At 48.1% G+C, this 57,671-nt stretch carries 42 protein-coding genes and 1 tRNA gene (1 of these 43 running past the window's edge); 24 read left to right on the forward strand and 19 right to left on the reverse strand.

Translation table 11 applies throughout. The features are described 5' to 3' along the window. Positions 1-8 precede the first annotated feature (8 nt). Both ACJMM9_RS06075 and ACJMM9_RS06080 read left to right on the forward strand, forming a co-directional pair. Positions 9-81: transfer RNA gene (locus ACJMM9_RS06075), tRNA-Gly, on the forward strand. Positions 82-137: 56 nt separating this feature from the next. Then, positions 138-1,298 (forward strand): coproporphyrinogen-III oxidase family protein, encoded by a 1,161-nt coding sequence (locus ACJMM9_RS06080; protein ID WP_405324734.1) that lies wholly within the window; start codon positions 138-140, stop codon positions 1,296-1,298. 53 nt (positions 1,299-1,351) lie between these two features. Here ACJMM9_RS06080 and ACJMM9_RS06085 read toward each other — a convergent pair whose 3' ends face one another. Continuing rightward, entirely contained in the window at positions 1,352-2,164 is an 813-nt protein-coding gene (locus tag ACJMM9_RS06085) for an RNA polymerase sigma factor RpoD/SigA (RefSeq protein ID WP_014545470.1), read from the reverse strand. A 452-nt stretch (positions 2,165-2,616) separates the two neighbouring features. Between ACJMM9_RS06085 and ACJMM9_RS06090 the strand changes: the two genes are divergently transcribed. The 6 genes from ACJMM9_RS06090 to ACJMM9_RS06115 all read left to right on the forward strand — a co-directional run bounded on the left by ACJMM9_RS06090 (position 2,617) and on the right by ACJMM9_RS06115 (position 9,386). Next, on the forward strand, positions 2,617-3,393 hold the full coding sequence (locus ACJMM9_RS06090; RefSeq protein WP_405324736.1) for a class I SAM-dependent methyltransferase: 777 nt from the start codon (positions 2,617-2,619) through the stop codon (positions 3,391-3,393). Positions 3,394-3,434: 41 nt separating this feature from the next. Continuing rightward, positions 3,435-4,547 carry a glycosyltransferase family 4 protein gene (locus ACJMM9_RS06095; RefSeq protein WP_405324738.1) on the forward strand — a complete coding sequence of 371 codons (1,113 nt, stop codon included), beginning with the start codon at positions 3,435-3,437 and terminating at the stop codon, positions 4,545-4,547. Further along, the gene (locus tag ACJMM9_RS06100; protein ID WP_405324740.1) at positions 4,544-5,566 is read left to right on the forward strand and encodes a lysylphosphatidylglycerol synthase transmembrane domain-containing protein; all 1,023 of its coding nucleotides are present in this window, start codon (positions 4,544-4,546) and stop codon (positions 5,564-5,566) included. Before ACJMM9_RS06095 ends, ACJMM9_RS06100 begins: the two co-directional genes overlap by 4 nt. 87 nt (positions 5,567-5,653) lie before the next feature. Next, positions 5,654-7,852, forward strand: coding sequence for a UvrD-helicase domain-containing protein (locus ACJMM9_RS06105; RefSeq protein WP_405324742.1), 2,199 nt, complete (start codon positions 5,654-5,656; stop codon positions 7,850-7,852). Then, positions 7,836-8,645: a glutamate racemase gene (murI, locus tag ACJMM9_RS06110; RefSeq protein WP_173353448.1), complete on the forward strand. Its 810-nt coding sequence runs from the start codon at positions 7,836-7,838 to the stop codon at positions 8,643-8,645. Before ACJMM9_RS06105 ends, murI begins: the two co-directional genes overlap by 17 nt. 102 nt (positions 8,646-8,747) lie before the next feature. Beyond that, the gene (locus ACJMM9_RS06115; RefSeq protein ID WP_073423419.1) at positions 8,748-9,386 is read left to right on the forward strand and encodes a hypothetical protein; all 639 of its coding nucleotides are present in this window, start codon (positions 8,748-8,750) and stop codon (positions 9,384-9,386) included. 47 nt (positions 9,387-9,433) lie between these two features. Here the strand turns inward: ACJMM9_RS06115 and ACJMM9_RS06120 are convergent, their stop codons facing one another. Continuing rightward, on the reverse strand, positions 9,434-10,375 hold the full coding sequence (locus ACJMM9_RS06120) for a lysylphosphatidylglycerol synthase transmembrane domain-containing protein (RefSeq protein ID WP_405324745.1): 942 nt from the start codon (positions 10,373-10,375) through the stop codon (positions 9,434-9,436). A gap of 59 nt (positions 10,376-10,434) precedes the next feature. On the opposite strand from ACJMM9_RS06120, the gene ACJMM9_RS06125 reads away from it, so the two are divergent. After that, positions 10,435-11,058 (forward strand): class I SAM-dependent methyltransferase, encoded by a 624-nt coding sequence (locus tag ACJMM9_RS06125; protein ID WP_405324747.1) that lies wholly within the window; start codon positions 10,435-10,437, stop codon positions 11,056-11,058. A gap of 3 nt (positions 11,059-11,061) precedes the next feature. On the opposite strand, the gene ACJMM9_RS06130 is transcribed toward ACJMM9_RS06125, so the two are convergent. Next, the gene (locus tag ACJMM9_RS06130) at positions 11,062-12,171 is read right to left on the reverse strand and encodes a glycosyltransferase family 4 protein (protein ID WP_405324749.1); all 1,110 of its coding nucleotides are present in this window, start codon (positions 12,169-12,171) and stop codon (positions 11,062-11,064) included. Between the two features lie 214 nt (positions 12,172-12,385). Between ACJMM9_RS06130 and ACJMM9_RS06135 the strand changes: the two genes are divergently transcribed. The 3 genes from ACJMM9_RS06135 to ACJMM9_RS06145 all read left to right on the forward strand — a co-directional run bounded on the left by ACJMM9_RS06135 (position 12,386) and on the right by ACJMM9_RS06145 (position 19,112). Further along, complete coding sequence (locus ACJMM9_RS06135; RefSeq protein ID WP_405324751.1) at positions 12,386-14,005, forward strand: LamG-like jellyroll fold domain-containing protein; 1,620 nt, start codon at positions 12,386-12,388, stop codon at positions 14,003-14,005. A gap of 96 nt (positions 14,006-14,101) precedes the next feature. Further along, complete coding sequence (locus ACJMM9_RS06140) at positions 14,102-17,959, forward strand: DNA polymerase III subunit alpha (protein ID WP_405324753.1); 3,858 nt, start codon at positions 14,102-14,104, stop codon at positions 17,957-17,959. Next, entirely contained in the window at positions 17,946-19,112 is a 1,167-nt protein-coding gene (locus tag ACJMM9_RS06145) for a lipid-A-disaccharide synthase (RefSeq protein WP_405324755.1), read from the forward strand. The genes ACJMM9_RS06140 and ACJMM9_RS06145 overlap by 14 nt, the downstream gene beginning before the upstream one ends. Here ACJMM9_RS06145 and mutL read toward each other — a convergent pair. Next, positions 19,074-21,011, reverse strand: a complete 1,938-nt coding sequence (gene mutL / locus ACJMM9_RS06150) for a DNA mismatch repair endonuclease MutL (protein ID WP_405324757.1) — start codon at positions 21,009-21,011, stop codon at positions 19,074-19,076. The two genes, ACJMM9_RS06145 and mutL, sit on opposite strands and share 39 nt — an antisense overlap. A gap of 100 nt (positions 21,012-21,111) precedes the next feature. Between mutL and ACJMM9_RS06155 the strand changes: the two genes are divergently transcribed. Further along, the gene (locus tag ACJMM9_RS06155; protein WP_405324758.1) at positions 21,112-22,410 is read left to right on the forward strand and encodes a hypothetical protein; all 1,299 of its coding nucleotides are present in this window, start codon (positions 21,112-21,114) and stop codon (positions 22,408-22,410) included. Between the two features lie 417 nt (positions 22,411-22,827). Here ACJMM9_RS06155 and thrC read toward each other — a convergent pair whose 3' ends face one another. After that, positions 22,828-24,168 (reverse strand): threonine synthase, encoded by a 1,341-nt coding sequence (gene thrC / locus ACJMM9_RS06160; protein ID WP_073423410.1) that lies wholly within the window; start codon positions 24,166-24,168, stop codon positions 22,828-22,830. Positions 24,169-24,496: 328 nt separating this feature from the next. On the opposite strand from thrC, the gene ACJMM9_RS06165 reads away from it, so the two are divergent. The 4 genes from ACJMM9_RS06165 to ACJMM9_RS06180 are packed head-to-tail and all read left to right on the forward strand — an operon-like array spanning position 24,497 to position 30,054. Further along, positions 24,497-25,936 carry a hypothetical protein gene (locus ACJMM9_RS06165; RefSeq protein WP_405324760.1) on the forward strand — a complete coding sequence of 480 codons (1,440 nt, stop codon included), beginning with the start codon at positions 24,497-24,499 and terminating at the stop codon, positions 25,934-25,936. Further along, positions 25,936-27,180: a hypothetical protein gene (locus ACJMM9_RS06170; RefSeq protein ID WP_405324762.1), complete on the forward strand. Its 1,245-nt coding sequence runs from the start codon at positions 25,936-25,938 to the stop codon at positions 27,178-27,180. The genes ACJMM9_RS06165 and ACJMM9_RS06170 overlap by 1 nt, the downstream gene beginning before the upstream one ends. Positions 27,181-27,202: 22 nt before the next feature. Beyond that, positions 27,203-28,432, forward strand: a complete 1,230-nt coding sequence (locus tag ACJMM9_RS06175; protein WP_405324764.1) for a DUF4912 domain-containing protein — start codon at positions 27,203-27,205, stop codon at positions 28,430-28,432. Then, complete coding sequence (locus ACJMM9_RS06180; protein WP_405324766.1) at positions 28,432-30,054, forward strand: glycoside hydrolase family 57 protein; 1,623 nt, start codon at positions 28,432-28,434, stop codon at positions 30,052-30,054. Before ACJMM9_RS06175 ends, ACJMM9_RS06180 begins: the two co-directional genes overlap by 1 nt. A gap of 257 nt (positions 30,055-30,311) precedes the next feature. Here ACJMM9_RS06180 and ACJMM9_RS06185 read toward each other — a convergent pair whose 3' ends face one another. Genes ACJMM9_RS06185 through ACJMM9_RS06195 form a run of 3 tightly spaced genes read right to left on the reverse strand, consistent with a single transcriptional unit; the run spans position 30,312 to position 34,376 of the window. Then, positions 30,312-31,943: a hypothetical protein gene (locus ACJMM9_RS06185; protein WP_405324767.1), complete on the reverse strand. Its 1,632-nt coding sequence runs from the start codon at positions 31,941-31,943 to the stop codon at positions 30,312-30,314. Positions 31,944-31,945: 2 nt separating this feature from the next. Beyond that, positions 31,946-33,859 (reverse strand): UbiD family decarboxylase, encoded by a 1,914-nt coding sequence (locus tag ACJMM9_RS06190; RefSeq protein ID WP_405324769.1) that lies wholly within the window; start codon positions 33,857-33,859, stop codon positions 31,946-31,948. A gap of 4 nt (positions 33,860-33,863) precedes the next feature. Further along, a complete protein-coding gene (locus ACJMM9_RS06195) occupies positions 33,864-34,376 on the reverse strand; it encodes a hypothetical protein (RefSeq protein WP_173830879.1) in 513 nt (170 codons plus the stop codon). Positions 34,377-34,576: 200 nt separating this feature from the next. Between ACJMM9_RS06195 and ACJMM9_RS06200 the strand changes: the two genes are divergently transcribed. The 4 genes from ACJMM9_RS06200 to ACJMM9_RS06215 are packed head-to-tail and all read left to right on the forward strand — an operon-like array spanning position 34,577 to position 39,030. Further along, positions 34,577-36,022, forward strand: coding sequence for an oligosaccharide flippase family protein (locus ACJMM9_RS06200; protein WP_405324770.1), 1,446 nt, complete (start codon positions 34,577-34,579; stop codon positions 36,020-36,022). Beyond that, a complete protein-coding gene (locus ACJMM9_RS06205) occupies positions 36,019-36,828 on the forward strand; it encodes a phosphorylcholine transferase LicD (RefSeq protein ID WP_088640677.1) in 810 nt (269 codons plus the stop codon). Before ACJMM9_RS06200 ends, ACJMM9_RS06205 begins: the two co-directional genes overlap by 4 nt. Positions 36,829-36,840: 12 nt before the next feature. Then, positions 36,841-37,857, forward strand: a complete 1,017-nt coding sequence (locus ACJMM9_RS06210; RefSeq protein WP_405324772.1) for a hypothetical protein — start codon at positions 36,841-36,843, stop codon at positions 37,855-37,857. Between the two features lie 9 nt (positions 37,858-37,866). Beyond that, complete coding sequence (locus ACJMM9_RS06215) at positions 37,867-39,030, forward strand: glycosyltransferase (RefSeq protein ID WP_405324773.1); 1,164 nt, start codon at positions 37,867-37,869, stop codon at positions 39,028-39,030. Between the two features lie 85 nt (positions 39,031-39,115). Here ACJMM9_RS06215 and ACJMM9_RS06220 read toward each other — a convergent pair whose 3' ends face one another. After that, entirely contained in the window at positions 39,116-39,865 is a 750-nt protein-coding gene (locus ACJMM9_RS06220) for an MBL fold metallo-hydrolase (RefSeq protein ID WP_405324775.1), read from the reverse strand. Positions 39,866-40,088: 223 nt separating this feature from the next. On the opposite strand from ACJMM9_RS06220, the gene ACJMM9_RS06225 reads away from it, so the two are divergent. Next, positions 40,089-41,564 (forward strand): amidophosphoribosyltransferase, encoded by a 1,476-nt coding sequence (locus ACJMM9_RS06225; RefSeq protein WP_405324776.1) that lies wholly within the window; start codon positions 40,089-40,091, stop codon positions 41,562-41,564. Between the two features lie 125 nt (positions 41,565-41,689). Here ACJMM9_RS06225 and ACJMM9_RS06230 read toward each other — a convergent pair whose 3' ends face one another. The 6 genes from ACJMM9_RS06230 to ACJMM9_RS06255 all read right to left on the reverse strand — a co-directional run bounded on the left by ACJMM9_RS06230 (position 41,690) and on the right by ACJMM9_RS06255 (position 48,844). Continuing rightward, positions 41,690-43,273: a hypothetical protein gene (locus tag ACJMM9_RS06230; protein ID WP_405324778.1), complete on the reverse strand. Its 1,584-nt coding sequence runs from the start codon at positions 43,271-43,273 to the stop codon at positions 41,690-41,692. Positions 43,274-43,918: 645 nt separating this feature from the next. Continuing rightward, complete coding sequence (locus ACJMM9_RS06235; RefSeq protein WP_405324780.1) at positions 43,919-46,675, reverse strand: valine--tRNA ligase; 2,757 nt, start codon at positions 46,673-46,675, stop codon at positions 43,919-43,921. A 372-nt stretch (positions 46,676-47,047) separates the two neighbouring features. Further along, on the reverse strand, positions 47,048-47,239 hold the full coding sequence (locus tag ACJMM9_RS06240) for a DUF3791 domain-containing protein (RefSeq protein ID WP_405324781.1): 192 nt from the start codon (positions 47,237-47,239) through the stop codon (positions 47,048-47,050). Continuing rightward, positions 47,239-47,484, reverse strand: coding sequence for a hypothetical protein (locus tag ACJMM9_RS06245; RefSeq protein WP_405324783.1), 246 nt, complete (start codon positions 47,482-47,484; stop codon positions 47,239-47,241). The genes ACJMM9_RS06240 and ACJMM9_RS06245 overlap by 1 nt, the downstream gene beginning before the upstream one ends. Beyond that, positions 47,481-47,960 (reverse strand): DUF3990 domain-containing protein, encoded by a 480-nt coding sequence (locus ACJMM9_RS06250; RefSeq protein ID WP_405324785.1) that lies wholly within the window; start codon positions 47,958-47,960, stop codon positions 47,481-47,483. Before ACJMM9_RS06250 ends, ACJMM9_RS06245 begins: the two co-directional genes overlap by 4 nt. Positions 47,961-47,983: 23 nt before the next feature. Next, a complete protein-coding gene (locus ACJMM9_RS06255) occupies positions 47,984-48,844 on the reverse strand; it encodes a DUF4357 domain-containing protein (protein ID WP_405324787.1) in 861 nt (286 codons plus the stop codon). A gap of 128 nt (positions 48,845-48,972) precedes the next feature. Between ACJMM9_RS06255 and ACJMM9_RS06260 the strand changes: the two genes are divergently transcribed. Further along, entirely contained in the window at positions 48,973-49,398 is a 426-nt protein-coding gene (locus ACJMM9_RS06260; protein ID WP_405324788.1) for a hypothetical protein, read from the forward strand. Here the strand turns inward: ACJMM9_RS06260 and ACJMM9_RS06265 are convergent. The 3 genes from ACJMM9_RS06265 to ACJMM9_RS06275 form a co-directional block, all read right to left on the reverse strand. Continuing rightward, positions 49,382-51,118 (reverse strand): toxin-antitoxin system YwqK family antitoxin, encoded by a 1,737-nt coding sequence (locus ACJMM9_RS06265; protein WP_405324790.1) that lies wholly within the window; start codon positions 51,116-51,118, stop codon positions 49,382-49,384. The two genes, ACJMM9_RS06260 and ACJMM9_RS06265, sit on opposite strands and share 17 nt — an antisense overlap. A gap of 14 nt (positions 51,119-51,132) precedes the next feature. Then, positions 51,133-51,504: a hypothetical protein gene (locus ACJMM9_RS06270; protein ID WP_405324792.1), complete on the reverse strand. Its 372-nt coding sequence runs from the start codon at positions 51,502-51,504 to the stop codon at positions 51,133-51,135. A 99-nt stretch (positions 51,505-51,603) separates the two neighbouring features. Then, positions 51,604-54,678, reverse strand: coding sequence for a type ISP restriction/modification enzyme (locus ACJMM9_RS06275; RefSeq protein ID WP_405324794.1), 3,075 nt, complete (start codon positions 54,676-54,678; stop codon positions 51,604-51,606). A gap of 621 nt (positions 54,679-55,299) precedes the next feature. Between ACJMM9_RS06275 and ACJMM9_RS06280 the strand changes: the two genes are divergently transcribed. Beyond that, positions 55,300-56,661, forward strand: a complete 1,362-nt coding sequence (locus tag ACJMM9_RS06280) for an ATP-binding protein (protein WP_405324796.1) — start codon at positions 55,300-55,302, stop codon at positions 56,659-56,661. A gap of 82 nt (positions 56,662-56,743) precedes the next feature. Here ACJMM9_RS06280 and ACJMM9_RS06285 read toward each other — a convergent pair whose 3' ends face one another. Next, on the reverse strand, positions 56,744-57,671 hold the 3' portion of the coding sequence (locus tag ACJMM9_RS06285; protein WP_405324798.1) for a polysaccharide deacetylase family protein. The gene runs 281 nt beyond the window's last position; only the last 928 of its 1,209 coding nucleotides appear in the window; its start codon lies beyond the right edge, outside the window — the gene reads right to left on this strand; its stop codon occupies positions 56,744-56,746.

Below are 57,671 nucleotides of genomic sequence, written 5' to 3' on the forward strand. Positions count from 1 at the left end.
TCACCCTCGCGGGAATAGCTCAGTTGGTAGAGCACGACCTTGCCAAGGTCGGGGTCGAGGGTCCGAGTCCCTTTTCCCGCTCTAAAAGAACCTCTTAAAGAGAGGTTCTTTTTTTTTATATTTGTCAAGTTAAAGCTATGTTCGGTATTTATATTCACGTCCCGTTTTGCGCGAAGATTTGCGATTATTGCGACTTTCGCGTGATGCCTGCGAATGCTCGGCTGTTCGAGGAATATGCGGGCTTGCTGGAACGTGAAATTCGCGCGTTTGCGGCGGCGCATCCTGTATCGCATTCGGCGTCTTTCCAAAGTGTTCTTTCGCAAGCGCGGACGCTTTATCTCGGCGGCGGAACTCCCTCGATTTTGCCGGGAGCATGCTTGGAACGGATTTTTGCGGTACTTGTGGAGTGTGGCGTTCACGTAGATGCCCTCGATGAAGTCTCGATGGAATTTAACCCGGAATCGTGTACCGAAGAATCTGTGCAGGCGGCGCTCTCGTGCGGTGTACGGCGCTTTAGCCTTGGACTCCAGACGTTTTCGCAGTCGCTGCTGGACCGTATTGGCCGCAGACATACGGTGGAACGTGGCTTTGAAGCGTTGCGCTTGTTGACTTCGCTTCCGCAGGCGAAAGTCTCGGCGGACTTGATGTTTGATTTACCGGGGCAGTCGGTAGAATCTTTCTTGAGCGATGTGGATCGTTTGTCGGATTTTCCGCTGGGGCATTTGAGCTTTTACGGATTGAATGTGGGCGAACGGACACGCCTTGGGTATCGCGTGGCTCGCGGCGAAGAAAAAATAGACGAAAGCTTGTATGAACCGATGTATCTCGGTGGCGTCGAGATTCTTGAGAAAAAGGGCTTCGCGCGTTACGAGGTCTCGAATTTTGCAAAGCCTGGCGATGAAAGCTTGCACAACATGAACTACTGGAATCGTGGAGCGTACATTGGCTTTGGGCCGGGCGCGCATAGCTATTTTGACGGTCGCCGTTTTTGCGCTCCGGAAATGTATCCGCGCTGGCGCGATTACGTGAATGCGGGCTGTCCAGATGCTTCGTTGACGTACGACGATCTGGATGAAGATGACGTCTTGACGGAACGTGTATGGCTTTCACTACGTCAGCGTTCGGGCCTCGACTTGAATGTGCTTGCTGCTGACGGAATTTCCGTTTCGCCGGAAGGCTATGAGTCCTGGGTCAAGAAAGGCTTTGCAACACTTGATAGCGGAATCTTGAAACTCGTCGGCCGCGGCTGGATTTTCATGGACGGCGTCGTTACTGACGTGCTGAACGCCTGCCGTTAAAAAAGAGAAGCCCGCTTGCGGGCGGGCTTGAAAAAGTTGAATTTTGCTTTTAACTACTTGTTAATCGCGGCCAAGAACGCGTCCTTCTTTTCTTGCAAGAAGTCCTTGCTGTTGTACTTGCGGATACGGCGGAGAGCCTGGTCGCGCAACTGACGCACACGTTCGTGGGAAATGTTCATGGATTCGCCCACTTCGCGGAGTGTCTGCGGAGCTTCCTGGTTGATACCGAAAATGCCGGTGATGACTCGGGCTTCGCGTTCCGGGAGCTGTTCCATAAGGTCGCGGGCCAATGCTTCGACGCTCTGGATTTCGGAATCGGCTTCTGGATTCGATGCGCCGCTGTCCGGGAGGACTTCGGCGTAAGTAGCCTTGGAGTCTGCCTTGAGCGGGCTGTCGAACGAAACACCGCGCTGACCGATCTGGATCAATTCACGGATTTCTTCGTTGATTTCCTTACCGCGAGACTGTTCGTGCAAAGCCTTACGCACACGGAGGTGCTGGTTTGCCGGCAAGCGGATGAGGTTGCCCTGTTCGTTAATGGCACGAGTAATATATGCCTTGATCCACCAAACGCCGTAACTGATGAACTTAAGGCCACGGGTGTGTTCGAAGGATTCGATGGCGCGGACAAGTCCCATAGCGCCTTCGCTGACCAAGTCCGGAAGCGGAATCGGGCAGCCGCGGTACTGGATGGCGACTTTGAGCACAAAACGCATGTTTGCAGAAATCAATTTTTTACGGGCGATTTTGTCGCCTTCTTTAGCTTTCTGGAAAAGAATCTGTTCTTCTTCGCGGGATAGGGGTGCGGTACGACGGATGTCTTCTAAGTATCTTTTGAGAGTGGTATCGGTAGAATCAATATGCATTTTAAAAACCTTGCCCTTATAATATCGCTTTTTTAAAGCAAGTTGCGTGCCAATTGTGTAAAATTTTCCAATTTTTTTACAAAAAGTCCTTTAAAGGGTGCTTTTGCGGTTTTCTAGACCGCAAATGTCCAATATTTTTGTCGTAGTTTTATAAAATTGTCGTAAAAATATAAAAAATTTTTCAAAACGTGACAATTTGAACGTCGGAAAATGAAAAATTGCGGTAGGGAGACGGTCGGTTATAGGAAGGAAATGTAAAGGATGCGGTGTCTATGTGTTCATTATGAACATGGGGGAATCTTCTTTCCTGTATGACGACTGGCAAGCTAGAGGATGATGTTTCATTTTGCAAAGTCTTTTCATAGTAAGAAATGGAGATTCCCGATTAAATCGGGAATGACAATTCCTAATTCCTAATTCCTAACTCCTAATTTTCATATATTATCCCCGTTATGTCTATTAAAGAGCCCGATCAATCCGTATGGAACCGTTTTTGGCAGCGCAAGAACGACATGGACAAGGTCTATCCGTCTTCGCCGTCTATTATAGAAGCTATCAAGAAGAATTTTAAGCTCGAGGGCCTGAAGGTGCTGGAGGTCGGTGCTGGTACCGGTCGCGACAGTGCCGAACTCGCTCGTTTGGGCGCTGATGTCTACGTTCTCGATTTTGCCGACAATAGTTTGAAAATCGTTAATTCGCTTCGCGAGAGTGAAGGTCTCAAAAATTTGCACCTGGTTCGCGGTGACGCTTTCAAGTCTCCGTTCCCGGACAACACTTTTGATTTGGTGTTCCATCAGGGATTGGCCGAACATTTTAAAGATTCGCTCCCGCTTTTGCAGGAAAACTTCCGCATCGTCAAACATGGCGGTTGCTGCCTTTGCGACGTGCCGCAGACCGTTCACCCGTATACGATTATCAAGCATATCTTGATTGCGCTTGACAAGTGGTTTGCCGGCTGGGAAAAGCAGTTCACGATGGGACAGCTCAAAACGCTCATGCGCGACGCGGGCTTTGAATGCATTTACGCTTATGGCGACTGGATGCGCCCGAATCTTTACTACCGCATTCTGCGCGAACTTTGCTTCAAGTTTGGTATTGAACTCCCGAAGTATCCGCTCGACGGAACGGCCTATCAGAAAATCAAGGACAAAATTCTGGACAGCCTCCAGTCCGTGCCGGTGATGCATTATACGCAGCTTTGCATTGGTGTGATTGGCCGTAAGCCTTAGGTAATTGCTTGAAAATTCTCGTCGTAAATTATCGGGATCGCATGCATCCGGCTGCCGGCGGCGCCGAAAAGCATTTGCATCGCATTTTCTCGAAGATTGTAGAAATGGGTCACACGGTGGTCCTGTTTACGACGACGTTCCCGGGCGCCAAAGAACGCGAGGTCGTCGATGGAATTCAGGTCATCCGCAAGGGTGGCGATTTGATGTTCCAGCTCACGGTGGCGCTGAATTTGAAAAAGCTCGATCGTGAATTCAACTTTGACGTTGTTGTTGAGGATTTGAACAAGTTACCGGTCTTTGCCCACTGGTTCGTCCGCAAGCCGCTTCTGGTGCAAATGCATCACCTGTGGCGGAAGTCGATTTTTGCTGAGGCTATTTTCCCGGTGGCGTTTGGTGTCTGGTTCTTTGAGCGGATTATCCCGTTCTTTTACCGCACACAGAATTTTGTGGTGGTAAGCCCGAGCACCAAGAAAGAACTTGCCGAAATCGGCGTGGATGAAAGTCGAATCTCCGTGATTTACAACGGGTCCGAAAAGCCGAATATCCTGAGTGGCGCGAATCTCGCGACTAGTGCCGCGGAATCTTGTGAAAACACCGCGAACCCGTATTTCATTTGGCTTTCTCGCGTACATCGTTACAAGGGAATTTGGACGGCGCTCGAAGCGTTTGAAAAGTTCTCGCTGAAGCACCCTGAAGTCAAGCTTTATGTCGTTGGCGATGGCCCGCTTTTGAAAAAGCTCCCGGCCTGGATTCAATCGCATGGCCTGGAAGGCAAGGTGGTTTTGACGGGTTTTGTGTCTGCTGCCCGCAAGTATGAACTGCTTTCGTCTTCGCTTGCGCTGTTGCAGACGAGCTACAAGGAAGGCTGGGGTCTTACCGTGATGGAAGCGGCGCAGCTCTGCAAGACGACGATTGCGTCGGATGTGCCGGGACTCTGCGATAGCGTCCGTGACGGCGAGACGGGAATCTTGTTCCCATCGGGAGATGCGGCCGCGTGTGCATCTGCCATGGAAAAGATTTATAGCGATGCTGAATTGCGCGAGAATCTTGGCCGCAATGCCAAGCGTTATGCGCTCACGTTCAGCTGGGAAAAGTCTGCTCGCGAAACGTTGGAATTGTTGGAACGTACGATTGAGGGGAGCGTACGAAAATGAAGTTGAATCCGAAGCTCAAGTCGGTCATTGTTTTTTGCTTAAAGCTTGTGGTAACGCTCGTTCCCGCTTACTTTGTCTATCGTAATATTGTGAGCGACCCAGAATGGGATATCGGTGACCTCTATGACTTGTTCAAGAAAAACAGCATTATTCCGCTTGTGCTTGCACTCCTCAGCCTTGCGGTTTCGAACTTTACCGCTTGCCTCCAGTGGAAGCTCTTGCTCGAAAAGCAGGGCGTTCGCCTCAAGTACGGAAGGCTCCTCAAGCTTTATCACGTGGGGCTGTTCTTCAACAACTTCATGCCAGGCAATGTTGGCGGTGATGTCAAGAAGGTTTACGATATCCGCATGCAGGGTGGGCAAGATACTGTTGGCGCGGGCTTTACGGCGACGGTGTTCGACCGCTTGTTTGGACTTTTCTTTATTACGTTATTTGCTCTCGGCGTGGGCGCATTGTTCTTTATTCACGATCCGGAACAGCGTGCGTTCATGTGGCCTTCCGTCTGGATTTTCCTCGGCTTTTGCGTGATGTTTGCAGGGCTCTTGAGCCGTCGCATTGGCAAGTTCTTCTGTCGCAAGGCAGGGAAGGTTTTGCCCGAGAAATTTGAAACGCGCCTCCTCCGCATGTTTGACCGTTTCCAGAAGTTCCGCTCCAAGAAACTTTGGATCAACATCATTTGCCTTTCGATGGTCACGCAATCGCTCCGCATCTTTGTGCACTTCTTCTGCGGAATTGCGGTGGGCGTGAACCTTTCGATGTCGTGGTACTTCTATTATATTCCGCTTGTTGCCATTGTGAGTGCGCTCCCGATTTCGATTGGCGGTTTTGGCCCGCGTGAATTTTTGGCGCAGTCGCTTTTTGCACGTGCGGGTGTACCCGGACTTGAATCGGTTGTGATTCAGTTGCTCGCTTATTTTGTAAGTTTGATATTGAGCTTGTTTGGGGCGGTGGCGTTTTTGGTGGGGCAGAAGCCCGCACCGGCCGATTCCTCGAATAGTCATCCTGGAGCAAGACCGTAAGGTCGATGCGACGGGATCCATAATTTCTTATATCCGTTGTCTATATCCTTTGCTATATAAACCTCGCGCTTAAGGGGCGCAAAAAACATGGATGTAGAAAGTCTTTTGGTCGGGCTGAACTCCGACCAACGTGCAGCGGTACTCCACGATCATGAAAAGAACGGACAACTTTTAATTCTTGCTGGGGCGGGTTCGGGAAAGACTTCGGTCTTGACCAAGCGAATCCAGTACCGAATTATGTCGGGCGTTGTGCCGGAGAAAATTTTGGCGCTCACATTCACGGCAAAGGCGGCTGCTGAAATGCGGGAGCGTGTGCAAAAGCTCTTCCCGAATGCTGGGGTGCGGCTCTGCACGTTCCATTCGCTTGCGCTGTTTATCCTCAAGTCGAAAGTTCCTGCGGCGTCTTGCCCTGCGTACGAACTTGTGGGCTTCAAGAAAATGCCGGTTCCGACGGAATCGGCGGATAAGACGTTTTTGCAGGAACTTGCGAAAGTCGGCGGTCGAAAGTTCCGCTTCTCGCGCGAAGAGCTTTTCTCCGATGCGCATCCCGCGAAAATCCTTAAAAAGCTCGAACCATTGCGTCGGCGCGTTCTGGAATCCGGGCAAGTCGTCTTCGAAGACCTTATCTACCAGGCCATTAATCTGCTCGAAAATCACGAAGAGGCGCGAGCGTTTTTTCAAAATCAATGGACCGAGATCCTCGTCGATGAATACCAGGACATCAACCCGTCGCAGTACCGTCTTGTGAAAGCGTTGCTCGGCGAGCGCAAGTCGCTCTTTGTCGTGGGCGATGATGACCAGGCCATTTACGGATTCCGTGGGGCGGATATAGGAAATATCAATCGCTTCCGCGATGACTTCAAGGAAAGTTCGCTTATCCGCTTGGAATGGAATTATCGCTCGGTCGCGAACATCTTGCATTTTTCGAATCGCATTTTCGAAAACAAGCCCATCCACTTGCGGAAGGTCTTGCGGGCGGGCAACATGAACGGCTCGGGCGGTTCGCCGATATTCAAGGAAAATCGTGAACCTGAAATTTGGGTGAGCGCAGATCCCGTCGAGGAAATGCAGAAAATCATCACGAGCATCAAGCTGCTTCGCGAAAGCTATGATCTCCAATGGAAAAACTTTGCAATCCTTGTACGCTATAATAGGCAACGCCTATATTACGAAGAGGCGCTCCGCGATGCCCGCCTCCCGATTGCAGGGGCTGTCGTGTCGGAGGCGGCGGCCGAGGGGGCGGGCGAAGTCCTTGAAAATGGGATCCATGTGGAAACGGTCCATGCGTCCAAGGGACTCCAGTATGCGGTGGTCTATTATGCGGGTATGTCCGAGGGGCTTACGCCGGGATCATGCACGGGCACTCGTAAGGAACGACAAAAACAGCTTGATGAGGAACGCCGATTGTTTTACGTCGGGGTCACGCGGGCTGAATCTTTTTTGGTTTTGCTATATTGCAAACGTAGATATTGGAAAGGGCGCCTTACGAAACTCAGACGGTCTCGTTTTTTGCCCAGGGAAAATTCAAAAACAGAGTGTAATATGCCAGTTATGTTATTTAGGATCTATGGAGCAGCAAGAATTTTTGCGTTTATGCTCGAATATATTTTCAAAATTGCATTCATGTACATTTTCCGTCGCAAAGACCTGGATCCTTGGCTTGAAGAAAAGGTGCAGGTTTTCTCACGCTTCTGCATGAAGGTCTTGCGCGTAGACCTGACGATTGAAGATCAGGCGCAACTTGCAAAAGTGGACTGGACACGCCCGGTGTTCGTGATGGGCAACCATCGTTCGTATCTGGATATCCCGCTTGCGTTCCTCGCGTTACAGCGTACCGTGGGCTTTATCGCCAAGACTCAGTTGCAGCGTATTCCGATTCTGAACTTCTGGATGCACAAGCTCGGTTGCGTCTTTATCGACCGCGAAAAGGGCGGCGGCGCCGCGATTATCCAGAAGGCGCTCCAGACGGGCAAGATGCCGAGGCTTTTTGTTTTCCCGGAAGGCACCCGCAGCAAGCGCGATGGCATGGTCGCTTTCAAGAGCGGCTGCTTTAGACTTGCCGTCGAGGCGAATGCTATTATATTGCCGATGGTCACTCGAGGATCCGACCAACTTTGGGAACACCGCAAGGATTCCAAGCATCACCCGGTCAACATCAAGATTCTCGAACCGATAGATACGGTCGAGTTCAAGAAGACTCACGGTGGCGATGAAATGGACCCGCGACATGAACTGCTCCCGTATGTTAGAAAATTGATGGAAGAAGTGTATGATCGGCGTCTTTGATTCTGGCTTTGGCGGATTGACTATTCTGCAGAAGCTTCGCCACACGCTCCCGCAGTACGATTACCTGTACCTGGGGGATAACGCCCGTGCGCCGTATGGCTCCCGCAGTTTCGAGACAATTTACCGCTACACGCTCCAGTCTGTGCGTGAACTTTTTCACCGTGGATGCCCGCTGGTGATCCTCGCATGCAACACGGCGTCGGCAAAGGCGCTCCGCAGCATCCAGCAACAGGTGCTCCCGGTCGAATTCCCGGACCGTCGCGTCTTGGGCATTGTCCGCCCGACCGCCGAGGAAATCGGGAACTTCTCGAAGACGGGACACATCGGCATCTTTGCAACCGCGGGGACGGTCTCTTCGAACAGCTACGTCCTTGAAATCAGCCACTTTTTCCCAGACCTGAAGGTGACGCAGCACGCCTGCCCGATGTGGGTGCCGCTCGTGGAATACGGCGAACGCGGGACCGAGGGTGCCCGATTCTTCGTGAAAAAGGACGTGGACCAGTTGCTCGCGGCTGACCCTGAAATCGATACGGTGCTTTTGGCTTGCACTCATTACCCGCTTCTTGAAGAAGAAATTCGGGCCGCACTTCCACCGCACGTCCGCTTGGTGGTCCAGGGCGACATCGTCGCCGACAAGACTTTGGACTACCTCAAGCGCCATGTGGACATGGAAAAACGCCTTTCGAAGGGCGGTTCCGTGCATTATTTGACAACTGATACCGCAGAATTCTTCAAAAAAGGCGCTTTTCGCTTTGGAATGGAAGATATTTCGGCGGAGTCGTTGACTTTTTAATAAGTAAATTGTATTTTGATAATTGTTACTGACGAACCGTACTCGGTCCGCTTGTACTCGTTTTAATTTTCGAACTTTAAACTATTTGAGTGGATTTATAAAATGCCGAAAACACAGATCAATCTCGAAGGTTGGCAAGACTACCGTGGCAACATGGCGGGTAGCCTGCTTTATGTCGAAACTAGCCATCAGTCCGAAATGCCTGTCCGCGACCAGCTGAATGAAAATGAAAAGGGTTTTCTTTACGAACCGAACTACGAAACCAGCACCTATGGTCTGATGAGCTGCTACAATGTGAAGGCTATCAACACGATCGTGAAGAGCAAGAGCCGTTACATTCTTTTCGGCACCCGTTACGAAGGCTTGAGCGATTCCGAAATGCGCAACAAGTACCTCATCATGGGTTACATGCGCATCGACAAGATCAAGGATGTGCGCACCCGTCACGTGCAGCGCTACATGGCAAACCCGGAAATGGAAGAACCGGAATGCATGCAGATGGAACACAACTGGGCTGTCTACGGTCCGATGCGTTTTGTCTCTCTCGATGATTCCTTCGTTGTGACCGATGAGATCCTCAAGGAATGGGGCTACAAGGGCCATGCATCCCGTCAGCTCAAGACCGTGTTCTCCAAGGAACACCTCGAAAAGATTCTCGCTCACCTGGATTCCAAGCAGGACATGATTGACGAGTATATCGCTACCGTCGATGAATACAAGGAAGCCCTCGCCGAAGAATAATTCTTCGAAAAGCGATGTCTAAAGGTCCCGCCTTGGCGGGATTTTTTTTATTTCTTTTTAGCGAGGAGCACGATTGCTCCTTGAGCTGCCTGGAATAGTAGCGGGATGTAGCCCAGCAGCCCGGCGGATAACACGACCGGTGCCGGAATCCCGAGAATCCCCGTGAACAGCGCCACTTGCGTCCCTTCGCGGACGCCAATGCCGTTGAGTGAAATCGGGACCATCGAGATGACAATTGTGATGCTTGTGAATACAACTAGAATGCTGATATCGATATCGACTCCGACAGCCCGGAAATAGGCGTAGGCTATAAACAATGTCAATAGCTGTAGCCACAGCGAATCGAGGGATGAGAGCAGAATTTGTTTTTTGTGCTTTCTATATACAGAAAGGCTGTTCTGCAATTTGCCTATGAACGAGAATTTGTTGCTGATAAATTGTGGAATGGGCAATTTATCTGAGAAAAGGCAAAGTAAAATAAAGATGACGCAAGCAAGGCTTGCTGCCGTCATGATTAAGGTGTAGACTAATGGAATTTCGGCTTTGCTCAGCGCAAAAGGAAGTGCGATGAAAAAGCAGAGAAACATGGCCAGGAGTCCCTGGATGCGGGCTAGCAATACCGCCGAAACAGATTGGCTTGTCTGGTTGAATTTCTTTCCAAATGCAAGGGACTTCACGGCATCTCCGCCAAAACCGGTCGGGAGCAGGTTGTTGAAGAAGTAACCCATGGCGGTGTAGGCGTAATAAGTCTTGAATGGAATCTCTGGACCTTGTACCGAAAGTCCTTTCCAGCGGTTCGCCTGGATGGCCATGACAAGCGTTGCCGCGACGAGCATTGCCAAAATCCATGGCGTCATGCCGATGTTCCAGTTGTCGATGACCTCGTTTAAGGGAATTTTGTAGAATATGTAGGCAAAACCACCAATGCTTACGAGAAGCTGGATTATTCGCTTGACAAAGAGCTTTGTGCCTGTCTTATCGGTTGCCATTGATTGCAAAAATAGCATTTTTGATTTTGAAAAATTTATATTTAAGAAAAAAGGTTTTTATGTATCGCAATAAGATTCGTTATGATGTTGCTACGCTTGTCCCGAAGGATGCCAAGAGCGTTCTAGAAATTGGGGCGGGCGCCGGAATGAATTACGTTATTTACCCCAAGGATTCTTATAAGGTCGCTATCGAACCCGAAGAGCGTTCCGATGCACAGACGATTGACAAGGTTCCTGGGGGCTTCAACGAATACCATCATGGATTTTATGAGCAATATACCGAAGATCGCAAGTTTGACTTGGTGGTCATGTGCGATGTCTTGGAACATGTGAACGACCCTGTGGATTTAATCAATTTCTGTAAGAAGCATTTGAATCCTGATGGTCATATTCTCGTATCGTTGCCGAACTTTATTTGCATCGAGAACCTCCTCAAGATCATCATCACAAGAGATTTTCGCTATTTTAAGCCGGACGAGGGTGAACATGCGCTCGGCGTTCTCGATATCAACCACAAGACATTCTGGACAAAGAAAAGTTTTGTGCGCTTTGCGAAGGAAAACGGTCTCGAAGTGGAACGTATCGTGGGTATCCGCAAACAGCTCAAGTTTATGCCGAACTTGTTAAGCCACTCGTACTTTATTCCGTTCCAGTACGGGTTCTTGACGAAACTCAAGAAGTAAATCTTATTCTTTATACAAGGCGCAAAGTTGCGCCTTTATTTTTTGTGCGCAAGCTTCCCAAGTGAAATTGCTGACCCATTCTGCGATTTCATCGTTATGTTTGCCCTTGTCATCGATGGATTTTTCGAGAGCGCGGGCGATACTCGAGGCGTCTTGCGGGTCGAAATACTTGGCGACTTTGCCGCCTACTTCCGGGAGTGAAGACGTGTTGGAACAGACAACGGGCGTACCGCAAGCGAGTGATTCGAGTACGGGGAGGCCAAAGCCCTCGTACAGAGATGGCAATACAAACAGGTCGGCGAGATTGTAGAAATTCACGAGATCTTCTTGTGAGACCATTCCTGCATGGATTGTGAATTGTTCAATGCCGAGTTCTTTTTCACAAGTCGCTTTAGAGCGACCGTCAAAGGCTTTACCGACAAGCACGAGACGGCAATTTTCACGCCCCTGCATTTGTGCAAAGCCCTCTAAAAGCTTGTTCAAGTTCTTGTGCGGAAGCAAGTTCCCGACGTAGAGCAAAATCTTCTTGTTGCGTGGAATGTTGAATTTGTCGTACAGATAATCGATTTCTATAGGTGATTTTTTGACAAATTCCTTGCCAACGCCAAGCGGGATGACCGTAATTTTGGATTCGTCCATTTTGTAGAATCGCAAAAGGTCGCGTTTGGTGCTTTCAGAAACTGTAATAATCTTATCAGCGCGTTTGCTTACAAACCAGAAAATGAACTTGAAGTAATAGTGGACGAGCTTGAACGGCAAAAATTCGGGGTAGACCAGGTGGGTGAGGTCGTGAATGGTCACGAGCATCTTGCCCCGGTAAAATAGCGGTACATTGCAGTGCGGAACATGCAAAATATCGGGCTTTTCGCGATAAAGGGCGCAGTACGGGAATTTGAGCTGTTCTTTGTAACCGTAAATGCGACTGATAAAGCGGATATGCTTGGGAATGTTGCCGTAAGGTGCTAGCTCCTTAGGATCTCCGAGGGCGATGGAATAGCCAACGTCTTTAAGCCAGTGCTGGATACATGTGCCGATACCGGACTTGTTGACCATTCGCGCATCGATTGCAATTTTGGGCGCTTTTTCAAGGTCTTTTTTACCGGTACTGTTCATTTTTTTTGAATCCTTTCATGATACAAATAATTTGTATTGTGTCAAAATACATTATTTTTTTAGTGTTTTAGCGGGCTAATGTATCATAATGATAAAAAATAGCGTTTGTAAACTGAAATATACAAAAATGGGCTGGATGAAAAATTGCCAGGAAACGAAATATTAGATAATTTACTTTTCGTTACGATGTGGAATGCTTTGTAAGGAGGACATAATGAGTGGTAAGATGACAAGATGGTTGGCTGGATCCCTGATGGCAATGGGAGCATTCGTTGCAGGATGCTCCGAAACCAACTCTTCAGATCCGTTTGCCTCTACAGTAAACGATGGCGTCTATTTAAAGAATGACGCCAAGGACATGTGGGCTCGAATCGATGAACGCGGCAGTATTGCTAGCTACTTCGATTCCCTTTCAAAGGAGGAAGGTGCTCCTGTTATTGGAACTTCGACTCGTTCCAATATCCGTTGCGAAGCTCCGGCCCTTAAAATGGATGATAACACCCGCTATCTCGACGAACTGGAATCCCTCTTTGACGAAGGTGAACAGGTCGAAGGTGTTTGCGGAAAGGCTCTCAAGTTGAGCGACGGTCAGGTGGCTCCGCTTGGCGTGAATTTGATTGATTCTATGAGTGTTGGAACAGTCGAATTCTGGTTCCGCCCGAATGCAGACTTCTTTGACAAGAATGCAAGAACGCTTCTTGGCAATGATGGTGCTAGAATCCATTTCTTTTACAAGAAGGGAGAACTCTTCTTCCAGAAGAATCATCACAACCAGCATTATTTTGTGCAGGGCAAGGCTGTGCTTAAGGAAAATGACTGGAACTTGATCGCTGGCCAATGGGGTAATGGCTATATGAGCTTGTGGCTCAACGGCGAACTTGTCGGTTATTGGGAGCATGACAAGGGCTATGTGCCGGCGCAGCGTGATATTCCGTTTGAAAATCTCGTTGTGATCGGTTATAAGTCCAGTTGCTGCATGGAAGGCCCTGGGCAGTATGAGGCTATGACCACATCGGGTTCTTTCGACCAGTTCCGTATCTCGAATATCAATCGTTACACTTTGCCGGATTCTGTGACGGCTAAGGCAAATCCCGTTGACGAAAAGGATACGATTTTCAAGATAGATACAGTTGCAACGGATACCGTAAAGAAGGGCGATATCACTTGCAAGACCTCTGCTCTTGTTATGGATGACAAGACTCTCTATTTTGACGAACTGGATGCGGAATACGAAGAAGGTACGTTGGTGGATGGCGTCTGCGGTAAGGCTATTTCCCTCAAGGATGGCGAAAGCATCCAGACGGGAATCAATCTGATTGACGAAATGCCTGCAGGTACTGTGGAATTCTGGTTCCGTCCGGGTAAGGATTTTGATGAAAAGTCTGCCCGTACGCTCCTTGGTAATGATGGTTCCCGTGTTCACTTTTTTGTGAAGGACGGCAAGCTTATTTTCCAGAAGAACCATGCTGATATTCACTACTATGTACAAGCTCCGGTTCAGTTCAATAACGACTGGAATTTGATTGCGGGTCAATGGGGCGATGGCTTCTTGAGTATCTGGGTCAATGGAGAAATGATCGCAAGTAAGGTTCATGTAGAAGGTTACGAACCTGCTCAGCGTGGTATTGAAGGTGAAAACCTCATCGTGGTTGGTCGCAAGTCTGGTTGCTGCATGGAAGGTCCGGGTCAGTATGGTCGCTTGACGACTTCTGGTGATTTTGACCAGCTTAGAATCTCTTCTGTGACGCGCTACGAAGTCAAGGTCGAGGAAGCTCCGGTTGATTCTGATAAGCCAGAATTTGTGATTGACACGACTGCGGTTGATTCTCTCTAGGTTGGTTTTTCAGGCGCGAAGTAAGTAACGAGCTATTCGTGAAAAGGTCCCGGACTCGTCCGGGATTTTTTGTTTTCAAAATGCTAAATTGCAAGCATGGCGTTCGTTCATTTACAGACTCATTCTGAATTTTCGATTTTGCAGGCTTCGGCTAGGCTTGATGATATTTTGGCGGCTGCCGCAGCAGAAAACGCACCTGCTGTTGCTTTGACGGACCATGGTGCCATGTTTGGTATTCTTGAAATCCAGACGCGTGGCAAGGAACTGAACAAGAAGCGCAAGGAGCAGGGCCTCCCGCCGGTCAAGACTGTTTACGGCTGCCACATTTACGTGGATACGCCGAGTGCAAGCCAGAAAGATCCGACTACTTTTGAACGATTGACGCTCCTCGTCGAGAACGAAAAGGGCTATTACAATCTGCTCCGCATTGTGAGTTACCGCTACGAAGACGGGGAGCGCTGGGCGGAAATTCCGTCCGTGCCGCTTGAGACGATTAACGAATTTAAGGAAGGCATTATCGCCATTGCGGGCGATTATTTTAGCCGTTACGGCCAGAATGTGGCATCGGGCAGGGATTCCCTTGCGCTCGAGTACATGGACCGCCTGAACGAGATTTTTGACCACGACCACCTGTACCTCTCGGTTTGCGATAACGGGATTCCGCAGCAAAAGCACGTTAACGAATTCAACGTGGAGCTTGCGAAAAAGTACGGTCGTGAAGTCGTTGCCGTGGGCGATGTCCATTACATCAAGCCCGAAGACGCCACTTCGCACAAGATTCTGCGCTGCATCTCGCTCAAGGTCACGTTGAACGGTTTTGAAGACAAGCGCTTCCCGACGGAAAAATTTTACTTCCGTACCGAAAAGGAAATGGTGGAACTGTTCGGGCATATCCCGGGCGCCATCGAGAACACGGTCAAGATTGCCGAACGCTGTAACTTTACCGTGAAAACCGGTATCGGTGACGAGTTCTGGCCGCGATTCAAGATTCCTGATGAATTCCTCGCTTCCGAGGAATACCAGAACATCAAGGCCATCATGAAGGCGGAATACGATGCGGAATATCCTGTTGTCCGTGAACGTGAACTCAAGGGCGTTATCAAGGACCGCAAAAAGAAGGTCAAGGCCAATTACTGTGCCGAAAAAGGCATTGCCGAAGATGCGTTGACCGATGCGGACAATGCCGAAATCGACCGCCTCTCGCAGCCGGAATTCTTTGACGCTGATGACAACAAGGCGTGGGAAAAGAACATCCACCGTTGGTGCAAACCGGGGGGCGATGCCGATATCTACATCACGCATCTTTGCAATGAACGTTTAAAGTGGCGATTCCCCGACGAAGATTTCAAGTTCCCTGCTCACGAAACGAACGTGGGCAAACGCATGTACAAGGAGCTGAACTGTATCCGCAACATGAACGTTGCAGGTTACCTCCTCATTGTGTGGGACTTCATCAACTGGTCTCGTGAACATGGCATTCCCGTGGGCCCGGGGCGTGGTTCTGCAGCAGGTTCCCTTGTCACTTACATCATCGGTATTACCGACATCGACCCGCTGACATTCGACCTCCTTTTTGAACGATTCTTGAACCCGGAACGTGTGTCCATGCCGGATATCGATACGGACTTTGCAGACCGTGACCGCGGCCGCGTAATCCAGTACGTGACGGACAAGTACGGCAAGGAGTGCGTGGGCCAGATTATTACCTACGGTATGCTCAAGTCGAAGGCTGTGATTACGGACGTGGCGCGTGTGCTCGGGATTCCGCCTGCCGAAGCGAAGTCCATTACAAAGCTCTTCCCGCAGCGTACGTTGAACTTTAGCTTAAAGCAGGCCTGGACGGGTAAGGACAAGAAGGGCAACAACCTCGAAGATGGTTACAGCCCGGAACCGTTGCAGGCGATGATTGGCAGCCGCGCAAGCTACCAGAACCTTTGGGATGTCGCGAAGCGACTTGAAGATTTGCCGCGCCAGACGGGCGTGCATGCTTGCGGCGTGGTGATTACGCCGACCCCGATTTACAACCTTGCTCCTTTGTACCGTGCTGCTCCGGAAGATACGCCGGTGGTGATGTACGATAAGCACTACGCCGAAGACATCGGACTTTTGAAGATGGACTTCCTTGGGCTTATCAACTTGTCCATCATTCAGGATACGGTGAAGATGGTCGAACAGAACCGCAACATCAAGCTTGTGATGAACAAGATTCCGATTGATGACAAGGCGACGTTCGAACTCTTGGGCAAGGGCCTTACGACGACGGTGTTCCAGTTCGAATCTCCGGGTATGCAGAAGTACCTGCGCGAACTGAAGCCGACCCGAATCTTTGACCTTATCGCTATGAACGCCCTGTACCGACCGGGGCCGATTGACCAGATTCCGCACTTCATTGCCCGTAAGAACGGCAAGGAAGAGATTGACTGCTACCATCCGGACTTGGAACAGGTGCTTGGCGAAACGTACGGCGTTATCGTGTACCAGGAACAGGTGATGAAGCTTGCCCAGATTCTGGGTGGCTACTCGCTGGGTGGCGCTGACAACATCCGCCGTATCATGGCTAAGAAGATGCCGGAAAAGATGGCGAAGCTCGAACCGGAATTCTTCCAGAAGTGCTTGGATAAGGGCTACGACAAGGCTATGATCCAGAAGGTCTGGGACGCCGTGCTCCCGTTCTGCGGATACGCATTTAACAAGAGCCATGCTGCTGCTTACGCTTACGTGGCTTACCAGACGGCGTACCTCAAGACGCATTACGGTCCGGAATACATGGCTGCCTCCATGACCTCCAAGATGGGTAAGACCGAAGATACGGTGACCATCATTTTGGAATGCAAACGCCTGGGGATCCCGGTCCTGTCGCCGAACATCAACACATCTTTGGGCGTGTTCTCGGCAAACACGAAGGGCCAGATTCTTTACGGTCTCGCGGGTATCCGCAACGTGGGTATCGCAGTTGTCGAAGACGTGGTCGCAGAACGCGAACGCCGTGGCATCTACAAGGACATCTTTGATTTCTGCAAGCGCGTGGCAGAATACCAGGCAGCCCAGCCCGAAAAACGCCCGCCGCTCAACAAGAAGGTCCTGGAATGCTTGATCATGGCGGGCGCCTTGGATGACTTGCCGGGTAGCCGTGCCGTGCAATGTGCAACGGTGGACCGCGCTTTGGAAGTTGCCATGCGCAGCCAGGAAGACAAGGCCAAGGGACAGGTCTCGCTGTTTGACTTGGGTGGCCCTGCTGCCATGCCGAATACGGCAGAGGTCTTGGAAGAAGCCGAAGAATGGACGGCGATGGAAATGCTCAACAAGGAACGCAGTGTGCTAGGCTTGTTCCTCTCTGGGCATCCGCTTGATGAATTCCGCCCGGAATTACAGGGCTTTACGAGCTGTTCGCTCTCGGAAGACGAAATCACCCGCTATGTGGGCGATACGGTTGTCGTGGGTGGTGTCGTTATCCGCATGCGCTCTATCGAAACAAAGCGTGGCGATACGATTGGCTCTGGCGCTATCCAGGATTTCCAGGGTGAAATCGAAATGTTCTTCAAGAAGGACGTCTGGGAACGCTTGCGCGATACGGTTTCTGTCGATGACCGCGTGCTTGTGAAGGGCGTCCTGGAACAGCAGCGTGACCGCGACGGCTACCAGATTATCGTCGAAGAGGTCATCCAGCTTGACCGTGTGCGTTGCGACATGGTGGATTACATCCATGCGAACTTCACCGTCGGGATGCTTACAGACGAGTTCCTGGATAAGCTGGAAGTCGAAATGAAGGCCAATTTGGCTGATGAATACTGCCATGGGTGCCAAATGGTGTTCCATTTGGAGGCAGATTCTGGATTTGAGCATGTCGTTGTCTTAAAAAAATATAAAGTTGTATATACTCAGGAATTGTTGCAGTGGCTTAAAACGGATTTAGGCGCTCTGAAGGTTTGGGTATCGAATCGTGCAAAACGCTAACGAAGAAAATTCTCCTTATATCCTCTTCTGTGCGGGGGAGGATTCCGGCGACATGATTGGCGCCGAGATGGTGGCCGTTGCAGTACAGCAGGGCTTTAAAGTCGTTGGTGTCGGTGGACCGCTGATGCAGGAGAAGGGGCTTCAGCCCTTGTGGGACTACAATGATCTCCCGGTTTCGGGTGTGGGCGATGTAGTGCCGAAGTATTTTGCGTTAAAGAACGTTTTTGAAGTCTTGAGCGATGCCGCAGAATCGAGAAAGTGCCTTGGTATTGTGGCGATTGACTATCCTGGATTTAACATGAAGCTTGCGCGCCTTGCAAAAAAGTGGGGCAAACCCATGCTTTATGTGGCGCCTCCGCAAGTTTGGGCCTGGAAATCTAAGCGGGCGAACCTCTTTAAGCAGGCTAGCAATATCCGCTTGGCGGTGTTCTTCGATATCGAAGCGAAGGCGTATAAGCAGATGGGCATTGAAACGGTTCGCGTCAAGCATCCGATTGCAGGCTGGATTTATGATCAGGTTGAACCTCGGTCTGATATGCTGATCTTGCCGGGAAGCCGCCGTGATAATGCGCTGCGCAATTTGCCTGCGTTTGTGACCGTGGCTGAAAAATACCGCAATGTGTGGGCGGATCGCAATTTGGGACCGCTTCCGGATGTGGTGGTGGTGGCTTCGCGTGAGCATTTGGAAGTTCCGCTTCTGGTTGCCTTGGAATCGCTCTATGATGGCCGCTTGCCGAGCTGGCTGAAGGTGGTTGTGGCGCCCAAGCGCATCAGTGACCGTTTGAACTTTTATTCAAGCTATTCAGCGGCGATTACGTCGTTTGGTACGAGTACGCTTGAAATGGCTTGTGTCGGGATTCCATTTGCGGCATGCATTGTGCCGGACTTTCTCACATACGCGATGGGCAAGTTCATGGTCAAGTCGGAGTTCTTGTCGCTCCCGAATGCGATTTTTGGCTGCGGCGTGACTCCGGAATTTATCATTCGCCATAAGCTGAACGACCGCATGGCAGAAGCGATCGTCGATGCTCTGTTCCAGCAGGACATTGGGACTGCTGACGAAATCGCCTTGCGTCTCCGCAAGGCTCTGGATGTCGGTAAGACTTCTAGTGAACTAATGTCTGAATTTCTTGCTCAGTTCCTCAAGCGTTAAGCGCATGAGCGTCGGACTTCCGAACGGGGACTTGAGCGGATCCTGCGTAATCATCAACTGACTGACAAGCGCCGTGATTTCTTCGGGCTTGAGCTTGTCGCCTGCCTGGTATGCGTTTGTCTTTGCCCAGGATTTCGCAATGGCTTCCTGGAACTTGACCATGTCATTCTTGGTATCGTCTTCATCGACGTCATTCAAGAAATCGTGAACCGCTTTGGCGGCACGCGAAAGCGGGAGCGCGCTTGGGATCGAGCGGATCTGGTAGGTGTCTCCGCCAAACGGCTCGACAAAGAATCCGAGCTTGCGCAGCTGCTCATCGACGTTTCGGAAGATTTCCTTCTCTTGCTTGGAAAGGTCGATGAGTTCCGGGAACAGGAGTTCCTGACTATCTTGCATGATGTTGTTCTGGAGCGATTCCATGGCCTGTTCAAAGAGCACTCGCGTGTGGGCGGCATGCTGGTCGATGATCAAGAGTCCGTTGGAATCTTCGCCGGCGATGTAGGTGTTTGCAATTTGGAAGAACGAGGGCGGCGCCCACGGCGTCTCGGGAGGCGGTGCGGGCTTGCTGTGATCGGGTTCCAGCGAAATGATCTTGCCGTATTCGGGGAGCGAAAAGAGGTCCTGAACGTCGTCGCTTACGTCGTATTTGGACTTCTTGTCCGAAAGCGTAGTTGCCGGTTTTACCGATGGAGCGTAAGGCTTGCTTGCCGATGTCGCGTATGACTTGGCCTGCTGAAACGGATTTTCCCATGGCAAGTCGTTTTGCGGCTGTGCGGGCGTTGCAAACGAAGGCTGCGTGGGCGTCTCGATAGTCCCCGGCATCTCGGGCATTGTGGATTGTGCTGGCGCCGTCTGAGAAACAGGTGCCGGGCTTCCCATAAATTCATCGCTCAAGTCGATGATGGGGGAGTGCGCTTCCAAATCCTTGGTAAACGTATCACGAATGGCGTGTGTGACGACGAGGAACACCAGGTTCCCGTTTGCGAAACGGACTTCGCGCTTGGCCGGGTGTACGTTGATGTCGAATTCCATGTCCGGCATGTCCAGGAACAGTACCGTTACGGGCTTGCATTGTGCTCCATAGGGTTCGTATGCTTGCGATACCGCCTTGCTCACCATCTTGTTTTCGATGGGGCGGTTCCTCATGAAAAGGAACTGATGGTTGCGCTTGCCGTTCGTTTCGGTCGTGGGCGAGATGTAGCCTGTCACGTGGACGCCAGCTTCGGTGTAATCAACGGGGAGCAAGCCCTTGGCGACCTTGGAACCGATCGCTTCGGCAATGCGGCTGCGGAGTTCTCCGGGAACGCCTGTAAAGACAGTCCTATCGCCAACTTTATAGTCAAATCGGATTTCCGGGTGCGAAATGGCGGTCTTTAATACAATGTCTAAAATGCGGGAACATTCGGAGGTCTCACTGCCGAGGAACGTGCGGCGAACGGGCGTGTTGTAGAACAGGTCTTCGACGAGGAATGACGTGCCACGGCTCGCCTGAATATCTTCTTTTTCAATGACTTCGCCACCTTTCACGACGATGCGACCGCTTTCGCCTTCTTGCGTGGCGCTGGTGATGGTCAGCTTGGAAACGGCTGCGATGGAGGCGACTGCTTCACCTCGGAAACCATTTGTATGGAGGTGAAATAAGTCGTCTGCTTTTGTTAGTTTGGATGTAGTGTGACGGAGGTAGCATAGGTCCAAATCGGCAGCACCCATGCCCTTACCGTTGTCTGTGACCAGGATTTTTTTCTTTCCACCTTGTTCGATCTGGATCTGAATTCGGGTTGCTCCGGCGTCGATTGCGTTCTCTATAAGTTCCTTGACAGCCGATGCAGGGCGCTCAATGACCTCGCCAGCAGCAATTTTATTGATGATTTCATCGGATAAAAGGTGAATTTCAGCCATTTTCGCTTTTATATGTAGCTATTACGTATGTTTTTTGTTATTTGATTGCTATATTATAAATATAGCTAATGAATTTTTATGAACAAGTGAGGTGAGTGAAATGGTTTCAAATCTATTCCTTCAGCTAGCACACATTGAATTACTGATGTCTTACCCGGTCAAGGACATTTTGACCTTAGTCAAACGGGATTCCCGGTTCAATGTAAAACTCCTAAACGATTTGTACTTTGAAGATTCATACGTAGATGAAAGCGCTTACCGTTTCATAATGGACAACATCGTCGCGTGGTTGTATGAACGCGGCGAAAACCCAGATGATTTCATTGAACGCATTGTGAAGCGTTGCGCTGCATTTGAAGCTGTTCCTGCTCGTAGCGTTCTTCGCTCCTACTTGCCGTTCGTCTCTTCGTTCTACTCTGCAGAAGATGCTCGCGAACTCTGCTTGGAAATTATCCCAAAACGTTATCCGTTCCTTACCAAGGCAAGTATCCTTCGTAACGAAGTTATCGACGGCAATCGCAGGGTGGACTTCACGTTCCAGTTCGAGACTCCGGGTGTGCTTGCGGCAAACCCGATGCGCTGGATCCGTAGCATGATCAACATCGGACCTCTCCTCTTGAACACGCCTGCATACGAACACATTAGCTATCTCGCATCTCAGACGTCGTTTATCGAAGCTCTTGAAAATAGGGTTCCCGCCGAAATGAAGGAAGACGGTGGTGTTTATGTTAAGGGCGAACTCGTTGGCCGCCACGTTACATTTGATGATTGCGTCAAGGAACACAACCTCGAATGGAAGAACGACGTGGAACGTAGCATCGGTTGTGTGCGTTCCTTGGTGGACATCCGCGACCCGAAGACCGGTGCGCTCCTCATCGAAAAGGATTGCTACTACGGTGCTCCGGCATACATTCTTGAGTTTAATTTCAAGGCAAACGTAAATGCATCAGAACCGTTCCTCAAGCTCATGAGTTCTGTCGTGAAGCAGGAATTTGCTGCTTGGGCGCCGATCCAGAAGGCTCACGAACAGCTCCTCGATGCCATGAACGATTCCGTCACGATCGTGTACTACAAGAGCGATGACTCGATCTCCGTGAACAGCAAGCATCTCATGCGCAATGTCCCGGCTCGAATCCTCCGCAACTTGCTCCGCGAGTACACTGTGACTGGCCGTGAAGAATACGAAAACCGTGAATTCAAGCGCGATCCGGCTATTTGCATGGACCCGCTTCGCCCGAACTTCGAGAGCAGGTTGAACCGCGTCATTGCTCATATCAACGGCTCTGACGATCCGGAACATCCGAGTGAAGGTGTCAAGAAGTATTTCGAAATTGAACGCCATCGTCGTGGTGGATTCCGTTTCGTTCCGAAATGCAAGATTATCTTCAGGGAAGAATAATTTTACTTTGTTCTGAATTTACGAATGTAATCGTAATGTAAGGACTGTAAATTTTATTGAGTGAAGAAATAAGAAAAAGGAAAGAACCGACCCCTGATCATTTTGGTATATTTAGAGCGTTGAGAAAGGTTAGAAAGGTAAATCCTGAAACGACTTTATCATTGCTCCCCTCCTGATAGGTTCAAGGTTCTGGAAACCACTCAATATTTTCTCCTTCTTAGGAAAGGGTTCTTTTAGAGCCCTTTCTCTTTTTTTTATGCATGTCATTCCCGCACACCGATGCGGGATCGCCTTCTTGGGATTGCATAAAAAATACCCTCGACTGATGTCGAGGGTGAAATGTAACTGGATCCTTCGCTTTCGCTCAGGATGACGCGTTAGCGACGGCTTAGGGCCATTGCGCTAACGGCTTACGCGTTAGCGGCGGCGGGCGGCCATCTCTTTAGTAAGGATGTCCATGACGGCACCGATTTCAGCAGGAGCCTTGAACACCGGGTTTGCGTACTTGCTGGCGATGTTTTCGAGCTTCTGTTCGTGGTAGCCGACCTTGAATTCCGTGAACTTGAGGCCGTGTGCCGTGCTGATGACAACGACGTTTTCGTCCTTTGCGATCTTGCCTGCTGCGACGAGCTTTTCGAGAGCGCCGAGAGCGACACCCGTGTGCGGGCAGCAGTAAAGACCGATGCGGTCGCCGCGGTGGGCGGCGTTGGCGAGTTCTTCTTCAGAGACGCTTACGACCATACCGTTGGTCTTCTGGATGGCGCGAACGGCCTTCGGATAGCTGACCGGGTTACCGATCTGGATTGCGCTTGCGAGAGTCTTCTTGGCCTGAACCGGTACGAGCTTGTCGAAGCCGCGTTCGTATGCCTGGTAGAACGGGTTTGCGTTTTCTGCCTGAGCGACGATGATGCGCGGGATGCGGTCGATGAGGCCCATAGCCTTGCAGTCTTCGAAGCCCTTGGCGAGTGCACTTACGTTACCGAGGTTGCCGCCCGGGATGATTACGGTGTCAGGCACCGTCCAGCCAAGTTCCTGGCAGATTTCCGGAGAAATCGTCTTCTGGCCTTCGACGCGGAGGCTGTTCATGGAGTTGGCGAGATAAATGCGGTTGTCCTTCGTGACTTCCTGAACGATCTTCATGCAACCGTCAAAGTCAGTGTCGAGAGCGAGCACGATGCTGCCGTTAGAAATCGGCTGGATGAGCTGTGCGGTGCTGGTCTTGCCGGCCGGGAGGAACACGATGGAGGGAATGCCTGCCTTGGCGCAGTAGGCGCTGAGGGCTGCGGACGTGTCACCGGTAGAAGCGCAAGCGACTGCGTCAATCGGGTGGATGCCCTTCTTGATGATGTGATTCACCTGGCTTACGAGAACCGTCATGCCGAGGTCCTTGAAAGAACCCGTGTGGGAGTTGCCGCAAAGCTTCACCTTGAGGCTTCCGATGCCGAGTTCTTTTGCGAGCGGTGCTGCGTCAAAGAGCGGGCTCCAGCCTTCGCGCATGGTGACGATGTCTTCGACCGGAATGTCCGGGAGCACCATTTCGCGTTTGCTCCAGATACCGCTCATGTCTTCGGGCTTAAAGCTCATGCGGCGTTCGGCAAAGAGCTTCTTCCATTCTTCCGGGCTGCGGCTTGCGAGTGCTGCGCGGTCGTGTTCGACTTCGAGCAGGCTACCGTCCACCTTGCTGCGGTAAATGACGTCGGTCAGCGGGTAGGTATCGTCGCCGTTGATGTTTCTAAAATGAGCGTTAAACTGAGACATAGTAATCCTCTTGATTTTTTACGAGGCAAATATAGCAATTTAGAACTTAGATGGCGGATCGGGTCCGCCATGACGTCATTGCGCTGAGCACATGATTTGTTTGCCTCGGATATAGAATCATACGAGCATGTTTCTGCATCGCTCGGCCTCTTTGTCATTCCGGCCTCCGAGCCGGAATCTGTCAATTAAGTTCTGCCAACTAAGCTCTACCAACTAAACACATCCTACTTCCTAATTCTGAATTCGTTAGCTAGCACCAAATTTCCCAACGGCGTTTTTGCTATATTATGGGCGAAATTTATTTATAAGCAAATACTCGGAGTTCTGAGTGAAAAAGAAAAAATTTATTCTGTTGCCGCTTTTGGCGCTTTTTCTGTCATCGTGCCTGTTTGATACGGATGACGACGGTTTGACAAACTGGCTTTCTGATCAAGGGATGCCTAGCAACTACAAGGTGCAGACTGTAACGGTTGGTGGCTTGAAACCGGTGTCTGCAGAAGTTTTTCAGGATACGCGTCCCAAGAGTGCTTGGGGTGTTGGTGTTGTAGGTGCCGTGTCCGGCATGTCCTATGATCTCGCCTTGGATTTTGCGCTGGACAGTGCATTCCTCGATACCTTGAAAAAGGCTGATTCTGCAAGTTCGGTTTTGTACTTGCGTCTTATTGATTCTTACTATCAGTCTGAATATTTGCCTTCGGGGATTCTTCCGATCGAAGAAGATTTGAATATCAATGTGAGCTGGATCCTTTCGGAAAAGCTGAGTAAGAGTGAATTCAAGGATTTGGGCGAGATCTATGATACTACATGGCTGCGGGATCTCGAGTCCTGGAAAGCCAAGAAAACGGCTGATACGACAATTTCTGTTTCGATTGGCAAAAAGGATTCCCTTTTAGTGCTTGATTTGCCGAGCGCTCTTGTAAATGATGTTCGTAAGAACTCTGGCAATCGTCGTTTGCAGGTTCGCATTTCGGCTCCGGAAGCTTCGACTATTTATCGCTTCTATGGTCCCGGTCACGAAAAGTACTACCCGCAATTCTTTATGGTGGCGGAGAAAAAAGAGAAGTTCCCGAAAATGTTTGACGTGTACCGTGCTGCAGTTATTTCTTCGAACCATGAAACGTGCTCGGACTGCCTCGTGTTGCACGGAGGGACCTTCGATTCTCTTGTCGTCGAGTTCCCGTCCAAGCCGATTATGAAGGCTCTGTCTGATTTCTATGGAGATGAATTCCCTAATCCTCAAGGGGATGGAAACGATGTGCGCCAGGCGGTCGTGATGGCCCAAATGACCTTCTATAGGGACGATTCTAAGGGCGAAAGTCAACTTGGATACCCGATTCGTCTTGATGTGGGGTCGTATGCGGACAGTGCCGATACTGTCGTTCGCCGTTTGGAAAGCTACAAGATTGACAAGCCGAGAGTCCTTGAAAGTGGGCATCCGAACATGGTGTTCTATAAAGGCGATTCTGTGTCATTGCAGGTGACTGCTGGCATGCGCGATTTTATTAACAGGGCCAGCGATGGTCGTTCGTTCAAGATGATGATGCGTCTTGCCTATCCTGTTCTGTTGGATAAGGATACGGTTTTCTATGATCGTGTTGTAGGAGATAGCGACACGCTAGAAGTGTTTTTCCCGCATTACGATTATGCACGATACGATTTTACTTCTATTAAGGAAAAGTCAGCCACGCTTAAGTTGTGGCTGGCCTCGAAGCGCGGCGACAAAAAGGACGAAAAAGCCGCAACCTCTACTGTACGCGAGGGTAAATAATGAAAAAGTTTATTAGTGCTTTGCTTTGTGTTTCGAGTTTCTCCTTTGCGTCGATGATTGGAATTGATGCTCTCGGTGAAGAGCAGATTGCTGGCGGTTCTGCGGCCATGGCTGGTCGTGGTTTTGCGGGTAATGCCAAGACGGGCGAGGCCGAAGGTGTTTCTGTGGTGAACCCGGCACGTCAGGGCTTTGATTCTAAAGTTGTAATGAACTTGAATTTTTTGCTTGATGTTTCGACTGCAGATCGTTCGAATTCTCATTACACGACGAATAACATCTCTATGCCTTCGATGAACCTTTCGTTCCCGATGGGTGATTTTGGTACGATTGGCGTATCGCTGTGGCAGCACTATGCTTCTTCGATTCGTGAAGATGTCGAAAACGAAGAAGAGGACTGGAATTCTAGTATTGAGTACCAGAGCAGCCTTTATGAACTTGTGCCGACTTACGCTATTCGTCTTCCGTTCCTCCGTCCGGTTTCGTTGGGCGCTTCTGCACATTTTGTGATAGGTAGTTTTACCCGTAACTTGATGCTGGGGCCAGACAATAGCGAAATCGCCAAGAAGGATTCCTGGGCGACAAACAATGCTGTTGTGTCGGATTATGTGACGGGTGACTGGGAAATCAAGAATCATCCGGCTTATTACACTTTTGCCGCTCAGTATCGCGGCCGTATGGCTTCATACTTTTTCTCGTTTACGACTCCCTTTACGCTTAGGAATGAGCTGGAGTACAACTTCAGGTTCAGCGAGACGGATACGCTTGCACCGACTCATTATACCCGCGAGATTAAGGTGCCTGCAATGCTTGCAACTGGTGTCAATTATCGCTTTAACAAGCGCCATAACGTAATGGCAGATATCGCCTGGCGCGCTTGGGAGCATGATATTGAAAATGTTGCCGGTAGCTGGGACATGGCGAAGGTGACTAAAACGCAAAGTGACTTTAATATTTCTGTCGGGTATCAACGCGATGGAAGCGAAGTCTTTTACGATGCCTATTGGGATCGCATAACTTACAGAGCCGGCGCTTGGTATAAAAGCTGGTATGTAGAAAATGTTTCTGAAATTGGTGGATCCATTGGTGCTGGTTTCCCGCTCGGTAGAAAGGGAACGATGTTGGATTTTGCCATTCAGGGGGGCGTTCGCCTGACAGACGATGACCGCAACTGGAGTGAATCCTATATTGGTATACGTCTCGGTTTGCTCGGTGTCGGAAGTTGGGGTAAAACCCGTGGTCAATAAGATTCAACAGAAGGAGATCGAAATGGCTACTAAGAAAAAAGATGAGGATGTTAAGAAGACCGCTACTAAGAAGACGGCTTCTGTGAAAGTTTCTGAAAAGAAGACTGTAGCCAAAAAGGCTACAGAAACGGCTGCAAGTTCTGCAACCAAGAAGGTTGGTGCAGAAAAGAAGCAGACTGCTGCAAAGAAAGCTCCTGCCGAAAAGAAGGTTGTCGCCAAGAAGCCGAGCGCAACAGTAGAAAAGGTGGCTGCAAAGGCTGCTCCGGCAAAGAAGACGGCGAAGGCTAAGGCCGAAAAGGTCGAAAAGCCGGCTGCAAAGACAGCGACGAAGACCGCCAAGGTTTCTGCTAAGACGGAAAAGTCTGTTGCTGCAGCAAAGAAGGTCGTGAAGGCTGCAACGAAGGCCAAGAAGGTCGAAGTTGAAGTCGTGGAAACTCCGAAGGCTAAGGTCGCAAAGGCCGCCGCTCCGGAAGCTTTGCCGCAATCCTTCGACGCCGAATACCTCGTGCTCATGCAGAAGGATCCGAACTGGATGCAAGCCTTCTGGGAAGTTTCTGAAGAACGTATCAACGCTGCCAAGAAGGGCAAGGGCAAGCTCGTGCTCCGCTTGTTCGACATCTCGAACGACTTGACCGTGAAGCGCAACAAGAAGCTCAAGTTCCACGATATCGAAGTTCCGGCAGACGCCCGTAGCTGGTACGTGGAAAACAAGGCGACGCAGAACTGCGCTGCCGCTCTCGGTGTTGTCGCTGCAGGCAAGTTTGAACCGCTCGTCGAAGCTGGTCCGATGCAGACGTTCACGCTTGAAGGTTCCGAAGTGAATACAGACAACGTATTCGTTCGCGCATCCCTCGGCGGGGCAACTCTCGGTGGCTTTGGCAGCTCGGGACTTTCTTCGATGTCTGCAAAGAACTGGCTTGAATCGCTTTCGAGTTCTTCGGGTTCCATGTTCTCTGGCGCACTTTCCAGTGCCGCTCTCAAGAGCAACAAGCTTGAACTCCCGAAGGATTCCGTGAACTACGGTAAGGACTTTTTCTTGTGGGTGAAGACCCGCTTGATCGTCTACGGCGGCACACGTCCGGATGCGCACTTGCAGGTGCGTGGCGAACCGTTCCCGCTCAACCCGGATGGCACTTTCAGCTTTGAAGAAGACCTCCCGGACGTGACGAAGATCATTCCGGTCTTTGCTACCGATAAGGACGGCGATTTTCCGACGACAATCGTCCCGATCGTGGTGAAGCGCACGGAATAATGGCAAAGCCTGGTCGCGTACATCTTTTGCTTCACGCGCATTTGCCTTTTGTGCGTGAACCCTCTTTTGACCGGTTCTTGGAAGAGAACTGGTTTTTTGAGGCTATGGCGGAGACGTATTTGCCCATCATCCAGATGCTCAACCGTCTGGAAGAAAAGGGTGTGCCAGGCACTCTCAATTTTAGTGTTTCATCGGCGCTGTTGGCGATGCTTACGGATAAGCTTTTGCTTACCCGTTTTTCGACGCATTTGCACAAACAGCTTGAACTGATTGAATGTGAAAAAGTCCGCTTCCAGGGCAATTCCGAGCTTATGGAAGTGGTGGATTTTTATTACCGCAGGCAGCTTGCGCTCATCAACACGTGGGAGCGCGATTGCGGTTGCGAAATTGTCCCTGCACTCAAACGCTTGGAGCAGATTGGAAAAATCAACTTGCTCACGTGCGTGGGAACGCATCCGTTTTTGCCTGCATACCAGAACGATGTTGATGCCATCCGTTTGCAGCTGAAGATTACGGTCCGTGCATTCGAAGAGGTGTTTGGCAAAAAGCCTCGCGGGCTGTGGCTCCCGGAATGTGGCTATTTTGAAGGATTGGACAGCATCCTTGCGGAATACGGATTCAAGTATTTCTTCTTGGAAACGCATGGCGTACTCTTGGCAAAACCTGCGCCTAAATATGGCGTATTTTCGCCGATCAAGACTCCGGCAGGGCTTTATTGCATGGGCCGCGAACAGAGCAGTTCCATGGAAGTCTGGAGCCGCAAAACGGGCTACCCGGGGCATCCGGAATATCGCGAGTTTTTCAAGGACATTGCGCACGAACGCGAAAGCGAGTATCTAGGCGATTACTTCTTGGCGGCGGGCGCGCACATTGAAACGGGTCTCAAGTATTACCGCATCACAGGTAGCGAAGACAAGAAGATTTATCGTCCGTGGAATGCGCTGCGTCTTGTTGAAGACCACGCGCGACTTTTTGTCGCCAATCGCGAAGCGACTGTGTCGAGCTTGCTTCCGAACATGGATGGCAACAAGGTCTCGATTCTTTGTCCGTACGATGCGGAACTTTTTGGACACTGGTGGTTTGAAGGTCCGCTGTTCATCGAGAAAATGTTTGAACGCGCGGCAAGCTCGAGCGTGGTCGAGATGGCTTCTCTTGAAGATTCGATTCGCGAGCCTGCAGATAAAGACGTTCACAAGCCGATTTTCTCGTCGTGGGGCGAGGGTGGCTTTGGTGAAGTCTGGATGAACGATGAAGTCGCTTTCCAGTACCCGATGTTCTTTAGAATGCGCAAGATGATGGACGATTTGAAGTTGCGCATTTCTAAGGCTGCAGGGAAGGCTTCTTGGAATGCTGTTGGGAATGCGCGCGGTTCAAAAAATGCGATGGCCAAGCGTTTCCTTGCGCAGATGGCGCGCGAACTTGTGCTGTTCCAGGCTTCGGACTGGGCGTTCATGATCCATAACAATTCGGCGGCGGACTATGCACGCGCCCGTTTGAACGGACATTATGAAAATGTCTGTGCGCTTTATAAAGAAGCCGTGAAAGCTAATCCCGATACAAAATTGCTCAAGAAGTTAGAACAAAAAAATAATTTGTTCCCGTGGATCGGGGAATGCTTGTAATAAGCTAAGTCTAGGCTTAAGAACGAGAAATAACTGGATGGGGCTAAAGCCCCAACTCTTTGGCTCGGTTATAAAAATGAGCAAGCTCATTTTTGCAACACTCGCCTTCTGAGTAGTCTTCGTCGCAAACGTAGATACAAGAAATAATGGTTCCCCTCCCCTATCGTGCTACGCACTCCAGGGTCGAGGATGACGGCTCCTCAGGATGACGTTCCCTAACCGCTTCTAACTTCCTACCGTCTACTGTCTACTTCCTACTAATACATCACCATAAAGCTGGTGGTTTTGCCTTTGTTCCCGACGCGGAAGCGGTAAACGCCTGGTGCCATCATTGACTTGACTTTATCTTCTGACAGGCAGTATTTGTTACTTAAATATTTTTCCTGAGAAACCAGATCTCCGCGTCTTGTCCTGATTTCAATAAATTTTTTATCGTGGGGAAGTGGGGCAAAACAAAGAGGTCCTTGTCTCCATGGAACGGGGTAGGCATGCGGTGCGGCATCCTTGTTTACCAAGGGGATGCTTTCTGAATCGCCAAATCTGCTGAAAATCCATAAAGTGGAATCGCTAGTTGTTAATACGGAAGAAAGGCTGTCGAGCGTTTTTGTGTTTTGAATGGTGTAGGGGCTAGCTGTACCGTTGTTAAATGTGATGACCGAAGCTTTCCCGATAAAGTCTGTAAAGTCCGGCTCTACATAGTTGTTGCTTGTGCGGTAAAACTTGAATGCCAGGCTTTCGAGCTCTGGTTTAATGGAGTCCTGATCGTAAAATAGTGCAGACGGCCATTCTGGTTGATCATTGACAATCCATTCTTTTTTTGAAATGGATTTGCTTTTGGGGCCTGATAATGATAGCCTTACGGTGTAATCGTGGAATACGCTGTCGGCATCTAGATGGTAGGGCTTTAACGATGTTTCAAACTGATATTCAAAAGGCTTTGTCGGATTTTTGGAGAAGCTTTCCCAAATGGACCTGTCGAATTCATTTGAAACTCTGTGGAACAGATAAAGGAAAAATGTTGAAACTCCGTATATTTTATGGGAATTGTATTGGTTAACCTTTGAAAGCGGCTCTCCCATATCGCGGAATAGAGATGGAATGTAGGAAAAATAATCATCAATGTCGGAGTTTGTGATTTCTTCGAATCCGGTGGCGGATGCTTCAAACCAGAATAAATGATTGTCCATTATGACATTGAGGTATTGAAGCTGTATGGCGTGATAAAATTCATGAAATACGGTAAGACGGATTCCCTTTGCCCATTCGTCGGCGTAGGAAAAATTGTGTGCGCTGTTGCGCAGCGGAATATAGCCGTTGGCGTAAGAACAAGTGGTTCCGTTTACGGTAATTTCTTCTTTGTTGTAATTATCCCATGCGCCGTAATAGAAATCGTTGTCCAGAAAAATTTGAGAAGTTGTTGGATCGTCTAGCGGAATGGTGAGCGCAAAGCAAGCATTGCAGGCGTATGAACCGTCGGGATCACGAATTTGTTCAACATCAATGATTTCGATTGGATATAGCCCCTCTTTGACTTTATGTTGATAGTGGTGGCTTATGCTTGGGCCTTTCGGTGCTCGCATTTTAAGCTTGTTGACGTAGTAATTCCAGGCTTCTTCCATGCTTTTTGCGGTGCTGTCGGCAAAGGCTTTCGTTGTGGCGTGTGGGCCGTTTAAAACGTATAATACTTGAATGTGGGGCGTTTCAATGGTATAGACTGAATCGTAGTACTGTTCGTAGCTACATCTTTCGTAGTCGAATTGTATAGAGGCTAAACGGGGCTGCTTTCTTTTGTTAATGATGTTCTGGAGAACTTGCATAGTTCCGCATCCACCTTCGTAGGCGTGTACAAAGCTGAATGATGCGATGAGTAATAGTGCGATGAAGCGCATTTTTACAGGACTCCTGCGTCTTTGAGGATTTGTTCTGCCTTTTTCGAAATTTCGGCGGGTACGGTCAGCTGTTGTTGGTGCTGCGGCTTGATGCGGGCGTCTACAATCAGTGGCGCCTTGCATTTCCAGTGTTTGGCTTCAACGGTTTCTTCGAGACCGTAAATATCTTGGGCGGGGTCGGAACGCGTAAACGTGAGCCAGAGAAAATCGCTTAAAATGTTGGCTGTTCCGGCTGCTTTGTTTGTGGTAAGAGCGCCTTCGTCGATGATGGAAATCCAGGGGTAGTTCTCGCGGAATTCCCAGTGGGCGATGGTGTTTTTGAGTTGTTCGAGAGTTTCGAGAGTCGCGGACTTCTCGTTGTTCTCAAGAATCGCTGGGCCTTCGATCATGAGCACACCGGGCATCACGATGGTCGCGTTCTTGAACATTTGCGGGAGCGCAAGCGTTTCTAAATCGCCCGGGTTGTTGCGGAGTTCGCGAATCTTTGCGCCGGCAGCGGCAATCACGACTTTGGAACCGTGGTTGAGGCTTGTTCCGGAGTAGTCGAGCGTGTCGATTGTCGTCGCCGTTTGGAAATGCAAGTCGCGGTCGAAGTGGACGCGTTCGAGAACGTGCGTGAAAAATGCAGGAACGTTGTTTACATCGAGACTTGTGGCAGTTTCATTTGCGATGGCATTCGCGTCAGTAGAAATGCCCGCGGCGTCTTCTTTTGCGGCAATCAGCAAATACTTTGTTAGGCTCGCTTGATTGAATCCGAGAAGCGCATTTGCCGTCTTTAAAAGTTCCATCGGCTCGCGTTCTTCGGGGCTTGCGTACGGTCGGAACGCTTCTGAACCGAGCGCTAGGCAAAGCGGGTGTACGCCAGCGTCATCGACCGCGTGAATCCCGTAAACGCCCGGGAGCGAGGCAGGGACCATTGGCTTTGTGATCGCGTGAATGTATTTCCCGAACAGCGTATCTTCTTGAGGCGGGCGCCCGACGACCGTGAATGGGAAAATGGCGTTCTTTTTGCAAAGCACTTTTGTGACTTTCATACAAGGGAAATCGTGTTTGCCGGAATAATAGCCGATGTGGTCGCCAAATGGACCTTCGGGTTTTAATCCGGGTTCGAGTTCTCCTAAAATACAAAAATCGGCATCGCTAGAGACAAGGTAACCATCATGTTCAAAGTAACGGAAACGGCGGTTGCCGAGCATGCCTGCAAACAAAAGCTCCGAGAGGTTCTCGGGCATGGGCATCACGGCGGCAAACGTGTGCGATGGAGGCCCGCCAATGAAAACGCTCACCTTGAGCGGGCGCCCTTCTTCGATGGCTTTCTGGTGGTGCCTTGCAATGTCGCGCTTGATCTGGTAATGAAGTCCGCATTCTTCGTTCGGAATGTATTCATTCCCGGAAATCTGGATGCGGTACATGCCCACGTTCGTTTGCATGATGCTTGCGTTTTCGCTTGGGCGTGTGGCGACTTGCGGGAGCGTGATGAACGCTCCGCCGTCTAGCGGCCAGCTGACCAGCTGAGGCAAGTCGCTAAGACTGCATTCTTCGAAGTCCTTGATGCTACCGGAACGTCTCGGCAAAGACTTTATTCCGGCAAATCCCGCCTGGAACAGTTGTAACGGGTGCTTGAATGCGTTCTTGAAAAAATCTACCGGGTTTGCCTTGAAATTTACGGCGATTTTTGTCTGCTCGAAGCCTTCACGGAACAGAAAATTGAACCGCTCATCGCTTCCGAAAATGTTACAGGCGGCGCGGAACTTGCTCCCTTTGACATGTTCGAAAAGTAGCGCTGGACCACCCTGCTTAAAATTTTCCCTCGCGATTTCGGCCATTTCCAGGTGTGGATCGACTTCGGCGTGAATACGTTTGAGCATTCCCGCTTTTTCCAAATCCAGCAGGGCCTGTTCGAGGGACTTGTACATGATGTTATCCGGCGGTTGCGGACTGATCTAAAGCTTCGAAAGCCTGGGTCTTTTTCTTTGCTTCTACAAGAGCAATTTGTTCACGGGCCATTTCGCGGGCTTGGATGGCATAAACCATGCTTGCGCTTGCCATGACAATCGAGAACGTGTCTTCGGCAAAGTCCTTGCAGCCCTGGAAAGTCATGTCGTCAAAACAGGTCGTGATGCCCTTGACGGAATCGAACGTGTGCTTTGCTGTAAAGCCGCGGAACGGGCCTTCGCCAAGACGCACTGCGATTTCAATGACATTTTTGGTTTTGCCGGGAGTGACCGCTCCAATGATGCCGGTCCAACTTATTTTTCTGAAACCCGCTACGATTGTGTAGCGTATAAATTCGCCGGATTCAATCATCTTGGGCAATGTGTAGTAAAGAACGGCATTTTTCCCAACGGACAAAGACATCGGCGCATAGCGCATAATATCAAGCGTATCAGAAAGAGTGCCGTATTGCCAAGAAGTTTGACTGAATTGAACCATATGCCAGATAATTTAGAAAAAAGAATTCAAAATTGGGTCCTGAGGTCTAAATTTCAGGTGTTTTTTTAACTTGCTATAAAGTATGTTGCTATTACTGTTGCGGTACTTTGGATTCTCGTAAAAATTAAAGATGATCTGCAAATTGAAGCTGATGAATGACATACGGCCTTATGGGGATTTAAACTATATTTGATCTCGTTATGGAAAATCTAGAAGCAGACAGCAAGTTTCTAAAAAAAGCTTTGATTGTAAATGTTGTGGGGACGATTCTTAAAGTTTGTGGTCCTCTTCTTACATTTGTGATGGCCCGCATTTTTGGTGCAGCGGAATTTGGTATTTTCGTTTCTGCGCAAACTTTGATTTTGACGATTGCTCATTCGGCGACGTTAGGGCTTGACAAGGGCTTATATTGGTATCTTCCGCAGAATAAGCTGAACAGACGCGTTCTACACGATGGCATCATGGAATCGTTCTGGATTTCGGCCGCCATTGCGTTGCTTTGTACGGCGGTCATCTTTGTGGGTTCGTTTACGCCCTATATCTCGGCGGAATTGCCTTGGTATGCACTTTCCCTGTTGTTCTATGTGGGAACATATGTCTTTAGTACCGCGTCAGAGGGAAACCGCCGTCCGCAAAACGCCGTGTTTGTTAATTCCTTTTTGACCGTAACGCTTGCGCCTGCAACATCCATTGCCCTTTATTACGGTGGAATCCCGCATGCTCTCCCGTTGGGCTTGCTTGTGGGGCAGATCGTTGGTTTTATGGTCCATTTTGTCCTGGTCCGTCGGCAATTCCCGGATATGCCGATGAATCCTGGCAAATTGGTTTCTAGAAGCCTGTTGCTTTACTCTCTTCCGCTTGGCTTTGGTGAATTTGTCTCGTCGTTCCTGATTCGTTCAAGCCTCTGGCTTGTCATGCTGTTCCTTGGGCCTGAAAAGGCAGGCGCTTATGGCATAATGGTTACGATTTCAAATGCCCTTCAGACAATTCGCGTCGGCTTCACTCCTATTCTTACTCCTGTCGTTGCGGGCATGGACAAGGATCGTCTGCATACGGACTTGAAACCGGTGTATAGTTATTGCGTTTTTATGGTGACGTTTATCCAGCTGCTCATTGGGTTCTTCATTGTGCTGTTCCCGGGTGAAATTTTGGGCATTGCCGGCAAGGATTTCATTGTGCAGCCGGAAACTCTGGGGATATTGCTCCTGGTTCATCTTGTTGCAGGCTTTGGAGGAATGTCCATTGTGGTCTTGAACGGCATGGGAAAAAGCCTCTACTCCCTTAAAATGGATGTCCTTTCACTTGGCGTGGCGCTTATTTCGGGATATTTCCTGATTCCCGCTTTTGGGCTTGTCGGTGCGGCGCTTTCTATGCTTTGCTATAATCTGGTGGCGATTGTTTGCAATAACATATACCTTTTCAAAATGGGACTGTGGCCGTATTCTTCGAAGCTCATTTCCCAGATTGTGTGGATTGTCGGGCTTATTGCATTCTACATTGTAATCAATGCAAAATTTACAGATTTGGACTTGATTACAAAAGCCCTTGTATATGCAGTGGTTCTTGCCATGCTTGGTATTTATTGGGTTGTCCAGAAGAAAAAAATTGAAGCGGATAAGGATTCTGCGCAGAAGGTATCGAAATGAAAAAAATCTCGCGAGAAGAAGCTAGAGAAATACAGATGTGCATTCTGGATGAGATTGCTAGAATCTGTAAGGAAAACGGATTGCATTACTACATCGCTTGTGGTACGCTTCTGGGGGCTGTCCGCCATAAGGGTTATATTCCCTGGGACGATGACATGGATATCATTGTCATGCGCGATGATTATGACAAGCTGATTTCTTTGCTGAAAGACAAATCCGTAAAGAAACCTGAGTGGCTTGATGTTGTTGATGATACGAATGAGGACTATTTCTGCCCGTTTGCAAAGGTGACGGATAACCGTACTCGTGTGAAGATGGATAGGCATAAGGAAAATGGGGGCCTCTGGGTTGATGTGTTCCCTTATGATGGCCTTCCGTCTTCGATGTTCTTCGCTAAGATTTATACCAGTATTGCAGCTCTGATTCGTGTTATCTGCCTTGCGATGGATACCGATTTTTCATCGAAAACATTAAGTTTTTGGAATTTGCTGTATAAGCGTTTCTTCAACGCCTTTACTTGTGTTATTGGCCGCAAGCGGTTCTGCCGTTTTGTTGAATGGTTCCATCGTCGTTTTGATATTAAAAAGTCGAAATATGTGACAAGCCTTTTCTTTGACACGCGCGTTGATACGATTCTTGATAAGGAAATGCTTTTGCCGCAGGCGGAGTTCCAGTTTGAAAATCGTAAGTACACGGGATTTGCAAATTATGATTATGTTTTGTCCCGTGCTTATGGTAACTATATGCAGTTGCCACCTGAAGAAAAGCGTATTACGCATGATTTCGATGTTTGGTGGAAAGAATAGCGAGGTTCTTGCATGCCTTCTGTGAAATATCTTTTTGTGTTGACAAGTTCCCCGAAGGACTTTTTCTGCGAGCAGACGCTTGTGGCGATTGCTTCGCTGCGCGTCCATAACCCGAATGCGTTCGTGACGCTTTTGACGGACGACAAGACGGCTGAAACTCTGACGGGTCCGCGTGCGGTCTTGAAGGATGCGGTCGATGAACTCAAGGTATTGACGCTTGATGAAAAGTTCACGCCGATGCTTCGTTCTCGTTACCTCAAGACGGTGATGCGCAACGTGGTTGATGGCGACTTCTTGTACATGGATTCGGATATCGCAATTGTCGATGACCTCTCGATTCCGGACGAATGGCGCGGTGGCATTTATGCCGTGCTCGACTTCCACACGAATCTCTCGAAGGCGATTAACCGCAAGAAGGTCTTGAACAACGCGAAGATGATGGGCTTTTCGCCAATCCTCAACGACGAGATTTTCAACGGGGGCGTGATGTTTGCCGCCGATACGCAAGAAGCCCGCGAGTTCTTCAAGACTTGGCATGAACTTTGGCTTTACTGCGTTTCCAAGAACTTCCCGTATGACATGGCTTCGCTTGCTGAAACCAATTACAAGTTCGGTTATATCACGAAGAAGATGGATGGCGGCTGGAACTGCCAGCTTGCTTATGGCAACCGTTTCTTGCCGACGGCGAAGGTGTTGCACTTCTTTGGTTCGCGCATTATCGATACGCGTGGCCGCAAGGTGCCGGAATCGATGAACATCTTTTTGCCGAAGATTTTGCGCAAGGACTTTTATACGAACTTGAAGAACCTCCCTGTGACGGTGAATGCGGACAAGTCCATTCACATCAACGAATATTACGATGACGTGATTGCGCATGCGAAGGATGCGTTCATGTACCAGACGAACAAGGTTGGCGCTGCTGGTGCCTACATCATTCGCTCTTATGCGTTTGCAAAATCGCTTGCCTGGCTGTACAAGAAAATGCCATTCCTCGTAAAGCCTTTGGAAATCCTGGGCAAGCTTTTCTAGGGGGCGTTTATGAATTTGCTTTTTAATCTCGTGGCGGTGCAGCCGATTCACAGTGCAAAGTTTCACGGTGGCGGCAGCTATGGCGAAGTGATTTTCTGGGCGCTTGTGAAACGTGGCGCAAAATTCAGTTGCGTTTACGATAGCCGAAAATATTTGGCTCCGGATATTATTGCGGCTTGTGAAAAATGTGGCATTCCGCTTTTTGACATTGCCGAAAAAACGCCGCAGCAGATTATCGACGAAAATGCGATTGACGCGTTCTACACGCCGCTTTATTCGCTGGAAGGCAAATGGCAAATTCAGGTGAAGCGCTTTGTGTTCACGTGGCATGGCGTGCGCGCTCTTGAAATGCAGTACAGCTGGCAAGGTGTTGGCTTTGCGAAAAAGCTTGCTCAAAAGCTCGAAGCGCTTGTGCGTTACCGCGACTGTTGGAAAAAGTATTTCTATGCGCCCAAGTACCGCGATTTGGCGGCCCGCATTGCCGACGGCCGTGCCGAATGCATTACCGTGAGCGAACATAGCCGTGCTTCTATCAAGTCCTTCTTCCCGGAGCTTCTGGACAAGGAAATCCCGGTTTTCTATAGCCCGATGCTGGATTATGAACCGGAAGGATTCTTGCCGCCGGGCGTGAAATCCAAAAAGTTCTTTTTGCTCACGAGCGGTGCTCGCTGGGAAAAGAACAATCTGCGTGCGGTCAAGGCGTTTGATGAACTTGTAACAATGATGCGTTCGACAAATCACTTGTTCGATATGAAACTCGTGATTACGGGCGCGACGAACGTAAAAGTTTACCGCAAGCATATCCGCAACAAGGATGCTTTTGTGTTCCTCGGTTACGTAGAATCCAAGGAACTCGAATTCTTGCACAAGAACGCGTATGCATTTATTTTCCCGAGCTTGAACGAAGGCTTTGGCTATCCGCCGGTGCAGTCGATGCGATATGGTGTGCCTGTGGCTGCAAGCGGCACGACTTCTGTGCCCGAAGTTTGCGAAAATGCGGCACTTTATTTTGACCCATATTCCGTTAGCGAAATTAAGAACCGCATGATTCAATTGCTGGATTCGAACATCTATGCGATGTATGCATCCCGTGCTTTGAAACGTTACGCCGAAGTGCATAAACGCCAAAAAGAAGACCTCGAAAAAGCTGTTGACTTTGTTCTCGGCGAATAATTGATTGAAAAACGCCCCGGAACTGCGTCCGGGGTGACAAAGTGAAACTACACTTTTTATGTCGCGGGCATAACTGTGGAAATTTCTACAGTTTCATCACGCGTTTCATCTCGAGGTTTTCATAGCCTTCGGGGCAATGCGTCGAGAGGTAAACGGTCGGGTTATTGGCGACAAATTCGCGGACACGGTCGAGCGTTTCGCGGGCGGCTGCAATGTCTTCAAAGACGATGCTTAACTTGTTCGCCTTGAGGGCTGCATCGCAGTAGGTCACATCGCCATGCATCATGTAGAAGAGCCCGTCGTTTTCGGCGACGATGATGCTGTTGCCCTTGGTGTGTCCCTTCGCTTCAATGAAATAAATCCCGTCTGCGATTTTTTCGCATTTCGGGAAGTTGTGGTAAGGCCCGTCCTTGTATGTGCAGCGCACAATGTTTGGGCCTTCGAGCTTCATGGCGTCGGCATCTTCGGGCGAGACGTAAACCATTGCACTTTTGAAGTACTGGATTGCTGCCGAATGGTCCGGGTGCTTGTGCGTGATGAGAATTTTAGTGACCTGGTCGGGCCTATAGCCGAGTTCCGCAAAGGCTTTGGTGTAGTCCTTTAGCTTTTCGCCCATGTAAAGCGGTGCGCCGAGTTTCTTTTCGGGCGCTTCAAAATCGTTGACGAATCCCGTATCGACGAGGATGACTTCGCTCCCGGTGTCGATGAGAAAGTTTTGCAGGCTGCTGCGGTAGATAATCTGCTCGTCGAACTTGTCCTTGCCTTCTTCACCGCCAAAGGCAAACGCCTGGTTCATGAAACCATGGTCAAACATGCGTACGGCTTTAATTTCCATATGCTTCCCCTTCTGAAAATGTATGCTTTTATACCAATATATACTCAAAAGATCTCAATTCAAAATAAGGCGTTATTCCAATTTGGGGCGTAAGCAAAAAATATGGCTATTTGCGGGGGCTGCCCGGCGGTTGAAATAAAAATTTTTCAGGTTTAGTCTTTGCATATGGCTCAAGATTTCTATTTTTGTGCGTGGAAAATCTTTTTCTATCCAGGAGTCTTATATGGGCGGCTTTTGTGGTGTTATTTCCAAAGAAGATTGCGTTTGCGATCTCTTTTACGGAACCGACTACCATTCTCACCTCGGCACTCATCGCGGCGGCATGGCTGTTTTGAAATCAGATGGAGTTTTCCATCGCTCGATTCACAACATCCAGAACACTCCGTTCCGCAGCAAGTTCGAGCACGATCTTTCACATTTTTCTGGCAAGGTTGGTTTAGGCGTCATTTCTGACACAGACCCGCAGCCGCTCGTCATGACCTCCAAGCTGGGAACGTTCGCAATTGTGACTGTTGGTCTCATTACGAACATCGAAGATATTAAGAACGAACTTTTCCGCAACAACTGCATGCAGCTCCAGTTCTCAACGACGAGTGGCATGGTCGGTCCGACCGAAGTTGTTTCAGCGCTTATCGCTACGCAGGATTCAATTATTGACGGTCTCAAGTATGTTCAGGACAAGGTGAAGGGAAGTTGCTCCGTGCTGATTATGGATAGTGCGGGGCGTTTTTATGCCTGCCGCGACAAGTGGGGCCGTACGGCTATCATCCTTGGTAAGAAGGATGGCGCCATGATTGCCTTGCAAGAAAGCTGCGCACTTCCGAACCTCGGTTACGAATACGTCCGTGATCTTGGTCCGGGCGAAGTGGTCGAGCTCACGCCGGATGGCGAAACGGTGCTCGTTCCGCCGCGCAAGAAAATGGCAATTTGTTCGTTCCTCTGGGTGTATTACGGTTACCCGGCCTCCAGTTACGAAGGACGTAATGTGGAAATGACCCGTTACCGTTGCGGTTCCGCTCTTGCGAAGCGCACCCCGACCGAAGCCGATGCCGCTTGCGGTATTCCGGACTCCGGTACGTCTCACGCTTTGGGCTATGCTCACGAAGCAGGCATCAAGTTTGCCCGTCCGTTCGTGAAGTACACGCCGACTTGGGCACGTTCCTTTATGCCGCAGGACCAGCGCCAGCGCGAACACGTTGCTTCGATGAAGCTCATCCCGATTCCGGGACTCATCAAGGACCGTCGCCTCGTTTTCTGCGATGATTCCATCGTTCGCGGAACTCAGCTCGGCAAGCAGGCTGCAAAACTTTATTCTATGGGCTGCAAGGAAACGCACATGCGTATCGCTTGCCCGCCGCTCGTTTATCCGTGCAAGTTCATCAACTTCTCCCGCTCCAAGAATGAATACGACCTCATCACGCGCCGTTACATTCGCGACCAGGAAGGTGAAAACGCCGATCTCGACAAGTACACCGATCCGAATGGCCAGCCGTACAAGGACATGGTCGAATACATCCGCAAGAAGCTGAACCTCACGTCGCTTGCGTTCCAGCGCATTGACGACTTGATTCAGGCTATTGGCCTCCCGGAAGAAGACCTTTGCACTTACTGCTGGACTGGCAAGGATTACGCCGAAACGGGTGACTGCTATCATTGCCCGTGCCATTGCCACGACAAGGAAAAGGAAGACAAGGAATAATCCGCAATCACGTCATCCTGAGCGAATAGCGAAGGACCCAGTGAAGTCTTGCTGATTGAAATTGAAAATCCGACCTCATGCGAGGCCGGATTTCTTCTACATAAGGAGATGTATGGGACTTTGTTTTAACGATTCTTCACCTTGTTGTTGGTGGCTGCAGCCGTGACGCCGCAAGTGCCGCCGTTATACGGACCAATTTCCTGGATGTTGAATTTGTATTTGCCAGCAGAGGCTTGAATCTTGAATCTGAGGGCCGCGAGTGTTCTGGAAGCCTGTTCACCGGTGTATGACGTATTGCCCTTGTACCAGGAAGGCTGCTTGAAAGAGGACCATGGGATAAACCTTGTTGTACCGGAAGGACTCTTCGGGAGTGCTACTGTCGGTAATGCGTATTCCAAGGTTGCGTCCAAATGATCACCGAGGCTCATTTCAAGTGTTGGTGCTGCATCCGAGGAGTAGGTAATGCAGATTCCACCCATGCCTGCAGCGTCAGCTGTAGCAACATTGCCGTCGTTGTTTTCGCCAGCCAAGTTGAAGCCTAAGCCGACAAACGGTTGGTAATACAAGTCACCCTGGTCAAGGATTGCCGTACCGCAAACGCCGCCACAATGTTCAATGACAGGTAGTAGGGATTCTGGATCGTATTCGTTGCCGAGGAGTTCTGGCCAAATGATTCTGGATTTTCCACCGTCGCTATCGTCGCCGTAATAGAACCAGTAGCCGGATGTTTCTGTACCGGCATCATATCCGGTGTGAATTTGTTCGATGCCATCAAGTCCAAACCATGTTGTAAAGTCGTTTGTGGTCGGTGGTGGATCGATCGGATTCGGCGGATCAATCGGGTCTGGCGGATTTACTTGGGTTGTCGGCCTGAAGATCGGGAATTGAGAAGCTTCGCAACCATCATATGGGCCAACTGCTGCGATGTTGAATGTGCCCGTAGAGCCACTTTCTCCTTGGAACATGAAGGTAATCGCCGCGAGGTGTGCTGCGGCTTTTTCTCCAGATATCGGTTTGCCTTTGTACCAGGCTGGCTGCTTGAAATCCTGCCATGGAATACGTTTTGTTGTGCCGGAACTCTTGGGAAGTAATGCGGCTGGTACAGCATAGTCGAAGGATGCATCCATTTCTTCACCGAGGCGCATTTCTACAGATATCGCTATGTCGGATGCGTAAGTCACGCAAATGCCGTCCATGTTTGATGCGTCACCGACTTCTGCAGACGAGTCGTCGAAACTCTTTTCTCCGACCAGATTGAAGCCTACGCCGACATATGGCTTATACATTAACGAGCCTTTGTCTAGAACATACGTTCCGCAAAGACCGCTGCAATGATTGATAATCGGATCCATTGCTTCGTTGCTGTATTCGTTTCCGGGTTCCACAGGCCAAAGGATTTTTGAGAGACCGCCGTCCATCTCGTCGCTGAAGGAATACCAATACCCTGCTGTTTCAGTTTCGTTCGCCAAGCCGGTCTGAATTTGAGGTTCGCCATTGTAGCCGTACCATGTCTGGAATTCTCCGGAAGGGGTTGCAACGGAAGAAGACGATTTAGCCTTGCTGGAAGAGCTTATTTGTATTGGATCGTCATCCGAGGGATCGTGCGGCAATAAAGAATCGAGGTAGCTGCAAGCTGTAAATGGGATTGATGCGGCGACCATTGCGAGTACCGCAGCCTTCCCGAAATATTTTCTTTGTCTTTTGTTCATCAGAATGTCCTCCTGTTTGTTCTGGTTGACGTTTTAAATATATGTAAATTAAAACTCAAAACAATAGGCGATTTTAGGGCTTAAAAGTTGAAATATTAATTTGTGTGTAAATGTGCGTACTATGATAGTACAGTGTCCGTTTTTATGATACATGTTTTTTACGTTATATAATACAGCAAGTTTATTTGAGCTTTATTTGTGATACACCTTGAATTTCGGATAAGTACGAAAATTATTTTTATATGTTAAAAATCTTTTTACATAAAAGGCGTGAAAAAATGTTTTTGGGGGAGGGCTTTTGCTGAAAATAGTCTTCTAAACGCAAAAAAAAGAGGCGCTCCGTAGGGAGTGCCTCTTAATGTTTTTTATAGATCCTTCGACTTCGCTTACGCTCCGCTCAGGATGACACAATCCGCGTTTGCGGTTTGTGTCACTTCAGTTCTTCGAGCGCCTTCGTGCTCTTCGCAATAATGGGCACTTTCGCTTCGCTCAAGTGCCAAATGCTGGCCTCGGTCATGTACAAATAAATTTGCCCACGACTCTCGGCCTACGCATTTGCACTTCGTGCAACACCCTTCGGCTCGGATATACGAAAACAAGTTTTCGTGCATCGCTCGCCTTATGGGTGTTTGTCTTGCTGAGAAATTATCGCAGATCTTTCAGGGCTGCTTCGTCCTTGGCGATAATTTCTCTCTGCGTTGCGAGCTTGGTGCGTTCGGCGTTCACGACAGCTTCCGGAGCACCATTGACGAACTTTTCATTCGACAACTTGCGTTCGATAGAAGCGGCGAATGCTTTGGCCTTTTCGATTTCCTTTTCGAGGCGTGCGATTTCTGCAGCCGGGTCAAGGATACCTTCGAGCGGGATGTAGAGTTCGCCACCCGGCACCACGGAGCTTGCGCTGAACTTCGGCTTTGCGGCCTTCACGGCCACAGAGAACGATTCAAGTCCACCGAGTTCGGTGATGATGGCCTGGCAGTCCTTCACGCTTGCTTCGGTTTCGGCGGTATCGACACTCACGACAGCCTTGAGCTTGGTAGCCGGGCTTACGTTGTAGCGACCGCGCACGCCACGCACACTTTCCACGACGGCGAATGCCTGGTTGAATGCAGCTTCGATCTTATCGTCGATGAGGCTCGTGTCAGCCTTCGGCCATGCGCTGTTGATCACGCGTTCAGAACCCGGGAAGAGCGTTGCGTTCAGTTCTTCCGTGATGAACGGCATCACCGGATGCAACAGGTCAATCACGCCGCGGAGCACGTGGCTGAGGATTGCCATAGCGTTCTTCTTTTCGGCGGTGAGCGTTTCGCTGTTGATCACGGCCTTCTTGATTTCCAAGTAGCTAGAGCAGACATCGTCCCAGACAAAGCGGTAGAGGAAGCCGGCGAGTTCAGCAAAGTGGAACTCTTCGAGCATCTTCGTTGCGTCTTGGATGGTGGAGTTCAAGCGAGAGAGAATCCAGCGGTCTTCGAGTGCGAAGATCGAAGAATCCATCGGGAGCATGTCCTTGGAAAGTGCGCCAGCCTGTTCCAAGTGCGGGAACAAGAAGCGGCAAGCGTTCCAGAGCTTGTTCGAGAAATTACGACCAATTTCGAACTTTTCGCTCGTATTGATGACAGAACCATCTTCCTGCTTTTCCTTCTTCACCGGGAGACGAACGTCCTGGTTGTCAGTGCAGAGGCTTGCCATCACGAAGCGGAGTGCGTCCGTGCCGTACTTCTTTTCGATATCCATCGGGTCCACGCCATTGCCCTTGGACTTGCTCATGGTCATGCCGTTGCCGTCCAAAATCTTCGGGTGGATGTACACCGTGTGGAACGGAACCGTCCCCATGTTTTCCTGGCTGAAGAGCACCATGCGGGCGACCCAGAGCGTAATGATGTCGCGGCTCGTCACAAGCACGGAAGTCGGATAGTACTTCTTGAGCGTGTCCGTCTGTTCCGGCCAGCCCATCGTGGAGTGCGGCCAGAGACCACTGGAGAACCACGTGTCGAGCACGTCTTCTTCCTGCACAATCTTGTGACCGGCAACTGCGTCTTCCTTCAAGTTTTCTTCTTCGGAGCAGATGAGCCAGATGCCGTTTTGTGCCTTGTAATAGTAAATGTCGTTACGGCCTGCGAATGCCTTGTTCAAGTCCTCTTCGGTCGTCGTTTCGTCGGCGTGCCAAATAGGAATGCGGTGGCCCCACCAGAGCTGACGGCTGATGCACCAGTCGCGCTTTTCCTTGAGCCAGTCGAGGTACTTGTTTGCATAGCGTTCCGGAATGATCTTGATTTCGCCGCTCGTGACTGCCTTCATGGCGTTGTCGGCGAGGACGTCCATCTTCACGAACCACTGGTCGCTCAAGTACGGTTCAATCACAGTCTTGGAACGGTCGGAGTGACCCACCTGCATTTCGTGGTCTTCGACCTTGATGAGGAGGCCGAGATCTTCGAGACCCTTCACCACGGCGTCGCGTGCGGCCTGGCCCTTCATGCCCTGGAACGGACCGGCATTTTCGTTGAGGCTGCCGTCGTCGTTCATGATGTTGATCATCGGGAGCTTGTGGCGGAGGCCCGTAGCGTAGTCGTTCGGGTCATGAGCCGGAGTCACCTTCACGGAACCCGTACCGAATTCCATATCGACGAGGATGGCGTCTGCAATCACCGGAATTTCGCGGTTCACGAACGGAACCTTGAGCATCTTGCCGATGAACTGCTTGTAGCGTTCGTCGTTCGGGTGCACGGCGAGAGCCGTATCGCCCATGATCGTTTCCGGACGAGTCGTCGAAACCGGGATGAATCCCGAGCCGTCGGCGAGAGGATACTTGAACGTCCAGAAGTGACCCTTCACAGTTTCGTAGTAAATTTCATCGTCTGCCACAGCCGTCTGGAGCTTGGTGTCCCAGTTCACGAGACGCTTGCCGCGGTAGATAAGACCCTTCTTGAAAAGGTTGAAGAATGCGTGGCGGACAGCCTTTGCGCAAACCGGGTCGAGCGTGAAGCGCTGACGGCTCCAGTCGCAGCTGACGCCGAGGCTCTTGAGCTGCTTCGTGATGCGGGCTTCGTATTCGTCCTTCCACTTCCAAATGCGTTCCACGAGGGCGTCGCGGCCAATGTCGTGGCGTGTCTTGTGTTCGTCCTGGAAAAGTCTCTTTTCTACGACTGCCTGCGTGGCAATGCCGGCGTGGTCCGTGCCCGGAATCCAGAGCGTGTCGCGGCCAGTCTTACGACGATAGCGGACGAGAATGTCCTGCAGCGTGTCGTTCAGAGCGTGGCCGAGGTGCAAAGCACCCGTAACGTTCGGAGGCGGAATGACGACGGAGAACGGTTCACCCTTTCCGCTCGGGGCAAAATCATTATTCTTGTTCCATTGGTCGTGCCAACGGTCTTCTACAATTTTCGGATTATAACGAGTTTCCATTTCCATAATGCGCCAAATTTAGTAAAAGGCGAGCGTCGCGACAATCGTGCTCGCACGAATTGTCATGACCGAGGTGTACTAAATCGCCCGAAGGGCGCCAATTTAGTAAAAGTAGGAGGTAGGAAGTAGGAAGGAAAATGTAGGTGGAAATGCGCCAATAGCGTCATCCTGAGCGTAGGCGCAATGCGCCGAAGTCGATATATGAAACTAGGCTCTTTAGAGCCTTAGTTGAATTAGGTTCGTAGGAGCAGGATCCAGTGAAGTCTTGGAAAATAGGGTAGGAGGGGAAAGCTTTCCCCTCGCTCGTACTGCGTTGCTCGCTACCCCTTCGAGCGGGGCTTCAGACGCCAGCCCCGCAATGCCCCTAGCTTTCTATATAAGTAGTTTGTCTATGTCATCAAACGCATTTTCCAATGCTTCCGTATGATATCGCTCATACATGTTGTAAACAAAATCCGTCAAGTTTTTTTCTTCAAGACGAGCTAGAATTTTATTGGCGGTAGTCCCCTTATAAGCAGCATACTGTTCCATCAGGAAGCTGAAAAATTCCATTTCTTTAGCCATTAGCACCTCTGAATGTAAATGGAATTGCGAGGATCGCCCGTTCTTTGCTCAGCTTCCCACATGTCAAAAATTCCAAAGCAACTGAAATCCCACATCTGAAGCTCAGGATTGCTCAACATTTCGTATGTCTTCGAGAACATGAATTTTTTGTATGCATCCATTGCAGAATAGCCGTACTTCAGGCTAATCATCTGCGAGACTTCGCGGTCGTAATAATCGAGAATGAAGGGTAGAACTTTGTTCATTTTGTTACCGCCTTAACAAATATAAGTTTTTGCAAAGCGAGTTCTGTGCGGAAAACATACTGATCACGAAGTTTTTGCGGCAAAAGTCTCTTTATTGTTTCATCTTCGTCATAAATTCCCGCAAAATAGAGCGATATAACAGGCATGGTCCTGTCGTTTGCTACGGGACCAACAATCAAGTCATAATCATTCTGAACATTTTCGTTTTTTCTGTTTGCCGTAACAAAACGAAGCCAATCTTTGTCAGCACACGGGAACTTCAGACATTTCAAGCCAGACAAATCCTGGTTGTCAAATTCAAAAATAGATACGGTCGGAACACCTGTTCCTTTCCGCTTTACGGTCAATTCGGACCAGTTCTGAGCCTGCTCGCTACTTGTGGTCAAATAGAAGCCCGTCCCGAAATCCAACCTTCTGTCGGAAACAAGAATTTCGGGCTTAGATACTGCAATGTTGCTACCGTGATAAAGTTTCATAGACAGACCTCAATTCTTACACACTATAAATTAAATAATTCCTTCAAGGTTTTGCCATCTGATTTCCATTCTGTTTTACCATTGCAACTGCCTCCAATAACAAATTCAGCAGAAGGAGACAATTTCTCAAAATAAACATCTTCTTGGAGGATGTATTTCCCTTTTATTTTTTTGATTTTACCAGCCTTTAAAAAATCCTCTCGTTTTTTTTGAACGCATTCGCCATTGGCGGGATGGTCATCGTCTAAGCGAACTTCCGAGCCTGCCTTAACAGTTATAGAACCTTCATTGCGATTAAATAATCCATTTGCCTTTATTCCACCGCGAGTCGCAACAACAGGTATAATAGAAGGATCAACAGCGTTCTCTTTAGTAGAGGTCGTTTCAATATTGTAATCAAAAGCTGCTAGGCAAAATTTGATATCAGAAAAAATCCCTTCAATATCGGGAAGGTTTGCTAATGAAGACTCTTTCCTACCTCGTTTATCTTTGTTTAAAAGGACATAATGAACTTTTTTTTCGTTACAAGCTTTTTCTAAGCGAATAATTGAAAGTGTTTCAAGTTCATCCACATATGCAGTCAGCTTTCCTTTATCTGTGAGAAACATTATTGCGATGGACCAACAAAATTTTTCTTTCTGATGATGCGTTTGCAACCTGCCGATACCGTTTCCCGTTCGTCCAACATACACATTTGATTTATCTTCATCAAATAGAAAATAAATTCCAATTTGGTTGTTTTTTATAATATTAGATGCTTCTGACAACCTATTACGAGGAACAATATATGCATCACATCGAAGTGACAATCCTTGAACAATACGAATTCCATTAGGATCATCATTTATAAACTGAATTGTCAGCGTTCGTCCCTGCATTGCCATATACGCCTCGTGTTTAAAAACAAGTCTTTACAATATTAAAATACCTTATTTTCAGAACTGAAGAAATTGGGCTCCCTTAAATACTTGCGATTTTCCATAAAATAGGCTATTTTATAGCAGATATGTCCATGACTCTTGATGACATTAGCAAGCTTTTAGAGCATTCTTTTAAGGATGAAACCCTCCGTAACGAAGTATGGAAGGATTTTTACGCCATATTACCACCTCCGATTGGAATTGGATTTTATGATGATGTTCTAGAATTTCTAGACGGAGCTTGGAAAATCAGCCAAAAGAAAATTTTTGCACCCGCAAATTTAGAGCCCCAAAAATATTTTAAAACACTTCAATCTTTATGTCCAATCACAAATAAAAATTTTTTCATAACTCATTTTTGTGGCTGCGCCTTAAACATTGAAAGGGGAAAAGCTTTTTCGAATTTTAATGAAAAATTCATAACGAAAAATGGACTTAATGTTATATGGGCTAATATAAGAGATGAGTCTCTTTCTATCGGTGATGAGATAATCCGAATGATTACGGTGTACAAGTAACCTTTTCAATAAGTTTCTGTACACCATCAAAAGCAACTGCCCAATAAGGCGGCTCTTTACCAGACCAACGGGACAATATTTTTCTGTATCCTAAATGGAAATTTCTGAAACATACTTTAAGAAATCCCCAATTATCACAACGCTCATCATACATATGAGATATATGTTTTTCGTACGCCTGAGCCCACTCATGGCAGAAAGATTTGTTAAACAGAATTTCAAGGAATTCTCGCCAATCATCATTGCTTATTGTATAGGATTTCTTTTCTAATTTACCCTGCTTCAAATTGGCATACTTGAGTAGAATCTCTTTCTTTTTTGAAATCGTTAGTACAAATCCTGTTGTGGATTCTGAAAACAGTTGATCCGTAGCAAATTCAATTTTAATAAATGAAACGACATCTGCCAAATCAACGCCTTTGGGTAATGGAATATTTTCACACGCTTTTTTATAACACTTGTAACAAAATCTTTTTGAAAGATCTCGATAGTCTCTATAATTCGTATCTCCACCGCAGCAAGGACACTTGCAAGGCATTGTGTCTTTGGGATAGAAGATATCATCAGGCTTTTGAAGATTCTGTAGATTATATTTAGCACCACAAAAATCCTTTATTGTGCCGTCATTATCAAGAAACGATTCTTGTTCTTTTGTGAGGAAGAAGCCTTCTTCAAAAGATGTTCTAGTATTCTTTCCGAAAAAACGATTGAAGAAAGTTAGAAATTCATCCCAATTTTCAGGTTTTTGGCAAGTCCAAGAAAAAATTTTTTCAAGTTCTTGAGTATAGATACGAATTAAACCATACTCGCCAGGGTTTGCGTCTATTCCGCTATCGGATTTCCATTCCAAAATATTGATTTTTTGGAACAGAACCCACATGTAGTATTCCCAACTAATGTTTTTAGAAGTTATAAAGCAGCCAAACCACTTGCCGTTCCTTATCCATACGCGGGTTTTGAATTCTTCGCCATCGCCTTTTTCGATCCAAACAGTGATTGGATTTTCTTTAATAGGACGTTTGGATGGAGTTGCTGTCATTTCCTGATTTATCCCCTTGAAATACGTGATTTCAAAGGATGTTACAGTTTCGCTCGTGAAATTTGAATCGCCGACAATAACACCACGGTCAATTCGCTCTTTTAGGAATCTTCCATTTTCTACGGGATGCGTAAAAGCTTCAACTTTCGGATCAACGATTCTTTTTTCCTTAGGTCTTTCTAAAACTTTTCCCTCTGGCTCCGGAACATCGTCCGTTATAATTTTAGAGGGATTAAAGCTCAGAAATGTTTCGTCCAATGCAAAATAAGATTCTGATTCGTTCAAAAATACAGAATTTGCAGTCTTACGGATTTTTTCCCTTTGTATTTCACTTAAGCGTTCCGCTTCTGTAAGCCCAGATGCGAAATAGGAATCATAATAGCATATTCTTACATATTCGCCATGATTATACTGAATAGATTCAAATAATATTCCATGTTTGTTATATCGCTTTTTTAATCCATGAATCAATCCATCAACATACGGGATTTCTGCCTTAATCGTACCGTCAGGATAATAGCGTTTTTTGACGCCATTTATAATACCATTTACATAAGGAATTTCGCTTGCAAGAAATCCTTTTTCAGAATAGCGTTTGACAACACCATTGATCATTCCATTTTCAATGGGGCATAGTTCGCGAATTTCGCCATTCCTATGGTATATGGTTTCTATGGGCATTTTATATCTTTTCGTCAATCATTTTTTTGAATAGCATCGTCAAAGATTTTCTTCTTCATTTTATCAAGCAACTTACATTTTTTCTCAATAAGATCATTGATGTCATTCACAAAATTGTGCAATTCTCGATTTTCTATCGGAGCTGTAAAGTTTCCACATTCACTTGACTTCATATAATCGCGTAAATCCGATTGTGTATGAAAGAGAATTGATTGGATTTCCATAACATCCACTATTTTCTTTTGAACATCAGAAGACTGTTTATCATTCTCCTGTATGTCAATCTCATATTTCCCTTTTTTGCGTTTTTTAGGGCGTAATGTTCTGGGGCGAATTTTCCCAGAAACAATCAAGCGCTGTCTTTGCCAAAATTCTGCAATACCCATAACATACTCCTTTCGGCTTTATATTAATATACCCTCGCAGAATGTCAATATTTGTCCTTTGACAGAAAAAAGTTCATTTTTGCCTTAAATCAACTTTTTTTAAGGTTTTTCGTCGAGTTTTTGCATCAATTCGTGGGTTTCGATAAGGATGGCGATGATTTTGCGGTAATGCGAGATGTCGTCGTAGCTTAGAACGCGGTTTTTGCGATCCTTGAGCCACTTTTGGGCGGGTTGGTAGCCGCCGATGTAGAAGTTCCAAGCTAATTCGGGAACGTTTGCGAAATATTGCGTTTTGCTAATATAGACCTTTTCGTTTTCAAATCGCACTTCAGTTACGACGTTGTCACCTTCAATGTCGAAAGAGGTTGTCTGCGGTGGGATTTCTTCCATCAGGTGCAATTTGCGGAGTTTATTGCCGACGGAAACGATGCGTTCGAATTCTTCCTTATTTTCGGGATATGGAATACGCGGAAAATCTATTTTCAAGAATTCCTTGTATTTTTCGCGATAGCTTGGTGTGTGGAGAACTCCATAGATGTAATCAAAGACTTGTTCTGGAGTTGTTTTTAGTTTAACATTCTTGTCAATTTTACTCCAGATTTTTTCGTCTAGGTTGGGTTTGCGTTGCAGCTTGTTATTCTGAGCGAAGTGCAACGAAGTCGAAGAATCTCCATTCTCATTTGGATAGAGGTAGAGAGGGAAAACATAAGACGATTCTTTTGTTTGTATAGAAATTGAATTAATATCAGAAATATATTTAGAAACAAAAACATGTTGAAAATTCGGCAAAATAATTTGCTTACACGAAACAAGTGAAATATTTTCCCTTAGCATGTGTTTCATTACAGAATAACGATGACGTTCTACCTTTTCCAAATCATACTCAATAAAACGATTATCCAAAACACGATAATAATAAGGCTTATTACATGCAGAACCAAAAGCTGTCATTGCAACCAAATCTGCATCATGATGTGTTTTTATCCCATTTGTATTTACTTTCATCAACTCGTCAACTTTAAATCCCTTTTCATATTCTTCCTGCACTGAAAAATCTTTAGGCACAAAGAAATACTGTGGTGCTTGCGGAGTGAGTTCATTCCAAGGAATATCGCTAAACGAGTTTTTTGCAAGAAATGCGTATTTTTCAAAACGCTTGCCAAAGAGTTCGTAATGGAATAGTTTAGCTAACGAAGAGGGAGATTCCCGGTCAAGCCGGGAATGACAAGATGAATCGTTTGGGGTGACGTTCTGTTTTTTCTTAATAAAAATATTAATGCTTACACCTTGCATGATATCAAAGACATTTTCGTCTTTTCCACCATCTAGAGCTGTTTCTTTTTTCCTTGTATTTCCATGCAAATCAAGAATGTAGATTTCATCAAAAGTTTCCATCAATGCTTTTCGCATTTGTCGATGAATGATTCCATCTATAAAACTATTATTTGAAATATATGCAAGAATTCCTTCGCCGTTCTTTTCCACATAATAATGTCCCAAGCGAATGAATTTAATGTAATCGTCGGAAAGCGGCTGGATATTTCTCTCTTTTAAATTTTTCTTATAGATTTCAGACAATTCCTGAATCCACGCACTTTTATTGCTACTGCTCACACTATACGGAGGATTCCCCATCATCACCATTACAGGCGTGTCGCGTTTGACAAGATTCGCCTCATTAGCTTCTTGGGCGAGCCATTGAGCAAACAGCGTTCCTGTATCGTGGTCACATTCTTCAAGAGAATTTGTAAGGAATATACGAAGACGCTTATCCTGTTTAGCCTTATAGCCAGTCTGAGCAAGCACCATATCTAACTTCAAGTGAGCAACGGCATACGGAGCCATCATAAATTCAAAACCATTCAGACGAGGGAGCAAATGTTCTTCGACATAATTCTGCCAAGCGCCCTTTTGATTTTCCATGCTGGAATAAATTTTATGCACAACCTCGGCAAGAAACGTTCCCGTACCTGTTGCCGGGTCGAGAATCTGAACCTTGTGGTATTCGCGGTTCTCGTACCTCTTGTGGTCTTTAGTGCGATTGTCCGTATATAAGTTTGAAGTTTGGCGAATCGTCACCTTACTCGTGTCGGCAAGACCATCACTCAAATGAAAATGAGACTTCAAAATTTCATTGACGGCATTGACGATAAAATGCACAACAGGTTCAGGCGTGTAATAAACTCCGCAAGCCTTCTTTTGCTTAGGGTCATAATAGTGCAGAAAATCTTCGTAAAAGTGAATCATCGGGTCGGCTTGACCCGTCGTCTTACCGAAGTTTTTCATGACTTTCGACATATCCGTCACACGGAAAGTTTCAGCAAGATCATCTACAATCCAAGCAATACTTGTATCCACATCGTATGCAGCCACATTCTGGAAAACCTTGCGCAAAAACGGATTCGTCTTGGGAATTAACGTCGCCGCTTCTTGCCGGCTAAATGTTTCAGGAGTATCGTCATGAAGCCTAGCCGCAAACATTCCATAGCAAATCGTCTGTGCGTAAATATCTGCAAATTGGCGTTCAGTCAAATCATGAATCAAGACTCTCTGAAAAGATTTCCACTGTCCCGCCAATTCACCTGTTTTTTCTGTATCGGCAACAAGGGTTCTTTCAATCACTTCAGCAAGAAGTTTCGCCTTTGCAGCCATTATCTGAGCTAGTTTTGTAGAACTCGTAATTTTTTGAGGTTGAGCATCAGCAAAAGATGCAACCATTTCCAAGAACATCGGAACATTTGCTTCTACTAGCTCAATTTTATTCCCTTTTATTTCTGCAATACGAATGCTACTGGAAAACTCGCCGTTTTCGTACCGATGAAAATCAAGATAGTCCGTAAAGAGAATGTGGTCTAGCGAATTCTTATAGCGGTTGAACTGTTCCTTGTGCTGGCGGTTTCCGTCCAAGTCGCTATCGCCAACATCCTTAGCTTCCACGAAAGCAACGGGGATTGAAGTTGCGCCACCCCCTTTTGCGATAATGTAATCCGGAGCACCACACTTGATGCGTGTCGGTTCGTTAGTGACCGTATGGTTTGGGAGCAAATCGCCAAGAAGTTTCGCCAAAGCTGGGCGATAACTATGTTCTGTAGCCTTTCCTGTAGCAAACTGTTTAGACACATCATCGATATACTGAGCGACAAATTGAAACTTGCTTTTATCTAAATCAGTCATGGTGGCTCCTGCGTTGCGAGAGCCGTTTCATTCTATGTCACGAAGTCCACAAAAAAAGGCGTGGAGTCGCAGGCTTACTGTTGCGGTGGTAACGACCAAGAAACCAATACACTCAATAAGCACAAACGACCCACGCCCGATAGGGCGTGAGCGCTCGTCTTATTCTTGAGTGTTGAAAATTTTGGTCGTTTTTCCGCAACAAGAATAAGAGACGAATCTCAAATTTCTATGCGCCCAACACCGCGAGGTGCAGGGCTATGTCATAGTGAAATATATAAATATGCGGAATAGAGATTACTTCGCTAAGCTCGCAATGACGTGAAAAAAGAGATTCTGATATTATCGAGGTCAAATTTTTTGACCTCGATGTCGGTAAAATGAGTTAAAGGAGACTTTCGTTTCCAACAAAAAATCAAATAAAATAGCTGGAAAAGGAAGTTAGATTGCTTTCGGTAACGCTGCAAAAGAATCTTTCAGCGCATGAATCGCTCATGTAAAATTTCGTTACGCCCCTTGCCAATTTTAGGGCATAATCTACATTTCTGTTGCGGTTCCTAATAGTGTAGGCTCCGAAAGGCATTTGATGAATATCAAATGTTTTTTCTTTTTCAAGGAGTTCCTATGCTAGAAAGTCAAAATGTCGAATACAAATCATCGTGGCGAGATGAATATCTCAAGTGGATATGTGGTTTTGCTAATGCGCAGGGTGGCAGACTGTATATCGGCATCGATGATGATGGGAATGTTTGCGGTGTTTCAAATATCAAAAAACTTTTAGAAGATATCCCAAATAAAATCCAAACATGTCTTGGCATTGTTACCGAAATAAATAAACGAGAACGGGGTGGCTTGGAATACATCGAAATCGTCGTTAATCCGAGTTCCTTCCCTGTAAGTTATCACGGGGAGTTTCATTATAGGAGCGGGGCGACTAAACAGCAGTTGACTGGAATCGCTCTTTCTGATTTTATCATGAAGAAAATGGGTGTTCGTTGGGAAGATGCTGTTGTTGAGGGAATCTGCGTCGATGATTTAGATGCTGAAAGTTTCAAAATTTTTAGGCGCGAGGCGCTTAAGAGCAACCGTATGAGTCCTGAAGACTTGAACATTTCCAATGAAGAATTGTTGGAAAAATTCCATCTTATGTCTGACGGAAAACTTAAACGCTCGGCCGTAATGCTTTTCTATAGCGATCCTAGCGTAATCCAAAATGGCAGTTATGTGAAGATTGGTCGGTTTACCAATGCCGTTGACTTGCAGTATCAAGATACGATTGAAGATTCTCTTATTAAAATTGCCGATAAGGTTATCGATTTAATATTCTTGAAATACCTCAAGGCGAAAATTACATATGAGCACGATCGCCGTGTGGAAACATATCCTTATGCCCGTGTTGCCATCCGTGAGGCTGTCTATAATGCGATAATCCATAACTGCTATATGTTTGGAACTCCTATTCAAATCCGTGTGGAAAATGAAACGATTATCATAAGCAACCAATGTTTTTTGCCAGAAGGGTGGACTGCCGAAACGCTTATGAAAGCGCACCAATCCAACCCCTACAACCCTAATATTGCGAATGTCTTTTATCGTGCCGGGTATATTGAAAACTGGGGACGAGGTGTTGAAAAAATCTGTGACGCCTGTAAAGAGCTTGGCGCCGAATTGCCTAGATATGAAATCCTAGGAAATGGGGTTCGGATTTTCTTTAAGGCTCTGAAAAGTGCCCTAATTGATGAAAAAACGACAAATGTCCAAGAAAATGTCGGTATAAATGTCGGTATAAATGTCGGTATAAACGAGCAGAGTGTAATTAAAATGATTTCTGAAAACGCCAATATATCTGCAAAAGAAGTGGCAGAAAAATTAGCGATAACCGTAAGACAGGCAGAACGTATATTCGCTCAGTTAAAACAGAAAAAACTCATTGAAAGAAAAGGAGCCCGAAAAAATGGTTATTGGCAAATTGTGAAGATAGCTTAATTGGATTTGATATGCCAAAAGTCGCCCGTTGTGTGGACGACTTTTTGGAGGATTTGTTTGTTGTGTCTATTTTGAACTGCTGTTATTTTGCGACTTTCTTGATGTAGCTTGATCTCAGATCCTTAAGGTAATAAGTTCCGTGCGGAATTTGCAACATCTTGAAGGATCCTTCTACAGATTGCGGGGGGGCTTCGAAGGATTTTACCAATACGCCTGTAGCGGAGAACACGGCAAAGGTTGTCGGCTCCTGGCTTACCCATTGTAATTTTGGGGCAATGGCAGTGGTGGAGCTTGACGAGGCTTCGCTGCTGCTGGACTGCGTTTCTTCACTGCTGCTGGATTCTGGAGCGGCGGCGCCAACTACTTCCAATTCCAAATCCATGAATTCAATGACAAAGGAGCCGTCGGATTCCGCCTGGATTTCCTTGCCCTTCTGCTTTACGGTCTTGCCGTCGGCACCTTCGATTTTCACGCGGAGAGGAACGCTCTTGGGCATGGCTGGGTGGGGGGATTTCCAGGTGACCTTGAATCCGTTGTCGATGTCTGTCGATGTTGCCTTGTCGATTACAAAGTGGGCGCGGTAGTAGGCGGCCACGCGGCCCATCGGGGCGCGCCACAAACCTTGCGCCTTGGCTTCGTCCATAATGGAAATCATATCTGATGGGGTGATGCCGTAACCAAAACCGGCGCCGTCCACGCCGTGGTTCAGCTGCACTGTCCAGGCGTTCAACTTTTTGGCTTCGCTCATATTGCCTTTGGATTGCTGCGTATTGCCCTGATAGCAGTCCGAACTGATGCGTTCCCAAACGGGTTCTTCGTTCCACTTGTACTTGGTGGCGCCTTGGCAGTTGCGATTGACAATGTGCGCCTTCGCGATTTCGGCTTCCACGGCATCGTTGTAATAGCAGTAAGGCGTTGCGAACGAAACGACCTCGAAGTCGCCCTTGCTTTCCAGAGTGTACTTGTAATCGGTGATTTCGCCTTTCAAGTCATTGGATTTAGTCAAGTCG

Source organism: Fibrobacter sp., from assembly GCF_045112255.1.
In the GTDB taxonomy this organism is placed as follows: Bacteria; Fibrobacterota; Fibrobacteria; order Fibrobacterales; family Fibrobacteraceae; genus Fibrobacter.

Excerpts from the sequence above, each read along its gene's own strand:
- ACJMM9_RS06175 (WP_405324764.1), top strand. The coding sequence starts at position 27,203 with ATGGCTACTAAGAAAAAAGATGAGGATGTTAAGAAGACCGCTACTAAG.
- ACJMM9_RS06275 (WP_405324794.1), bottom strand. The coding sequence starts at position 54,678 with ATGACTGATTTAGATAAAAGCAAGTTTCAATTTGTCGCTCAGTATATC.
- thrC (WP_073423410.1), bottom strand. The coding sequence starts at position 24,168 with ATGTCTCAGTTTAACGCTCATTTTAGAAACATCAACGGCGACGATACC.
- ACJMM9_RS06205 (WP_088640677.1), top strand. The coding sequence starts at position 36,019 with ATGAAAAAAATCTCGCGAGAAGAAGCTAGAGAAATACAGATGTGCATT.
- ACJMM9_RS06080 (WP_405324734.1), top strand. The coding sequence starts at position 138 with ATGTTCGGTATTTATATTCACGTCCCGTTTTGCGCGAAGATTTGCGAT.
- ACJMM9_RS06085 (WP_014545470.1), bottom strand. The coding sequence starts at position 2,164 with ATGCATATTGATTCTACCGATACCACTCTCAAAAGATACTTAGAAGAC.
- ACJMM9_RS06210 (WP_405324772.1), top strand. The coding sequence starts at position 36,841 with ATGCCTTCTGTGAAATATCTTTTTGTGTTGACAAGTTCCCCGAAGGAC.
- ACJMM9_RS06250 (WP_405324785.1), bottom strand. The coding sequence starts at position 47,960 with ATGAAACTTTATCACGGTAGCAACATTGCAGTATCTAAGCCCGAAATT.
- ACJMM9_RS06220 (WP_405324775.1), bottom strand. The coding sequence starts at position 39,865 with ATGGAAATTAAAGCCGTACGCATGTTTGACCATGGTTTCATGAACCAG.
- ACJMM9_RS06105 (WP_405324742.1), top strand. The coding sequence starts at position 5,654 with ATGGATGTAGAAAGTCTTTTGGTCGGGCTGAACTCCGACCAACGTGCA.
- ACJMM9_RS06225 (WP_405324776.1), top strand. The coding sequence starts at position 40,089 with ATGGGCGGCTTTTGTGGTGTTATTTCCAAAGAAGATTGCGTTTGCGAT.
- ACJMM9_RS06215 (WP_405324773.1), top strand. The coding sequence starts at position 37,867 with ATGAATTTGCTTTTTAATCTCGTGGCGGTGCAGCCGATTCACAGTGCA.
- ACJMM9_RS06125 (WP_405324747.1), top strand. The coding sequence starts at position 10,435 with ATGTATCGCAATAAGATTCGTTATGATGTTGCTACGCTTGTCCCGAAG.
- ACJMM9_RS06245 (WP_405324783.1), bottom strand. The coding sequence starts at position 47,484 with ATGAACAAAGTTCTACCCTTCATTCTCGATTATTACGACCGCGAAGTC.
- ACJMM9_RS06170 (WP_405324762.1), top strand. The coding sequence starts at position 25,936 with ATGAAAAAGTTTATTAGTGCTTTGCTTTGTGTTTCGAGTTTCTCCTTT.
- ACJMM9_RS06200 (WP_405324770.1), top strand. The coding sequence starts at position 34,577 with ATGGAAAATCTAGAAGCAGACAGCAAGTTTCTAAAAAAAGCTTTGATT.
- mutL (WP_405324757.1), bottom strand. The coding sequence starts at position 21,011 with ATGGCTGAAATTCACCTTTTATCCGATGAAATCATCAATAAAATTGCT.
- ACJMM9_RS06280 (WP_405324796.1), top strand. The coding sequence starts at position 55,300 with ATGCTAGAAAGTCAAAATGTCGAATACAAATCATCGTGGCGAGATGAA.
- ACJMM9_RS06140 (WP_405324753.1), top strand. The coding sequence starts at position 14,102 with ATGGCGTTCGTTCATTTACAGACTCATTCTGAATTTTCGATTTTGCAG.
- ACJMM9_RS06180 (WP_405324766.1), top strand. The coding sequence starts at position 28,432 with ATGGCAAAGCCTGGTCGCGTACATCTTTTGCTTCACGCGCATTTGCCT.
- ACJMM9_RS06230 (WP_405324778.1), bottom strand. The coding sequence starts at position 43,273 with ATGAACAAAAGACAAAGAAAATATTTCGGGAAGGCTGCGGTACTCGCA.
- ACJMM9_RS06190 (WP_405324769.1), bottom strand. The coding sequence starts at position 33,859 with ATGTACAAGTCCCTCGAACAGGCCCTGCTGGATTTGGAAAAAGCGGGA.
- ACJMM9_RS06090 (WP_405324736.1), top strand. The coding sequence starts at position 2,617 with ATGTCTATTAAAGAGCCCGATCAATCCGTATGGAACCGTTTTTGGCAG.
- ACJMM9_RS06130 (WP_405324749.1), bottom strand. The coding sequence starts at position 12,171 with ATGAACAGTACCGGTAAAAAAGACCTTGAAAAAGCGCCCAAAATTGCA.
- ACJMM9_RS06265 (WP_405324790.1), bottom strand. The coding sequence starts at position 51,118 with ATGCCCATAGAAACCATATACCATAGGAATGGCGAAATTCGCGAACTA.
- ACJMM9_RS06255 (WP_405324787.1), bottom strand. The coding sequence starts at position 48,844 with ATGGCAATGCAGGGACGAACGCTGACAATTCAGTTTATAAATGATGAT.
- murI (WP_173353448.1), top strand. The coding sequence starts at position 7,836 with ATGATCGGCGTCTTTGATTCTGGCTTTGGCGGATTGACTATTCTGCAG.
- ACJMM9_RS06195 (WP_173830879.1), bottom strand. The coding sequence starts at position 34,376 with ATGGTTCAATTCAGTCAAACTTCTTGGCAATACGGCACTCTTTCTGAT.
- ACJMM9_RS06100 (WP_405324740.1), top strand. The coding sequence starts at position 4,544 with ATGAAGTTGAATCCGAAGCTCAAGTCGGTCATTGTTTTTTGCTTAAAG.
- ACJMM9_RS06240 (WP_405324781.1), bottom strand. The coding sequence starts at position 47,239 with ATGGCTAAAGAAATGGAATTTTTCAGCTTCCTGATGGAACAGTATGCT.
- ACJMM9_RS06235 (WP_405324780.1), bottom strand. The coding sequence starts at position 46,675 with ATGGAAACTCGTTATAATCCGAAAATTGTAGAAGACCGTTGGCACGAC.
- ACJMM9_RS06270 (WP_405324792.1), bottom strand. The coding sequence starts at position 51,504 with ATGGGTATTGCAGAATTTTGGCAAAGACAGCGCTTGATTGTTTCTGGG.
- ACJMM9_RS06135 (WP_405324751.1), top strand. The coding sequence starts at position 12,386 with ATGAGTGGTAAGATGACAAGATGGTTGGCTGGATCCCTGATGGCAATG.
- ACJMM9_RS06155 (WP_405324758.1), top strand. The coding sequence starts at position 21,112 with ATGGTTTCAAATCTATTCCTTCAGCTAGCACACATTGAATTACTGATG.
- ACJMM9_RS06185 (WP_405324767.1), bottom strand. The coding sequence starts at position 31,943 with ATGCGCTTCATCGCACTATTACTCATCGCATCATTCAGCTTTGTACAC.
- ACJMM9_RS06115 (WP_073423419.1), top strand. The coding sequence starts at position 8,748 with ATGCCGAAAACACAGATCAATCTCGAAGGTTGGCAAGACTACCGTGGC.
- ACJMM9_RS06095 (WP_405324738.1), top strand. The coding sequence starts at position 3,435 with ATGCATCCGGCTGCCGGCGGCGCCGAAAAGCATTTGCATCGCATTTTC.
- ACJMM9_RS06120 (WP_405324745.1), bottom strand. The coding sequence starts at position 10,375 with ATGGCAACCGATAAGACAGGCACAAAGCTCTTTGTCAAGCGAATAATC.
- ACJMM9_RS06260 (WP_405324788.1), top strand. The coding sequence starts at position 48,973 with ATGACTCTTGATGACATTAGCAAGCTTTTAGAGCATTCTTTTAAGGAT.